Annotated in this window: 47 protein-coding genes, 1 other RNA gene and 1 pseudogene (1 of these 49 only partly in view); 30 read left to right on the top strand and 19 right to left on the bottom strand. The window is 58.9% G+C overall.

From position 1 onward, the window contains the following. On the top strand, positions 1–631 hold a 631-nt coding region (locus F2S13_RS21235), incomplete at its 5' end, for an ATP-binding protein (RefSeq protein ID WP_166364453.1). Between the two features lie 342 nt (positions 632–973). Here the strand turns inward: F2S13_RS21235 and F2S13_RS21230 are convergent. The 3 genes from F2S13_RS21230 to F2S13_RS21220 all read right to left on the bottom strand — a co-directional run bounded on the left by F2S13_RS21230 (position 974) and on the right by F2S13_RS21220 (position 2,681). After that, the gene (locus F2S13_RS21230; protein ID WP_166364452.1) at positions 974–1,702 is read right to left on the bottom strand and encodes a metallophosphoesterase; all 729 of its coding nucleotides are present in this window, start codon (positions 1,700–1,702) and stop codon (positions 974–976) included. Between the two features lie 106 nt (positions 1,703–1,808). Continuing rightward, positions 1,809–2,231, bottom strand: coding sequence for a hypothetical protein (locus F2S13_RS21225; protein WP_166364451.1), 423 nt, complete (start codon positions 2,229–2,231; stop codon positions 1,809–1,811). 42 nt (positions 2,232–2,273) lie between these two features. Then, on the bottom strand, positions 2,274–2,681 hold the full coding sequence (locus F2S13_RS21220; RefSeq protein WP_166364450.1) for a DUF6957 family protein: 408 nt from the start codon (positions 2,679–2,681) through the stop codon (positions 2,274–2,276). Between the two features lie 203 nt (positions 2,682–2,884). Here F2S13_RS21220 and F2S13_RS21215 point away from each other — a divergent pair, with 203 nt between their 5' ends. After that, complete coding sequence (locus F2S13_RS21215; RefSeq protein WP_166364449.1) at positions 2,885–3,349, top strand: helix-turn-helix domain-containing protein; 465 nt, start codon at positions 2,885–2,887, stop codon at positions 3,347–3,349. Positions 3,350–3,420: 71 nt separating this feature from the next. On the opposite strand, the gene F2S13_RS21210 is transcribed toward F2S13_RS21215, so the two are convergent. The 9 genes from F2S13_RS21210 to F2S13_RS21170 form a co-directional block, all read right to left on the bottom strand. Next, the gene (locus F2S13_RS21210; RefSeq protein WP_166364447.1) at positions 3,421–5,688 is read right to left on the bottom strand and encodes an AAA family ATPase; all 2,268 of its coding nucleotides are present in this window, start codon (positions 5,686–5,688) and stop codon (positions 3,421–3,423) included. Continuing rightward, positions 5,685–6,122 (bottom strand): VPA1267 family protein, encoded by a 438-nt coding sequence (locus tag F2S13_RS21205; protein ID WP_166364445.1) that lies wholly within the window; start codon positions 6,120–6,122, stop codon positions 5,685–5,687. The genes F2S13_RS21210 and F2S13_RS21205 overlap by 4 nt, the downstream gene beginning before the upstream one ends. A 2-nt stretch (positions 6,123–6,124) precedes the next feature. Next, positions 6,125–6,787: a gamma-mobile-trio protein GmtX gene (gene gmtX, locus F2S13_RS21200; RefSeq protein ID WP_166364443.1), complete on the bottom strand. Its 663-nt coding sequence runs from the start codon at positions 6,785–6,787 to the stop codon at positions 6,125–6,127. Beyond that, positions 6,784–9,414, bottom strand: a complete 2,631-nt coding sequence (gene gmtZ, locus F2S13_RS21195; RefSeq protein ID WP_166364441.1) for a gamma-mobile-trio integrase GmtZ — start codon at positions 9,412–9,414, stop codon at positions 6,784–6,786. Before gmtZ ends, gmtX begins: the two co-directional genes overlap by 4 nt. Before the next feature lies 1 nt (position 9,415). After that, on the bottom strand, positions 9,416–10,882 hold the full coding sequence (gmtY, locus tag F2S13_RS21190; protein WP_166364439.1) for a gamma-mobile-trio recombinase GmtY: 1,467 nt from the start codon (positions 10,880–10,882) through the stop codon (positions 9,416–9,418). Between the two features lie 176 nt (positions 10,883–11,058). After that, on the bottom strand, positions 11,059–11,637 hold the full coding sequence (locus F2S13_RS21185; protein ID WP_166364437.1) for a BON domain-containing protein: 579 nt from the start codon (positions 11,635–11,637) through the stop codon (positions 11,059–11,061). Beyond that, a complete protein-coding gene (locus F2S13_RS21180; RefSeq protein ID WP_166364435.1) occupies positions 11,634–12,227 on the bottom strand; it encodes a phosphoheptose isomerase in 594 nt (197 codons plus the stop codon). Before F2S13_RS21180 ends, F2S13_RS21185 begins: the two co-directional genes overlap by 4 nt. Positions 12,228–12,370: 143 nt before the next feature. Further along, the gene (locus F2S13_RS21175) at positions 12,371–12,742 is read right to left on the bottom strand and encodes a YraN family protein (protein WP_166364433.1); all 372 of its coding nucleotides are present in this window, start codon (positions 12,740–12,742) and stop codon (positions 12,371–12,373) included. Next, positions 12,742–14,556 (bottom strand): penicillin-binding protein activator, encoded by a 1,815-nt coding sequence (locus F2S13_RS21170; protein WP_166364431.1) that lies wholly within the window; start codon positions 14,554–14,556, stop codon positions 12,742–12,744. The genes F2S13_RS21175 and F2S13_RS21170 overlap by 1 nt, the downstream gene beginning before the upstream one ends. 169 nt (positions 14,557–14,725) lie before the next feature. On the opposite strand from F2S13_RS21170, the gene rsmI reads away from it, so the two are divergent. From rsmI to lpxC, 18 genes are all read left to right on the top strand, one after another. Beyond that, a complete protein-coding gene (gene rsmI, locus F2S13_RS21165; RefSeq protein WP_166364429.1) occupies positions 14,726–15,598 on the top strand; it encodes a 16S rRNA (cytidine(1402)-2'-O)-methyltransferase in 873 nt (290 codons plus the stop codon). A 147-nt stretch (positions 15,599–15,745) separates the two neighbouring features. After that, positions 15,746–16,105, top strand: an RNA gene (gene rnpB, locus F2S13_RS21160) — RNase P RNA component class A. Positions 16,106–16,411: 306 nt separating this feature from the next. Further along, entirely contained in the window at positions 16,412–16,867 is a 456-nt protein-coding gene (gene mraZ / locus F2S13_RS21155; RefSeq protein ID WP_166364427.1) for a division/cell wall cluster transcriptional repressor MraZ, read from the top strand. Then, on the top strand, positions 16,864–17,811 hold the full coding sequence (rsmH, locus tag F2S13_RS21150) for a 16S rRNA (cytosine(1402)-N(4))-methyltransferase RsmH (protein WP_166364425.1): 948 nt from the start codon (positions 16,864–16,866) through the stop codon (positions 17,809–17,811). Before mraZ ends, rsmH begins: the two co-directional genes overlap by 4 nt. Continuing rightward, complete coding sequence (ftsL, locus tag F2S13_RS21145; protein ID WP_166364423.1) at positions 17,808–18,101, top strand: cell division protein FtsL; 294 nt, start codon at positions 17,808–17,810, stop codon at positions 18,099–18,101. The genes rsmH and ftsL overlap by 4 nt, the downstream gene beginning before the upstream one ends. Then, positions 18,101–19,834, top strand: a complete 1,734-nt coding sequence (locus F2S13_RS21140) for a peptidoglycan D,D-transpeptidase FtsI family protein (protein WP_166364454.1) — start codon at positions 18,101–18,103, stop codon at positions 19,832–19,834. Before ftsL ends, F2S13_RS21140 begins: the two co-directional genes overlap by 1 nt. After that, positions 19,834–21,297, top strand: coding sequence for a UDP-N-acetylmuramoyl-L-alanyl-D-glutamate--2,6-diaminopimelate ligase (locus F2S13_RS21135; protein WP_166364421.1), 1,464 nt, complete (start codon positions 19,834–19,836; stop codon positions 21,295–21,297). Before F2S13_RS21140 ends, F2S13_RS21135 begins: the two co-directional genes overlap by 1 nt. Beyond that, positions 21,290–22,657 carry a UDP-N-acetylmuramoyl-tripeptide--D-alanyl-D-alanine ligase gene (locus tag F2S13_RS21130; RefSeq protein ID WP_166364419.1) on the top strand — a complete coding sequence of 456 codons (1,368 nt, stop codon included), beginning with the start codon at positions 21,290–21,292 and terminating at the stop codon, positions 22,655–22,657. Before F2S13_RS21135 ends, F2S13_RS21130 begins: the two co-directional genes overlap by 8 nt. Continuing rightward, the gene (gene mraY / locus F2S13_RS21125) at positions 22,657–23,739 is read left to right on the top strand and encodes a phospho-N-acetylmuramoyl-pentapeptide-transferase (protein ID WP_166364417.1); all 1,083 of its coding nucleotides are present in this window, start codon (positions 22,657–22,659) and stop codon (positions 23,737–23,739) included. The genes F2S13_RS21130 and mraY overlap by 1 nt, the downstream gene beginning before the upstream one ends. Positions 23,740–23,744: 5 nt before the next feature. Continuing rightward, complete coding sequence (murD, locus tag F2S13_RS21120; protein ID WP_166364415.1) at positions 23,745–25,091, top strand: UDP-N-acetylmuramoyl-L-alanine--D-glutamate ligase; 1,347 nt, start codon at positions 23,745–23,747, stop codon at positions 25,089–25,091. Continuing rightward, positions 25,088–26,302 (top strand): putative lipid II flippase FtsW, encoded by a 1,215-nt coding sequence (ftsW, locus tag F2S13_RS21115; RefSeq protein WP_166364413.1) that lies wholly within the window; start codon positions 25,088–25,090, stop codon positions 26,300–26,302. Before murD ends, ftsW begins: the two co-directional genes overlap by 4 nt. Beyond that, complete coding sequence (gene murG, locus F2S13_RS21110; RefSeq protein ID WP_166364411.1) at positions 26,292–27,362, top strand: undecaprenyldiphospho-muramoylpentapeptide beta-N-acetylglucosaminyltransferase; 1,071 nt, start codon at positions 26,292–26,294, stop codon at positions 27,360–27,362. The genes ftsW and murG overlap by 11 nt, the downstream gene beginning before the upstream one ends. Continuing rightward, the gene (murC, locus tag F2S13_RS21105) at positions 27,355–28,809 is read left to right on the top strand and encodes a UDP-N-acetylmuramate--L-alanine ligase (protein WP_166364409.1); all 1,455 of its coding nucleotides are present in this window, start codon (positions 27,355–27,357) and stop codon (positions 28,807–28,809) included. The genes murG and murC overlap by 8 nt, the downstream gene beginning before the upstream one ends. Then, a complete protein-coding gene (locus F2S13_RS21100) occupies positions 28,806–29,765 on the top strand; it encodes a D-alanine--D-alanine ligase (RefSeq protein ID WP_166364407.1) in 960 nt (319 codons plus the stop codon). The genes murC and F2S13_RS21100 overlap by 4 nt, the downstream gene beginning before the upstream one ends. A 4-nt stretch (positions 29,766–29,769) precedes the next feature. After that, positions 29,770–30,636, top strand: coding sequence for a cell division protein FtsQ/DivIB (locus F2S13_RS21095; RefSeq protein ID WP_166364405.1), 867 nt, complete (start codon positions 29,770–29,772; stop codon positions 30,634–30,636). Between the two features lie 13 nt (positions 30,637–30,649). Continuing rightward, positions 30,650–31,906 carry a cell division protein FtsA gene (gene ftsA, locus F2S13_RS21090; protein WP_166364403.1) on the top strand — a complete coding sequence of 419 codons (1,257 nt, stop codon included), beginning with the start codon at positions 30,650–30,652 and terminating at the stop codon, positions 31,904–31,906. 58 nt (positions 31,907–31,964) lie between these two features. Beyond that, a complete protein-coding gene (gene ftsZ / locus F2S13_RS21085; RefSeq protein WP_166364401.1) occupies positions 31,965–33,155 on the top strand; it encodes a cell division protein FtsZ in 1,191 nt (396 codons plus the stop codon). 112 nt (positions 33,156–33,267) lie between these two features. Then, positions 33,268–34,179: a UDP-3-O-acyl-N-acetylglucosamine deacetylase gene (lpxC, locus tag F2S13_RS21080; RefSeq protein WP_166364399.1), complete on the top strand. Its 912-nt coding sequence runs from the start codon at positions 33,268–33,270 to the stop codon at positions 34,177–34,179. A 195-nt stretch (positions 34,180–34,374) separates the two neighbouring features. Here the strand turns inward: lpxC and F2S13_RS21075 are convergent, their stop codons facing one another. After that, positions 34,375–34,830, bottom strand: coding sequence for a DUF721 domain-containing protein (locus tag F2S13_RS21075; RefSeq protein WP_166364397.1), 456 nt, complete (start codon positions 34,828–34,830; stop codon positions 34,375–34,377). A 305-nt stretch (positions 34,831–35,135) separates the two neighbouring features. Here F2S13_RS21075 and secA point away from each other — a divergent pair, with 305 nt between their 5' ends. The 4 genes from secA to F2S13_RS21055 all read left to right on the top strand — a co-directional run bounded on the left by secA (position 35,136) and on the right by F2S13_RS21055 (position 40,940). Further along, positions 35,136–37,874, top strand: coding sequence for a preprotein translocase subunit SecA (gene secA, locus F2S13_RS21070; RefSeq protein WP_166364395.1), 2,739 nt, complete (start codon positions 35,136–35,138; stop codon positions 37,872–37,874). 130 nt (positions 37,875–38,004) lie between these two features. Further along, the gene (gene argJ, locus F2S13_RS21065) at positions 38,005–39,222 is read left to right on the top strand and encodes a bifunctional glutamate N-acetyltransferase/amino-acid acetyltransferase ArgJ (RefSeq protein ID WP_166364393.1); all 1,218 of its coding nucleotides are present in this window, start codon (positions 38,005–38,007) and stop codon (positions 39,220–39,222) included. 144 nt (positions 39,223–39,366) lie between these two features. Next, positions 39,367–39,999 (top strand): glutathione S-transferase family protein, encoded by a 633-nt coding sequence (locus F2S13_RS21060; RefSeq protein WP_166364391.1) that lies wholly within the window; start codon positions 39,367–39,369, stop codon positions 39,997–39,999. Next, the gene (locus tag F2S13_RS21055; RefSeq protein WP_166364389.1) at positions 39,996–40,940 is read left to right on the top strand and encodes a Nudix family hydrolase; all 945 of its coding nucleotides are present in this window, start codon (positions 39,996–39,998) and stop codon (positions 40,938–40,940) included. The genes F2S13_RS21060 and F2S13_RS21055 overlap by 4 nt, the downstream gene beginning before the upstream one ends. Positions 40,941–41,045: 105 nt before the next feature. On the opposite strand, the gene F2S13_RS21050 is transcribed toward F2S13_RS21055, so the two are convergent. From F2S13_RS21050 to F2S13_RS21040, 3 genes are read right to left on the bottom strand one after another with little or no spacing between them, the layout of a single operon-like run. Then, positions 41,046–41,609 carry a cob(I)yrinic acid a,c-diamide adenosyltransferase gene (locus F2S13_RS21050; RefSeq protein WP_166364387.1) on the bottom strand — a complete coding sequence of 188 codons (564 nt, stop codon included), beginning with the start codon at positions 41,607–41,609 and terminating at the stop codon, positions 41,046–41,048. Between the two features lie 2 nt (positions 41,610–41,611). After that, a complete protein-coding gene (locus tag F2S13_RS21045) occupies positions 41,612–43,648 on the bottom strand; it encodes an ATP-binding protein (protein WP_166364385.1) in 2,037 nt (678 codons plus the stop codon). A gap of 51 nt (positions 43,649–43,699) precedes the next feature. Next, a complete protein-coding gene (locus F2S13_RS21040) occupies positions 43,700–44,617 on the bottom strand; it encodes a putative 2-dehydropantoate 2-reductase (RefSeq protein ID WP_166364383.1) in 918 nt (305 codons plus the stop codon). A gap of 170 nt (positions 44,618–44,787) precedes the next feature. Here F2S13_RS21040 and F2S13_RS21035 point away from each other — a divergent pair, with 170 nt between their 5' ends. The 3 genes and pseudogenes from F2S13_RS21035 to F2S13_RS21025 all read left to right on the top strand — a co-directional run. After that, positions 44,788–45,273 (top strand): YajQ family cyclic di-GMP-binding protein, encoded by a 486-nt coding sequence (locus F2S13_RS21035; protein ID WP_166364381.1) that lies wholly within the window; start codon positions 44,788–44,790, stop codon positions 45,271–45,273. Positions 45,274–45,374: 101 nt separating this feature from the next. Continuing rightward, positions 45,375–46,217 (top strand): mechanosensitive ion channel family protein, encoded by an 843-nt coding sequence (locus tag F2S13_RS21030; RefSeq protein WP_166364379.1) that lies wholly within the window; start codon positions 45,375–45,377, stop codon positions 46,215–46,217. 467 nt (positions 46,218–46,684) lie between these two features. Continuing rightward, a pseudogene (locus F2S13_RS21025) lies at positions 46,685–46,798 on the top strand (mechanosensitive ion channel family protein); the annotation flags it as partial. A gap of 55 nt (positions 46,799–46,853) precedes the next feature. Here F2S13_RS21025 and F2S13_RS21020 read toward each other — a convergent pair. Further along, positions 46,854–48,401, bottom strand: coding sequence for an AmpG family muropeptide MFS transporter (locus tag F2S13_RS21020; protein ID WP_166364377.1), 1,548 nt, complete (start codon positions 48,399–48,401; stop codon positions 46,854–46,856). A 43-nt stretch (positions 48,402–48,444) separates the two neighbouring features. After that, positions 48,445–48,795 carry an MGMT family protein gene (locus F2S13_RS21015; RefSeq protein WP_166364375.1) on the bottom strand — a complete coding sequence of 117 codons (351 nt, stop codon included), beginning with the start codon at positions 48,793–48,795 and terminating at the stop codon, positions 48,445–48,447. Positions 48,796–48,923: 128 nt separating this feature from the next. Between F2S13_RS21015 and F2S13_RS21010 the strand changes: the two genes are divergently transcribed. After that, positions 48,924–49,931: a DUF481 domain-containing protein gene (locus F2S13_RS21010; RefSeq protein WP_166364373.1), complete on the top strand. Its 1,008-nt coding sequence runs from the start codon at positions 48,924–48,926 to the stop codon at positions 49,929–49,931. Between the two features lie 163 nt (positions 49,932–50,094). Here the strand turns inward: F2S13_RS21010 and F2S13_RS21005 are convergent, their stop codons facing one another. Further along, positions 50,095–50,853: an SDR family oxidoreductase gene (locus F2S13_RS21005; protein WP_166364371.1), complete on the bottom strand. Its 759-nt coding sequence runs from the start codon at positions 50,851–50,853 to the stop codon at positions 50,095–50,097. Positions 50,854–50,997: 144 nt separating this feature from the next. Here F2S13_RS21005 and F2S13_RS21000 point away from each other — a divergent pair, with 144 nt between their 5' ends. Both F2S13_RS21000 and F2S13_RS20995 read left to right on the top strand, forming a co-directional pair. Beyond that, the gene (locus F2S13_RS21000; RefSeq protein WP_166364369.1) at positions 50,998–51,729 is read left to right on the top strand and encodes a DUF2470 domain-containing protein; all 732 of its coding nucleotides are present in this window, start codon (positions 50,998–51,000) and stop codon (positions 51,727–51,729) included. 65 nt (positions 51,730–51,794) lie between these two features. Beyond that, on the top strand, positions 51,795–52,173 hold the 5' portion of the coding sequence (locus F2S13_RS20995; protein ID WP_166364367.1) for an FxsA family protein. The gene runs 92 nt beyond the window's last position; only the first 379 of its 471 coding nucleotides appear in the window; it begins with the start codon at positions 51,795–51,797; its stop codon lies off the right edge, out of view.

The following is a 52,173-nucleotide window of genomic DNA, read 5'->3' as shown; positions in this document are numbered from 1 at the left end:
GTTTTGCAGGGGCAAGTCCAGAGCGAATGGCAGCACGCTCAAGCTTGTGGATGTATCAGGTGCGCCCAATGAGGTAGCTGGCACACTGGCCGCCATGATTTGCAGGCTCTTATTTAGCTATAAGGTATGGCAGACAAAGGCTCAGCGTAACGTCGATCCGCTGCTGATTGTATGTGAAGAAGCCCACCGTTATGTTCCAGATAGGGGCGAAGCGCAATACAGAGAAGCACAGGATGCTGTACGTCGAATCGCCAAAGAAGGCCGCAAATATGGGCTCGGATTGATGCTGGTTTCGCAGCGTCCTTCTGACGTGGAGAGCACCGTGCTTTCTCAATGCAACTCATGGGTAGTGCTCCGTCTTACTAACGGTAGAGATCAAGAACATGTGTCTAAGTTTCTACCTGATTCGCTTGCAGGCATAACGAAGATCTTGTCGTCCCTGGCTAGACGTGAGGCCATATTTGTTGGTGAAGCAGCAGCGTTGCCGGCTCGAGTTAGAATCAGGGCGCTCGATCAAAACCAATTGCCAGATTCACATGACATCAGTTTTGCGGAAGGTTGGTCAAACGCACCTTTCGGAAACGAGGACGTTCATGACATAACCGCTAGATGGCTAGCACTCAATGAATAGCTCCCTATAAAAAGAGCTCGACGCGTAATAGAGCGGGGGAGCCACCCACCCGCTTCTAGCGCAACTGGTCAGAGTTGAGGCTCCTACACATCCCTAAACAGCCATCAGCCGTTTGTAACAACCTGCCCTAAAGCTTGAGCCAGGCTCGGGTGGTTTAGCCGCTAGGGTTGGCCATCCGCGGAGGTCGCTCCAGCGCACAGAGCAGATACCCGACAACGCTTTGATCAGCAATGGCAGCTCGCGCTCGTTCTATGACTGCTGGCAATCTGTGCAATCTGAAGTCGGACAGCTCTGCTCCGAAGGTTTTGATCAAGTACACCCTGATTACCCCTTCATAAGCGATCAGATTTCAATGGTGAAATCTGAAATGAAACCTGTGCCCTCCCCAGGGTATCCACGAGGATTAGAGATGAGCCGGCATCCGACTAGCTCGATATCTATGGCGTGATGCGTATGTCCGAAAATCCAAATGTCTGCTTTTTCCAGAAGCGCGTGCCACCTGTTGGAATATGCCGCGTTCAAATGGCCGTCATGCTTCTCGCCGGCTACTTCCGAGATTGGACAATGATGCGTAACAACGACGGTCTTGCCTTCAAACGGCTTAGCGAGCTCGTTAACCAGGAAGTCAAAAGCAATGCGGTTTCGCTCAATCACGTCTGCTGGGCGTAGCCGGCGAAAGCTCGCATCGGCTCTGATCACCCTGAAGTCATTCATCCACTGCCCGCAAGTCATGACCGCCGCCGTGACGTCTCCTGTCGAGGAAAAATCCGTCCACCCCGTTGTCACCAAAAAACGGGTTTGGTCATGTATCCAGACTTGGTTCTCAAGGACATTGACATGCGGTGCGGCAGCGAGGCGCATCTTGCGCAGAGTGTGATCGATGTGTCCTTTGTAATGCTCATGATTGCCACAGCAGTAGACGACAGGACAGTCGAAGGTAATGTTCGCCCATTTCACACCCCTCATCTGAACATCGATGTCGCCCGCCAAAACCACAATGTCAGCGTCGTTCGACGGCGGTTCGAACGGCGAGAATTCAAGATGCAGGTCAGAGTAAATCTGGATTTTCATGGCAGACAACCAGTTTCGATTTAGTTGTACATTGGATACCGCTGCGGCGGTTGGCCTCCGAGCACGCCTCGCCTTGCAAGGAGCGGCTGCGATTTACGACCTCGGATTAAAAAATCACTCGAAGCCCTTTGAGAGAGTGAGCCTCAATAAGACGGCCTGGGGCATCGGTATAAGCCTTTTCGTCGCCAATGTTGTGAAGGCAAACACGAGTGCCACTAGAGTCATATCCGACCAACAGCCCCGAAAGCTTTTCCATCTTCCACTTACCAGTTTTGTTCATCCAGCCGGGCGTGACGACCTGAATCTCCGTAACGAGAAACTCGCTGGTTTGTTGAGAAAGTATTTCTTCAAGCATATCGACGTCACTAATCATCATGGAGCGTGGCCATACCTTGCCATCCAAGCACTCTTCAAGGACGACGTGATACCAAGGATGAGCTAAGTGACGCTCAAACATCCGCCAGTTCGAGTATCCATCTCCGAATGCATTAGGAGTACCAAAAGCGACCGTTTCATGACTTCTAAACATTTCATATTCCAGTAGATCTACAGACTGACGTTGCAGCTGACATCATTGATAAAGAGACAGAATCGCGGCGAGACTGGCTGACCTTTCGTCGCCGTCCCCCATCAAAACGTACACAGTGTTTTTGGTTTCAAAGAGAAAGCCATCTTGAAACGAGATGGCCATGGTGCTGCGCACCCAATTTCCGTAATCGAAGCGCCCACGGCTATCCAGAATGACTTTCTCGGCGAACACAAAGAGCGGCAGGTGGCCATGGACGTGAATTTTGGTCAGATCCTCATCGCTTGCTACCCCGCGAACAATCGTCCACTGCTGGACGATGCAAAAGCCTTTGTTTGGGAAGCGGGTTTGCGCTAGGCGGATTAACGTTTCTTGGGTTTCTCCAGATCCAGGGCGTAGTTTGCCAGGGGTGGATAGGAGCTCACTGGCTGCTTGGATTTCTTCGAGTTCCATTCAAAAAGCCTCTGACAATACATGTGATATGTTCGGTGCTGAATCACACTGAAGCCTCCTGCGATCTGCCTGAAAAACTCTTGTGCTTATGACTACGTGCAATAGCTCAGAAGAGGTAGCACCCTGAAATTCCAATACTACCAGCTATTTGGGTTTATCGGAACGACGGCGTTATGGCTCTATCCTCGTTTTTAGGACAGATCATGTCGCTCAAGAAAGAGATTGCCGGGGCGATCAGAGCAATCCGGACTATTCGGGGCGTCGACTACGGGGACTTGGCAGATGTCATTGCAAAATCCAGTATCGGCAACCTTGAGCAAGGAAGGCACAGCATCACGCTTGAAAAGCTGATTGAGCTTTCAAATTCACTTCAGTTCGATCCTGTCGCCCTGTTGGCCCTCTGCGTAGCTATCCAGAATGGCGAACCTACTGAAGCCACCATAGAGCGAGCACGAGCTCAGTTAGCCTCGTTCAGAGCAGAGGGGGGGGAGGAGCTTTTCAGAAGCCAGTTTGTGGGCAAAGAACTGAAAAAACGGGCTCCGGGGAAACCAGGCAATGCTAAGAATGCCCAGGCCGTGAGAGAGCTTAAGGCTTCAGGATTGAGTCAGGCAGAGGTAGCACACAAGCTCGGATTGGCTAGATCAACTGTACATCGGTATTGGCAGTGAACCCCATACTGCTAAGTACACATAAGCGTATACAGTAAGACACCATCAACCTCCTGATAATAAAGGGGGGGTTATTTTCCGGTAATTAACATTTCGCCGAGCCCAACCTGCCGACCAAATGCCTTCGGCGGCAGCGCGACCGCCTGTTTCACTGCATCAATGTCCCCAACCAGAATCACCTGAACCTCTGCCCGTGAGGTGGCCGTGTAAATGAAGGTGCGATCCAGCACCCGCGATTTGCGTATCGGCACAATCACCCGCCTGAACTGACTACCCTGGCCTTTGTGAACGGTGATCGCATAAGCGTGCTGGATCACGTCCACGTCGCTGTCGAGGACGTAGTGCTCAACACCTTCGTAGATGGCTCGACCCAACGCTATTCGGATGTCAGGGCTTTCATCATCACCCAGGTTGATGTTTTGGGGCTTATCAAAGACCTCAATGAGCTTACCCAGCGAACCGTTCTGCAGGTTTCGCTGCCAGCTATTAGCGGTGTACAGCAGCAGATCGCCCTCGCAAAAGCCGGTCGCTTCGACATCGCCGGTTTCCGGGTTGATGGCCATCAAGTGTCGACCGTGGCCAGCGTAACGCACGTGACAGATCCGATTGATGGCTTCCACTCCGGCAAATGGGCAGGAGCGTGTGGCTGCAAGTATCTGTGTGCTGTCGCGATCCTGTTCGTAGAACTTGAGCACGGTCGGAATGATCTGTTCATCGGAACAAGGGATGATAACCACTTCCCCAGCTGCATCTGCTGAGAACGCCGGCCAACGGCCCTCCCGGATCGCCTTGGCTGCAGCGGGGATAGCAGACTCCTTGGCCTGGCGTTTGACCTCGGTGAGCTGGGTCATCGGTATGCCTGGCAGCTCACACAACACATGCAGGACGAGGCCCGCACCAATCGGCGGAAGTTGATACGGGTCTCCCACCAGGATCAAATGAGTGCCGGCTGGCAGCTTGCAGACAAGCCGGTGGAAGGACACAAGATCAAGCATTGAGGCTTCGTCGATGACGATAATCGGGGCAGGCCCCACATCTTCGTCACTGACGCGGCGTAGGAAACCGGCGATGGTAATGGCGTCCCTGTGAGTCGCCTCCGTCATGCGGGCCGTTGCGCGGCCCGACAGGGCCATTTGGAAGCATGGTCTACCAAGGGTGTCCAATACCCGGTAGAGCGCCTTCAGTACCGTGGTTTTACCGACACCGGCTCCGCCTGTGATGATGCTGAAGCGGTTTTCAAACGAAATCTTGATCGCTGCCTTCTGGGCGTCATTCAGTGCAAAGTCTGGAATGCCAAGGTGCATCCGCTCTTCGCGCTCGAAGTCACCAATCACGGCGTCAATGTCGGTCGGGAACAACTGCCGCTGAGTGTCAGGATTGCGGAACAACTCGTGGATGAACTCGGCGCACTGACGCTCCATGAGAAAGGCGCCGGGGGCGTGCAACAGCAGATCACCGTTGGCCGCTAGACGGGTGACGAATTGGCCTGCAGTCTTACCTTGAAGAAGCGCCTTGGACAAGGCCGTCTCATGGGCAGAATAGGGATTGACCAGCCGACTGACCGTACCTAGAAGATCTTTCAAGGTGGCACAGGTGTGTCCCTTGTCCGCCACCCGATACAGGGCCTCCTCCAGGGCGGCAGCCAACCTGCGCGAGTCGTCCAGGGCAACATCGAACTTAGCTCGGGCAATGCCGTCGACCCGTTTCCAGCTCCCTTCGAAGCTTAGAAGCCGATAGGGGTCGTCGATCAGTGCGGCGATGGTGTTCTTCTTGTGGAACTTGATGACCTTTCGTGCCAGATCCAGCGGTATATCGCGATCCTGGACGAAACGGAGAGTCTTGGAGTCGCCGTCTTCGGCCCATTTTTCGAACAGACCGGTACGCACGTGCTCAGACGGTAAGATGGACTGCACAGCGTCATGATCTCGACCATCCAGTACGTCATACAGCCACTCGCCATGGGCGTCCCAGAGCTTGGTGGCTTTGACTTCGCGGATGCCGGTCACATGATCAGCGATCCACTGGATCACCTGGCTTCCAGAAGGGCGAACCAGGTAAATGTCCTGAACCTCGATCTGCGTTTCCGTGACGGTGTGGGAGCCATGGGCATGTTGGATGCTCCGAGCCTCACCATAGACCTCGTAGATGCCCCCAACGGAGATGTTTCCCGGCTCAGTGATGGTGCTGGGAACGCTGATCACCAGCGCAGTGGCGCGGTCGTTGAGGCCAGTTGCGAGGTCAACACGGTGGCCGAAGGCGATACAGCCATGGCGGCTCTTCGACCGCATGCGAGTGATGCGAACCGTGGCATTGAGCAGTTTGGGGGACGGGGCATTCATCGTGGCAGCCGTCCGGTTTCTTCCAGAAAGGAAGACATCAGCTTGTAGCGCTCAAGCAGGGCTTTGGCTTGGGTTAACTCGGCACGCAGAGACGCGTTTTCGTATTCCAAGGAATTCAGTCGCTGGCCATCCTGATGGCGTTGCTTGGCTTCCCGATCACGCATTGGCGGCTCTTGGCTGGAAAGCGAATCCGCAGCATTTTGATCAGGCAGTACGCCAGTTTTCTTAAGCCGGGCCTCAAGCGCTTCCAGCGCGCTTTTGATAGCAGGATTCTGTATGAGTGCGCTTTTGCCGAAACCACATTCGGCGGCGACCTCAGAGCGATTGAGTTTGCCTCGATGGACATACTCACGAAAGTCATCGTCCGACTTCGATGTCGACCAAGCAATGAATGCCTTCAGATTCTGTTCGGCTACCTGTTGTCCGCTGGCCATGGTCAGACCTCCTTGAGAACCTTCTTGATGGCATTCACGTAGCCATGTTTGTAGATTTCTCGCTTGTTTTCGTCCTTGACTTGGCCGGCTGCACTGACAATCCATTCCCGGCGCTCGAAAAACTCATCCGAAATAGCCGCCTTCAGCGCTTCGACCTCCATGTCATTGAGATTCAGTGTATGCACGAGTTGAACGACACCGCTTTGAATTGGCGGCTCAACGTGCTGCACGGGGCGCCTATCGACAATCAGCTCGCTGTTAGCCTTAAGGGTGTTGAGCTCATTCCGGAAGCGGTTGCGCTCGGCAATGATCTGGCCAAAGATGGCTCGCATAGCGGGATCTGACAGGCGCTCAAGCAGCTCGTAATCCTTCGGAACCCGGTTGCCCTTGGCTTGCGGGTTGATTGGGGCCTTCATCGAAGCGCCGGCCTGAGCAGCCCATGCTTCGATGAGCTGCCGAAACACAAGCCCTGTTTTGTTGCGAATGGTCTGGGCGCTAGGGCCTCCCTTTTGAGCCGAAAGGCGCGCGATTTCTGCAATGGAGAAATTCCGTTCACCTGCTGCGTGCTGAACCTTCAGCACGTCATTGAGAGCGCTGAGTGACTTCGCCTGTCGGGTTGAGGCTTGCGATTTGAGGTCTTCAAAGATCGCCTGAGCATCGATCATGGCCTGACCTCCAAAGTGGCTTTCGATGAGGTGGCGATCAGTTCAGACAGCTTAGTCACTGAGCCCTGATAAACCTCTTCCAGGGCTGTGATGCCTTCCGGGAGCAATTTCATGAGCTGTCCAGCTTCCAGCACCCCAGAGATGTAGGTGAAGCCTTCCAATTGGTCATTTGGCGATGCCTTGCGGGCCATCGCTCGCATCATGGCGTTGCCGGCAATGAGTTGCATGCGCTCGTCCATCTGCATGAAAAGCGGTGTGTAGCCATTGCGCATCAGCATGTTGTTGAGCGCCCGTGAGCGTTTTTCGATAGCAGGCGTCTTGCGAACGTCATCGGCGAGGTCGGGATAGACTTCTGCGTCTTCGCAGATTTGGGCCAACTGCAGCAGCTCTGAACTGGTTTCGATGAGGCTGATGGGCTGATGAATGTCCTGCATGCTTCCGACAGCCACGAGTTTGGTGGCGTTGTCGCCTTCGGCACGCCCCTCTTCAATGGCAATCAAGCGAGCGATCAGTTGGAAGGTGGCGATCATGTCCTTGGCGTACTGATCGGCAAGGACAATTTGTTTTTCATAGCGCCGCTCGGCCTCCTGCAACTCATGCTGCTGCAGGAAAGGTCGCCCCTCTTCTGTTGCGCGGTATCGAGCGTCAAGTAAGATGTCTCGTACCTGCTCATGCTCAACCGCCAAGTTGGCAGCCATAGAAGCCTTGTAGCTCTGGTTATTGAACTGCGCTCGCAGCGCGTCCAGATACCGTGCGTCGGTTGCAAGCCAACGGCAACGAGTGCAATTTTCTGGGCCGTTGGGGACAGGGCCGTAAGAATCCAGACCTTTGCCCCTTGAATACATGAACTCACCCCCGTTCCAGCAACCGCCGACAGACCCGATTTCGTCCGACTTAGTAGTGTTGCCGCCGACTAGGCAAATGCCAACATGGCGATGTTCCCAGCCGATAGGATTTCGGTTTGCTAATGCAGCTTCCAAGGATGCCGCGTCACGGTAAGCAACTTTTCCCTTGATCTGGCGCATCTCTGCATCACGGAGGAATGTACGCAAGCTATCGTCTTGTGCGGCCTCAATTTTGAGACTGGCCGCGTCCAACGCTTTGGTCATCATCGCCGGAGTTGGTTTCGTGTAATAGAGCGTCATGATTAGTCGCGAGTGCCCTGCAAGGAGCTTGGACAGTGCGGGCATTGGCACCTTGCCCTCCATTGCAAAGCAGGTCAGCAGTGATACTCGCAGACTATGTAGCGGAAATTCGGTGGCTGTCTTTCTCCCTCCATATTTCTCCCCATAATCTTTCACAAAACGCAATCGAGTGCCGTCACTAAGGGTTTGTCCACGTGACGCGACCCGGTCTTCCAAAGTGCTAAGCAATCGATACCAAATCACTTCAAGATTATTTTTTCCTATGGGTTTGCAACGATCTAGGCCCTTGGCGCAAGCGTCGCGAAACAGGAACGAGATGGCCCCCATATCACGTTGTTGCTGTTCTGACGTGGCATAGCCGAAATGCTTACTTTCCAGCTCCGTGCATGGGGTTGGCTGAACAATTGGATTATACTTCTCTTGCCAGTTTCGCAGTTTTTCTAGCCAATGCAGCACTTCAGCATGCTGCCAAGGGATGGTATAGCCACGTTCGCGCTCGTCTTTATTCTGATCTGCGGTCTTGTTGGTACTTATGTACAGTCCGGTCATGACATCGCCAATGTCACGGTCAACAATGCGACGGAATATTCCTCGGTTCCAAGGATTTTTTTCGCTGCCATTTTTGAATGAGTGCCGTTTATTGATCACCCATTTGCCTTCTTCGTAGCGCCAAGTATCGGCCTCGCCCGAGTCGAGAAAGCGAACCTGAAAGGTGCGTAATGGAAGGTGAAGCTTGACCAAGATTGCCACTGCACGAATGGGCGACCAGATCTCGTGAGTTTGAACTGAAATCCTCTTTCCAGCATTGCGGCGACCTATGGTGCGCACTCGCCACACACAGTCAGGATCGTTAGTATCGATCAAGGAAGGATCGACCTCGAACCAGTCGCCGGTTAACGCTGCTGATCTACCATCGGAGCGCTCTTGGCCTGTTGCCTGTTGCGCCCAGACCCAGTCGCCGAAATCACCAAATGGTTGAGGGCATAAAATTTCACGCAATTCCTTGATGTATGCATACGGCAGCGGGTTATGCACCGATTCCGTGTAAGGCATGCCACTGGTGCTGGCCATTCCAAAGGGATTAGCCACCAACGGAATCATCCGACCCTCGTCGTTTGGTTCGGAAAATTGTTCAGCAATCACCCAATTGATCAAGTGAAAAATATGATTTTGTATGCGCGCAATTACGCTATTTCGACCTTCCGAAATCAAGCTTTCAAGATCTGGTAGTAAGCTTTTCCTGCTTGCTTGAAACAAGGAGGCAGGTTGATGCCCCATGGGTATCTTTTGCAAAAAATTCAATGCAAAAAAACTGATCGAGGTCAACTTTTGACTAAGAGCTTGGTGTTGCGTATTTATCCAGCCCGAAAAAAGCACTCGCCATTCTTCCCAATGCTCGCCATGATCTCGCGTTAACCAAGAAAAAGTTAGATCACTATTGCGGCCATTATACTTTTTTTCCTTTCCCTTTCCCTTTCCCATGTCAGACCTTCCTGAGTTTAGCGTTTGGCCCCGAGAGTAGGCCTATTGGATCGATGTCTTCGAACCCAGTATTTATGACCTCATCCCAGTTACTGAAGGTCTGAATGAGTCGGCTATCTGCAGGATGCTCATCTAAGCGTTTGCTCGCTTGATCCAGCGCTTGGCTCACATCAGCTATGCCGGGAGCCGTATAGACGACCTGCGACTCAAGCGATGAATGATGCAGCGCTTTCTTGCGTATCACCGGATCAACGCCTGCTCGGGTGAGCCGGCGACCGAAAGCATGACGGTGTCCATGGGGTGAGCGACCCTCGACCTTGGATGTGGATAGCCCAACCCTGGCCATCGCGGCTGCGTAGTTTTTGTTGAACGCATTCAGGGTGTAGGGCTGACCCAAAGAGTCCTGTTCATAGGAAACGAATGCGTAGGGATGGTGGCGGTCGATGCTCGCTAGGTAAAACAGGTGCTCTTTCCAAAGCTTCAGGAACAGTCGACCAAAGTCAGTTGGAAACCAGTGCAATTGGATGTAGAAGTCGCTGTGGTCGTGAGTCCGAACTTTCCAACCTACAGCTTTGGTGCCCCTGAGCTTGTTACGCGGAGCTAGGACGTGCTTTTCTCGCAGATAGGCCGAGCGGTTCGTCTTTCCTGTCCGACTCTTCCAGTCTTCGGGCGCCTTACCTTCTTCGGGATGGTAGACGCGGACGAGAGCTCTCTTGAGGTCATGCGGGTCGATCAGTACATCCTGAATCCAAAGATGCAAAGGCTCGCTTTCGCGCAAGCCAGCACCGTGCATCATCATGGTGATGAGCTGGTCGCGGACGGCGCAACGTCGATCATGTGCGCCGCCTACTCCCTCCAGATAAAAACGTTCGAATAACCGCTCAGGAAAGGCAACAGCATCATCGTCGGTGTTGCTCAGCTTACGTCTTCCCCTGACGTTGCGCGCTTTTTGGACGGTTTCGTTGACCGTCTTATCCTTGATGTGACCAAGAAAATCGTTCTGGTTGCGGCGATACCAAGCGGCATAGTTCAGGCGCTGGTCGTAGCTATTGGCGGTCACCAAGGGGTTCATGTGCTGAACGCCCTCATGATCAGCCAAGTAATCGGTCAACCCTTTGAGAGCATTGAGGTGCCGATTGGCCATGGCAGTACTGGCTGGTATCCAATACAAACCGGAGGGATCAAGGCCGTCATCGCCAATGGTGCCGGTATAGAGGCGAGTCGCGAATGACTGAAACAGGGTGGTAGGGTCTGAGAAATTGCCCTGATTGGCTTCCATGTACTCAAGCAGCAGCTTTGCCGCGATGACGACGTTGTGTTGCCAGGCATGGCTGCGCTCATTCGCTTTGTTTAGCAGATAGTCCAGAAGGGGTAGGACAACTCCTTCCTGGGTCAGAAGGACTGGGATTTCACTTCGAAATCCTGAGTTATCGACCACGACCTTTGCATATGCGTCCACTGCCGGCATCTAGCAACCCTCGCCAAATAGTCCATTTGGTATAGGTAGTAGATCTAGAGCTGTCAAATACAACAATTTTGTTGCATAAAATAGCCCTCTAAGCGAGGGCTATCGTTGGCTTTAGTACACATTACTGCGCTGCAAAGAACCGAGGGATCGCCTTTTTTCCTGGCGCATGAAAAGCGTCAGTCGATGTATTCGAACAGCTTGACGATTTTCTGTACGCCAGACACGCCCTGCACCAGGCTGGTCGCCTGGGCGGCTTCCTGCCTGGTGACCAGGCCCAGCATGTAGACGATGCCATTTTCGGTGATGATCTTGATCCGTGAGCCGGGGATGCTGTTGTCGGCGAGCATCTGGGTCTTGATCTTGGTGGTCAGCCAGGTGTCGTTATTGCGGGCCAGCAAGGAGGAGGGTGGCAGGATCTGCAGTTCGTTGTGGACCGTCTTGACGCGCTGTACGGAGCTGGCAACTTGTTCGGCCGTGGCCTTGAGGTCGGGGCGCGGAACCTGGCCGGCAAGCAGCACGACGCCGTTGAAACTGCTCACGACGATGTGCGAGTTCTTGTCCAGGTCGGGGTTGGCCTTGGCGATGTTGACGGCAACCTTGGTTTCGATCAGCGAGTCGTCGATCTTGCTGCCGAGGGTGCGGGTGCCGCGATCGTCTTCGATCGGGGCTTCGCGCGAGACGTTGACGATCGAGCTGCAGCCGCTGAGGCCGAGGCACAGGGTCAGGGCCATCAGGCCGATGCGATTAGGGGTCATTCTTCACTCCCGAACAATTGGCTGTCGATCAGATCGCAGAGGCAATGGATCGCCAGCAGGTGGACTTCCTGGATACGTGCGGTGACGTTGGCCGGAACGCGAATCTCGACATCTTCGGGCAGCAGCAAGGAGGCCATGCCGCCACCGTCGCGTCCGGTCATTGCTACGACAATCATTTCGCGATCATGTGCGGCCTGGATCGCTTGAATAATGTTCGCCGAGTTTCCGCTGGTGGAAATCGCCAGCAGCACATCGCCCGGTTGGCCCAGTGCACGGATCTGTTTGGAGAAGATTTCGTTGTAGCTGTAATCGTTGGCGATCGAGGTGATGGTCGAGCTGTCGGTCGTCAGGGCAATGGCCGGCAGGCTGGGGCGCTCGCGTTCGAAGCGGTTGAGCAGCTCTGAAGAGAAGTGCTGGGCGTCACCGGCCGAGCCGCCATTGCCGCAGGAAAGCATCTTGCCTTCGTTGAGCAGTGCATTGACCATGACCTGACTGGCTTGCTCGATGTGCGGTGCAAGGACTTCCATCGCCTGTTGCTTGGTGTTGATGCTGGCCTGAAATAGCTGGCGAATTCGGGATTGCATGTCCATCAATGTGACCTTAAGTAGGGCGGCTGGTCGGGCGCTGTCTGAGTCTTCTCAGAGGCTTCCCGGCACATGAATGTGCAGCCCGCAAAGCAAAGAGCAAAAAACGTTGATTTAGATAGGATGTAACGGCTGCCGAAAGTGCGGCATTAGCTATCGAAGGCATTTTTTAACCAGTTCAGCCTGGGGGCCTCACCCGGTGTGCCTTCGAGGGCGATCACGTCGAAGCGGCAGGGATGACTGGCCCAGCGCGATTCCTTCTGTAAAAAATACTGTGCGGCAATTACCAGCTTCTCGCGCTTGCGCGCGTCGATGCTACCGAGTGCGCCGCCCCATTGCGCGTGCAGCCGGTAGCGGACTTCGGCGAATACTACTGTATCGCCGTCAAGCATGACCAGATCTAGCTCACCGCGTTTGCATGACCAGTTCTGCGCCAGCAGGCGCAGACCTTGTTCCTTCAGAAAGTTCAGGGCCTGGGCCTCGGCTTCCTTGCCGGCGTGCAAGTGCGGCGCGGCTGGCATCAGCGCGGCGTATCCGGCAGGCGTTTGACCTGGCCGCCTTCGAATTCGGCCCAGGGCAGATGACGTTCGATTCGCTGGTTCGGGCTCATGCTGAGGCTGCCCGACATGCCCTCGATGCGGTTGTCCGGCAGGGCCTTGAGCTGGGTCAGGCGTGGCGCCAGGCTGTAGGCGTCGACGCCCATGGCATACAGGCGACCGAGGCTGCTGGCGGCTTGCGGCCACTGGCGCACCACTTGTTGGCGCAGGGCGTTGCCGGTATCGAGCAGCCATGGCGTTTCGCAGAAGCGGATGCCGTTCATGTCGTTGTACTGGGCCTGGTCGCCGCTGGCGCTGAACAGGTGCGAGGTGGCATAGACGGGAACGTCACCAGCGTACTGGAAGTTCAGGGTCGGCTTGATCTGCTGGGCCTGCTGCGGCGTGGCGGCGAGGAAGATGAAGTCGATGTCCTGGCGGCGCGATGGTTGCGCCGAGACGGCACCACCGACGGTGCTTTGCAGGCTCTTGGCGCGCCCTTCGCTCTGGCGCAGCTGGAACAGGTCGGCGATCTGCTGGGCCAGGGCCACTGGCTGGTCGACGTGTTCGGCGGCGATCAGGGTGCCACCATTGGCTTCCCAGTCTTCACGGAAGGCCTTGAGTACGCGGTCGCCCCATTCGCCTTTCGGTACCAGTGCCACGGCGCGATGCATGCCGTCTGCGCGGGCGCGGCGGGACACTTCGCGTGCTTCGTCTTCGGCGGCAAGGCCGAACTGGAACAGTTCGGGTGGGCTGGCCTGACCTGCATCGCTGTAGTTCAGTGCCAATGTGGTGATCGGCAGTGTCTGGCGGCTGCTCAGTTGCTTGACCAGGGGTTTTTCCAGTGGGCCGACGACCAGTTGCACGCCGGCAGCCTGGGCCTGGCGGTAGAAGTCATCCATGGAGGTCAGTCGCGAGCTGTCGAAGACTTCGACGACCGGCGGTTTCAGGCCGGCCTGTTCGGCCTGGAAGTGAGCGGCCATGAAGCCGTCGCGCAGGGCGCGGCCTACCGAGGCAAGCTGGCCTTCCTGGGGCAGCAGCAGGGCGATTTTGGTCAGTGGCTGGCTGGCCATCTCCTTGAGTTTGGTCAGCGACAGGGGCAATTCCCTGGCGGCGGGGTGATCGGGGTTCTGGGCTTTCCAGTTATCGATGGCGGCCTGTTGCTGTTCCAGACTGCCGGCGCTTTTCACGGCCAGGGCAAGGCTCATCCAGCCTGCCAGTTCGTCCTTGCCGGTGCTGTGCAGTTGCTCGGTTGGCAGTGAGGCGACCAGGGTCCAGATCGCGTCATTGTTCGCTGCCGCCTGTTTGCCTTTGAGCATCGGGCTGATGGCAATGCGTTCCCGGGCGGCAGCCAGGGTCTGACCGTCGGCTGCCAGTGCGGCGGCACGTACGCTATGAGTGCGGACCTGTTGCTCGGGCGGCAGCTCGTCCAGGCGCTCCATGCTCGGGTGGCTCAAGGCGCTGAGTGCGGCCTTGGGCTGGTTGCGAGTCATGGCCAGTTCGGCGGACAGGGTGCTGGCAAATATCTGTTGTGCTGGCTTGAGTTGATCCAGCGGCACTTGTTCGAGAATGCGCGCCGATTGTACGAAGTTCTTTTGCCGATAGGCCTGGTCGGCTGCACTGAGGCGCAGCAGGCTGGCTTCTTCCGGGTCTTTGCTGGAGGCTGCTCGCTCGAGCAGTTGCTCGATGCTGGCATCCGGGGTGCGCGGAAGTTCGCCAAGGCTCGACGAAGGCGAACTGGCGCAGGCTGCCAGCAAGGCAGCAAGGCAGAGGGCGGAGAGCAGCCGCAGGCAAGCAATCATGTAAGTGTCCCTGATACTCGATCAAATTAACGGGCAATTGTACCCAAGCACTGGCCGGGGCGCGATGTTACTGGTGTGAAACCATTCATATTGGTCGAGCAAATGTTACAGGGCAGGGTTTGTCGCAGGCTGTACAATGGCGGTTTGACCATTAAGACAGGTGTGTGTCGTGACTGTTCCAGGTATTTCGAATTCCACTGCTGGCACGCTTTATGTGGTCGCCACGCCCATTGGTAACCTGGATGACATGAGTGCCCGGGCCCTCAAGGTGCTGAGTGAGGTGGCGCTGATTGCCGCCGAAGACACCCGTCATTCGATCCGCTTGCTCCAGCACTTCGGCATCAATACGCCGTTGGCCGCCTGTCATGAGCACAACGAGCGCGACGAGGGCAGTCGATTTCTGACCCGCCTGCAGGCCGGTGACAATGTCGCCCTGATTTCCGATGCCGGCACGCCGCTGATTTCCGATCCTGGCTATCATCTGGTGCGTCAGGCGCGTGCAGCGGGGATTGCCGTGGTCCCGGTCCCGGGAGCCTGTGCCTTGATTGCAGCGTTGTCGGCGGCAGGGTTGCCTTCCGATCGCTTCATCTTCGAGGGGTTTCTGCCGGCCAAGACGGCTGGCCGCCGGGCGCGTCTGGAGTTGTTGAAGGAAGAGCCGCGCACGCTGATTTTCTACGAAGCGCCACATCGCATTCTGGAGTGCCTGCAGGACCTGGAGGCTATCTTTGGCGCAGAGCGTCCGGCATTGCTGGCGCGAGAATTGACCAAGACGTTCGAAACGCTGAAGGGTTTGCCGCTTGCGCAACTTCGCGAGTTCGTCGAAGCCGACAGCAATCAGCAGCGCGGCGAATGCGTGGTCCTGGTGGCAGGCTGGACCGCACCTGAAAGTGATGAGGCCGTCAGTGGCGAAGTCATGCGCATTCTGGATCTGCTGCTCGCTGAAATGCCCCTCAAGCGGGCGGCAGCGCTTGCCGCGGAAATTACCGGGGTGCGCAAGAACGTGCTATATCAGGTGGCACTGGAAAAACAGAAGGGCGAATAAATTTTCGTCAATTGATGGTGGGGCGATTTGACAGTGCAAAAGTTGTTGCTTTACTTCGCTTAGGTAGTAGCAATGAGTACTGGCACAAAGCCACCTGAAGGGATAAAGCTTGTTCTTCGCCGCGGCTCCCGTTAACCTTCGCGGCGGAGAGTCGATTGGACAGTCGCTGCCTTCTTTTGTTCCGCAAAAGAGGGGGGAGGAAAGTCCGGGCTCCATAGGGCGGAGTGCCAGGTAATGCCTGGGGGGCGTGAGCCTACGGAAAGTGCCACAGAAAATAACCGCCTAAGCACTTCGGTGCCGGTAAGGGTGAAAAGGTGCGGTAAGAGCGCACCGCACGACTGGTAACAGTTCGTGGCTAGGTAAACCCCACTCGGAGCAAGACCAAATAGGGTTCCATATGGCGCGGCCCGCGTTGGAACCGGGTAGGTTGCTAAAGGTGTCCAGTGATGGCCATCGTAGAGGAATGACTGTCCTCGACAGAACCCGGCTTACAGATCGACTCTCCACCTTTTCCCTTCCTGCTTGATTCAATAGCAGACGCGATTTGTAATACCAAAAAAATCTTACACTTAATAAATTACTTTAACTTCGCTCTCTATCTCCCTGAGTGAACTCGCTTTTGTTTGTCGAAATACCTGCAAAATCCCCCTCCTGACCCCCTTTTCACTCCTAAATCTCCGATCTGTAAGGGTTTTCCTTATGTGCGCGCCTTGACGGTGTGGTAGGCGCATTCCTATAGTGTGCGCAAGTGGCAGAAAGTGGCATGAAGTGGGTTTTTCAGGCACAAAAAGCTAAAATATAGGAAGCGCAGCCGTGTTTCGCGGAGCTAACGCCATCAGTCTCGACGCCAAGGGCCGTCTCGCTATGCCGAGCCGGTATCGCGACGAGCTGGATTCGCGTAGTTCCGGGCAGCTGATCGTGACCATTGATGCTGTCGACCCTTGCTTGTGTGTATATCCGCTCGACGAGTGGGAAGTTATTGAAACCAAATTGCGCGCCTTGCCTTCATTGCGTGAAGAGAACCGCCGCCTGCAGCGTTTGCTGATCGGCAACGCGGTTGATCTCGAGCTCGATGGCAGTGGCCGCTTTCTGGTTCCTCCGCGTTTGCGCGAGTACGCCAGGCTCGACAAGCGCGCGATGCTGGTTGGGCAGCTGAACAAGTTTCAATTGTGGGACGAGGACGCCTGGAACGCTGTCGCTGCAGCCGACCTGGTAGCCATTCAACAACCGGGCGCCATGCCTGATGAACTGCGTGAATTGATACTGTGACTATAGATAGCGGCTTTAACCACATCACCGTACTGCTTGACGAAGCCGTCGAGGCTCTCGCCGTACGCGCCGATGGCTGCTATCTGGATGGCACCTTCGGGCGCGGCGGTCACAGTCGCCTCATTCTCCAGCACCTGGGGCCCGAAGGCCGACTGCTGGGCTTCGACAAGGATCCACAAGCGATTGCCACCGGGCAAGCGCTGGCGGCCGAAGACGGCCGCTTTGTCATTGTGCAGCGCAGTTTTGCCGAGCTGGGTGCCGAAGTCGCCGCGCGCGGTCTGGCCGGCAAGGTCAACGGTGTATTGCTCGACCTGGGCGTCTCGTCGCCGCAGCTCGACGACCCTGAACGCGGTTTCAGCTTTCTCAATGATGGCCCTCTGGATATGCGCATGGACCCATCGCGCGGGATCAGTGCGGCCGACTTCATCGCTACCGCGCCTGAAGAAGAGATTGCCCGGGTATTCAAGGAATACGGCGAAGAGCGTTTTGCCAAGCGCATGGCCCGTGCCGTGGTATTGCGTCGCGAAACCCAGCGTTTCGAGCGCACCGCCGATCTTGCCGAAGTGCTCAAGGTTGCAAATCCGGCCTGGGAGAAAGGCAAGAACCCGGCGACCCGTGCATTTCAGGGGCTGCGAATTCACGTCAATAACGAGCTGGCTGACCTGGAGACAGGTCTTGAGGCCGCGCTGGAATCGCTGGAGATCGGCGGTCGCCTGGTGGTGATCAGCTTCCACTCGCTGGAAGACCGAATCGTCAAGCTGTTCATGCGCCGGCTCGCCAAGGGTGAAGCCGACAACCTGCCACGCAACCTGCCGGTACAGTTCAAGGCGTTCGATCCGAAGATCAAGATCCATGGCAAGGCGCAGTTCGCATCCGAAGCCGAGCTCAAGGCCAACCCACGCTCGCGCAGCGCCGTCATGCGTGTCGCGGAGAAGCTGCGGTGAGCAGGCTATTTGCCAAGCCCCTGCCAGGCGGAAGCTTCCTGATGCTTCTGCTGTTTGTTGGCGTGCTCGTTTCCGCAATCGCAGTGTCGTACAGCGCCCACTGGAATCGCCAGTTGCTCAATACCCTGTACGGGGAACTCAACGAACGTGACAAGGCCCAGGCCGAATGGGGGCGCTTGATCCTCGAGCAGAGTACCTGGACTGCGCACAGCCGCATCGAAACCCTGGCCAGCGATCAATTGAAAATGCGTATCCCCGGCGCCGCTGAAGTTCGCATGGTGGCGCCATGATGAAACTCGAAGGTGCACTTTACCCTTGGCGGTTTCGTGTGGTGCTCGGTCTGCTGGCAGTGATGGTGGCTGCCATCTCATGGCGTATCGTCGACCTGCAAGTGATCGACCATGACTTCCTCAAGGGGCAGGGCGACGCTCGCAGCCTGCGTCACATCCCGATTCCTGCGCACCGCGGCCTGATTACCGACCGTAATGGCGAGCCTCTGGCCGTCAGTACACCGGTCACGACCCTGTGGGCCAACCCCAAGGAAATGCAGCTGGCCAAGGACAAGTGGCCGGCATTGGCGGCTGCTCTGGGACAAGACCCCAAACAGCTGAGCGAGCGCCTGGAACAACAGGCCAGCAAGGAATTCATCTACCTGGTCCGAGGGCTGACGCCGGAACAGGGGCAGGTCGTGCTCGACCTCAAGGTACCCGGTGTCTACGGCATCGAGGAATTCAGGCGATTCTATCCAGCCGGTGATGTGGCGGCGCACATGGTCGGCTTCACCGACCTCGATGATCACGGTCGCGAAGGCGTCGAACTGGCCTATGAAGACTGGCTGGCCGGGGTTCCCGGCAAGCGACAGGTTATCAAGGACCGGCGAGGTCGGTTGATCAAGGATATTCAGGTCACCAAAAACGCCAAGGCCGGCAAAGCCTTGGCGTTGTCCATCGACCTGCGCCTGCAATATCTGGCCAGCCGTGAACTGCGCAACGCCATCGTCGAGAACGAGGCCAAGGCCGGCAGCCTGGTGATCATGGACGTGAAGACCGGTGAAGTGCTGGCCATGGCCAACCAGCCGACCTACAACCCGAACAACCGCCGCAGCATGTTCCCCGCAGCAATGCGTAACCGCGCCATCATCGATGTGTTCGAACCAGGTTCGACGGTAAAGCCGATTTCGATGACTGCAGCCCTGCAGACTGGCCGCTGGAAGCCGAGCGACAAGGTCGAAGTCTATCCGGGTACCCTGCAACTGGGCCGTTACACCATTCGCGACGTTACCAAGACCGAAGGGCCGATCCTGGATCTGACCGGCATTCTGATCAACTCCAGTAACGTGGGGATGAGCAAGGTGGCGTTCGATATCGGTGGCGAGTCCATCTATCGCATGATGTCGTCGCTGGGTCTGGGTCAGTACACCGGCCTGGGCTTCCCGGGCGAGCGTGTCGGCAACCTGCCGAATCATCGTGAATGGAAGAAGGCCGAAACGGCGACACTGTCTTACGGCTACGGCCTGTCGGTGACGGCGCTGCAGTTGGTGCATGCCTATGCGGCGCTGGCCAACGACGGTCGCATGGTGCCGTTGAGCATTCTCAAGGTCGACAAGGAACCAGAGTCCGCCCAGGTAATGCCGGTCGAAACCGCTAAAACCATCCAGGGCATGTTGCAGCAAGTGATTGAGGATTCACGAGGGGTGTTCCGCGCCAGAGTGCCGGCTTATCACGTGGGCGGCAAGTCGGGTACCGCGCGTAAGGCGACTGTCGGTTCCAAGGGTTACACCGAAAATGCCTACCGCTCGCTGTTCGCCGGTTTCGGACCGATGAGCAATCCTCGCTACGCCATCGTCGTCGTTATCGACGAGCCGGGCACTGGCGCCTATTTCGGTGGTCTGATTTCGGCACCTGTCTTCAGCAAGGTGATGTCCGGCACGTTGCGCTTGATGAACGTGCCGCCAGATAACCTGCCGACGGCAACTCCACAGCAGCAAGCCGATGCTGCGCCCGCCAAAGGAGGGCGCGGTTGATGACTATGCCTCTGAGCAAAATATTTCCACAGGTCGGCAACAATCGGTTGATCCGTGAGCTGACCCTCGACAGCCGTAATGTACGTGCTGGCGATCTGTTCCTGGCTGTGCCGGGAGGCAAATTCGATGGCCGTGCGCATATCGCCGATGCACTGCAGCGCGGTGCGACGGCGGTAGCTTATGAAGCCGAAGGCGCCACGGTGCTGCCGATAACCGACGTGCCGCTGATTCCGGTCAAGGGCCTGGCTGCCCAGCTCTCCGATATTGCCGGTCGATTCTATGGTGATGCCAGTCGTCAGTTGGTACTGGTCGGTGTTACCGGAACCAACGGCAAGACCAGCGTCACTCAACTGGTGGCGCAGGCGCTGGATCGCCTGGGCAAGCACTGCGGTCTGATCGGCACACTGGGGACCGGTTTCTACGGCAAACTGGTCAGCGGCCGCTTGACCACGCCGGACCCCATTGCGGTCCAGGCCACCTTGTACGACCTGAAAAAGGCCGGTGCGGGCGCCGTAGCTATGGAAGTGTCGTCACATGCCCTGGATCAAGGGCGGGTTGCTGCGCTGGCATTCGATATCGCGGTCATGACCAACCTGTCGCGTGATCATCTCGATTACCACGGCAGCATGGAGGCTTATGCCCAGGCCAAGGCGCGTCTGTTCGCCTGGCCGGACCTGCGTTGCCGAGTGGTGAACCTTGATGACGAGTTTGGTCGCGAGCTCGCGGGCCAGGCCCATGAATCGCGCCTGATCAGCTACAGCCTGAAAGATGCCGGCGCTTCGTTGTATTGCCGCCAGGCACACTTCGACGACAGCGGCGTACAGGCAACCCTGGTCACTGCCCAGGGCGAACACAGTCTGCGCAGTGCGCTGTTGGGACGCTTCAACCTGAGCAACGTCTTGGCTGCAGTCGGTACCTTGATGGGTATGGACTATCCATTGGACGAGATTCTCAAGGTCCTGCCGCTGCTGGAGGGCCCGGTCGGGCGCATGCAGCGCCTTGGTGGTGGTTCGCAGCCGCTGGTGGTGGTCGATTACGCCCATACCCCCGATGCCCTGGAAAAAGTTCTCGAAGCCTTGCGTCCGCACGCCAAGGGCAAGTTGCTGTGCCTGTTCGGCTGCGGCGGCGACCGCGATCGCGGCAAGCGCCCGTTGATGGCCGAAGTGGCCGAGCGTCTGGCCGACGGTGTGCTGGTTACCGATGACAACCCTCGCACTGAAGACCCCAACGCCATCTTCGACGATATTCGTCCCGGTTTTGCCGCGCCCGACAAGGTCCGTTTCGTAGCCGGTCGTGGCCAGGCTATCGAACAATTGATTGCTGGCGCATCGGTGGATGACGTTATCGTGCTTGCAGGCAAAGGGCATGAGGATTACCAGGAAATCAACGGCCAACGCCATGACTTTTCCGATCTGGTCGAGGCTGACAACGCTCTGAAAGCCTGGGAGGTGGCGCATGCTTAAGCCTCTTTCCCTGAGTGAACTGGTCGCGCCATTGCAGGCCCGCCTGGTCAACGCCGACAGCACCTTCAGCGGTGTCAGCATCGACAGTCGCGCAATTGCGGCCGGTCAATTGTTTGTCGCGCTGACCGGCCCGCGTTTTGATGGGCATGATTACCTGAACGACGTGGCCGCCAAAGGCGCCGTTGCCGCATTGGTCGAGCGCGAAGTCCCAGGCAGCACTTTGCCGCAGCTGGTCGTGGCCGACACACGTGTCGCATTGGGCCAGCTGGGTGCTATCAATCGCGCCGGCTTTACCAAACAAGTAGCGGCGATTACTGGCTCCAGTGGGAAAACCACCGTCAAGGAAATGCTCGCCAGCATCCTGCGCACCCGTGGTCCGGTATTGGCGACCCGCGGCAACCTGAACAACGACCTGGGTGCACCACTAACTCTGTTGGAAATCGCACCTGAGCACACGGCGGCGGTCATCGAACTGGGCGCCTCGCGTATTGGCGAGATTGCCTACACCGTTGGTCTGACTCGCCCCCAAGTGGTGGTGATCAACAACGCCGGCACCGCCCACGTCGGCGAATTCGGCGGTCCCGAGAAGATTGTCGAAGCCAAGGGCGAGATTCTCGAAGGCCTGGGTGAGGGCGGCATCGCCGTGCTCAACCTGGACGACAAGGCATTCGCCATCTGGAAGGCGCGCGCCGGCCAGCATGCCGTGCTGAGTTTTGCCCTCGATAACGCCGCGGCCGACTTCAATGCCAGCGGTCTGACCCGCGATGCACGGGGCTGCCCGGCGTTCGACCTGCATGGCCCGTCCGGTGTCGCGCACGTTCAGTTGAATCTGCTGGGAACGCACAACGTACAAAATGCGCTGGCGGCTGCGGCTGTCGCTCATGCCTTTGGTCTGACACTCGAGGGCATCGCCGAAGGGCTGAACAACGTGCAACCGGTCAAGGGCCGGACTGTCGCGCAAATGTCCAGCAAGGGTGTGCGGGTAATCGATGATTCCTACAACGCAAACCCCACCTCAATGTGCGCGGCCATTGATATACTCGCCGGCTTTTCCGGCCGCACCGTTCTGGTGCTCGGAGATATCGGCGAGTTGGGCCAATGGGCGCAGGAAGGTCATGAACAAGTAGGCGCCTATGCCAAAGGCAAGGTCTCGGCACTCTATGCCGTGGGCCCGTTGATGGCCTATGCAGTCGCGGCTTTCGGGGAAAATGCCCGCCATTTCGCTACTCAAGCTGACCTGATCGCGGCCGTTAGCGCCGAGCAGGACACTAATACCACTATTTTGATCAAGGGTTCGCGCAGCGCTGCGATGGAAAACGTCGTGGCAGCGTTGTGCGGTTCCAGCGGGGAGAAACATTAATGCTGCTGCTGCTGGCTGAGTATCTGCAACAGTTCTACAAAGGCTTCGCGGTCTTTCAGTACCTGACCCTGCGCGGGATTCTGGGTGTGCTGACCGCATTGACCCTGGCCCTTTGCCTGGGCCCATGGATGATCCGTACCCTGCAGATTCGCCAGATTGGCCAGGCTGTGCGTAACGATGGTCCGCAATCGCATTTGTCCAAGTCCGGCACGCCGACCATGGGTGGCGCGCTGATCCTTTCGGCCATCGCCATCAGCACCTTGCTCTGGGCTGACCTGAGCAACCGTTATGTCTGGGTGGTACTGATCGTTACCTTGCTGTTCGGCGCCATTGGCTGGGTCGATGACTACCGCAAGGTCATCGAAAAGAACTCGCGCGGCCTGCCAAGCCGCTGGAAATATTTCTGGCAGTCGGTGTTCGGCCTGGGCGCGGCGATCTTCCTGTACATGACGGCACCCAGCAACGTCGAAACCACCCTGATCCTGCCAATGCTCAAGGATGCCAGCATCCCGTTGGGCGCCGGTTTCATCGTGTTGACCTATTTCGTCATCGTTGGCTCCAGCAACGCGGTCAACCTGACCGACGGCCTCGATGGCCTGGCGATCATGCCGACCGTGATGGTGGGCGGCGCACTGGGCATCTTCTGCTACCTGTCGGGTAACGTTAAGTTCGCCGAATACCTGTTGATTCCTTATGTTCCGGGCGCCGGCGAGCTGATTGTTTTCTGTGGGGCGCTGATCGGCGCGGGCCTGGGCTTTCTCTGGTTCAACACCTATCCGGCACAGGTCTTCATGGGTGATGTCGGTGCGCTGGCCCTCGGTGCTGCCCTGGGCACCATCGCGGTGATCGTGCGCCAGGAAATCGTCTTGTTCATCATGGGCGGTGTGTTCGTGATGGAAACCCTTTCGGTCGTCATTCAGGTCGCTTCCTTCAAACTGACCGGTCGCCGTGTCTTTCGCATGGCGCCGATTCACCACCATTTTGAACTCAAGGGCTGGCCCGAGCCGCGTGTGATCGTCCGTTTCTGGATCATCACCGTGATTCTGGTGCTGATTGGTCTTGCCACCCTGAAACTGAGGTAGAACGAGTGTCTCTGATCGCTTCTGACCACTTCCGCATCGTTGTCGGCCTCGGCAAGAGCGGCATGTCCCTGGTGCGCTTCCTGGCGCAGCGGGGCGTGGCCTTTGCGGTGGCCGATACACGCGAGAACCCACCGGAGCTGGCGACGCTGCGGCGTGACTACCCTCAGGTGGAAGTGCGTTGTGGCGAGCTGGACGTGGAGTTCCTCTGCCGCGCCGATGAACTGTACGTGAGCCCAGGCCTTGCCTTGTCGACTCCGGCGTTGCAGCAGGCTGCCACTCGTGGTGTGAAACTGTCCGGCGACATCGAGCTGTTCGCGCGTAACGCGAAAGCGCCCATCGTGGCAATCACGGGTTCGAACGCAAAAAGTACGGTCACTACCCTGGTCGGCGAAATGGCCGCGGCTGCCGGTAAACGCGTTGCCGTGGGCGGCAACCTGGGCACGCCGGCCTTGGACCTGCTCGGCGATGACGTCGAGCTCTATGTACTGGAACTGTCCAGCTTCCAGCTGGAGACTACCGACCAGTTGAACGCCGAAGTCGCGACCGTGCTCAATGTCAGCGAAGACCACATGGACCGCTACAGCGGTCTGCCGGCGTATCACCTGGCCAAGCACCGGATTTTCCGGGGTGCCCGGCAGGTGGTGGTCAACCGCCAGGACGCCTTGTCCCGGCCGCTGATGAGTGAAGGTCTGCCGTGCTGGACGTTTGGCTTGAACAAGCCGGACTTCAAGGCTTTTGGCCTGCGTGAAGAGAATGGCGAGAAATACCTGGCATTTCAGTTTGAAAACCTGATGCCGGTGCGCGAATTGAAAATCCGCGGCGCCCACAACCAGTCCAATGCCCTCGCGGCGCTGGCGTTGGGGCACGCGGTCAGTCTGCCGTTCGACGCGATGCTGGCCAGCTTGCGTACTTTCGCTGGCCTGGCGCACCGTTGCCAATGGTTGCGTGAGCGCGACGGCGTGACCTGGTACGACGACTCCAAGGCGACCAACGTCGGTGCGGCCCTCGCCGCCATCGAAGGGCTGGGCGCCGACATCGCCGGCAAGCTGGTGCTGGTTGCCGGTGGCGACGGCAAGGGGGCCGATTTCAGCGCCTTGCGCGCACCGGTGGCGGCCCATTGCCGCGCCGTGGTGCTGCTGGGGCGCGATGCCGAGTTGCTGGCCGCGGCCCTGGGCGACGCCGTGCCATTGATCCGGGTCAAGACACTCGATGAAGCAGTACAGCAATGTGCCGGGCTTGCCCGCGATGGCGATGCGGTGCTGTTGTCTCCTGCGTGCGCGAGCCTGGACATGTTCAAGAACTTCGAAGAGCGCGGGCGTCTGTTTGCCCAAGCCGTGGAGGCCTTGTCATGATCCTTGGCATCATCAAGCCCTATCCATCGCCGCTGATCAGCGGTCGGGGCATCGACCTGGATTTCGCCATGCTGGCCGGTTGCCTGGGCCTGCTTGGCCTTGGCCTGGTGATGATCACTTCCGCATCCTCGGAAGTGGCTGCAGTGCAGTCGGGCAACCCGCTCTATCACATGATCCGTCACCTGGTTTACGTGGTGCTCGGTGTGGGCGCCTGCATTGCCACCATGATGGTGCCGATCTCGACCTGGCAGCGCATGGGCTGGCTGATGCTGGTGGGCGCCTTCGGTTTGCTGGTGCTGGTGCTGGTGCCGGGTATCGGCCGGGAAGTGAACGGTTCGATGCGCTGGATCGGCTTCAGCTTCTTCAACGTGCAACCGTCGGAAATTGCCAAGGTGTTCGTGGTGATTTACCTGGCGGGTTACCTGGTGCGCCGCCAGCAGGAAGTCCGCGAGAGCTGGATGGGCTTCTTCAAGCCCTTCATCGTGCTGTTGCCAATGGCCGGCCTGCTGCTGATGGAGCCCGACTTCGGTGCCACGGTAGTGATGATGGGCGCGGCAGCGGCAATGCTGTTTCTTGGTGGCGTCGGCCTGTTCCGCTTCACCCTCATGGTGGCACTGGCGGTCGTGGCGGTGGTGGGCCTGGTCCAGGCGCAACCCTACCGGATGGCGCGTCTGATCACCTTTACCGACCCCTGGTCCGATCAGTTCGGTTCCGGCTATCAATTGACCCAGGCACTGATTGCCTTTGGTCGCGGCGAATGGCTGGGTGTGGGCCTGGGCAACAGCGTGCAGAAGCAGTTCTACCTGCCTGAGGCGCACACCGACTTCGTATTCTCGGTATTGGCCGAAGAGCTGGGTGTGATCGGCTCCCTGGCCACCGTGGCACTGTTCGTGTTCGTCAGCGTGCGCGCCATGTATATCGGCTTGTGGGCAGAAAAGGCCAAGCAGTTCTTTGCTGCTTATATGGCCTACGGCCTGGCGTTTCTGTGGATTGGTCAATTCCTGATCAATATTGGCGTGAACGTCGGCCTCTTGCCGACCAAGGGCCTGACCTTGCCATTCCTGAGCTACGGCGGCAGTTCGCTGGTGATCTGCTGCGCCTGCGCGGGCTTGCTCCTGCGTATCGAGTGGGAGAGCCGCACGCACCTGGGCAGCGAAGAGACGGAGTTCAGTGAAAGCGACTTCGCCGAGGAGCCAAGCCATGGGCGCTAACGTGCTGATTATGGCCGGTGGCACCGGCGGACACGTGTTCCCGGCCCTGGCCTGCGCCCGTGAATTCCAGGCACGTGGTTACAGCGTGCACTGGCTGGGTACGCCGCGCGGCATCGAAAACGAACTGGTGCCACAAGCGGGCATACCCCTGCACTTGATCCAGGTAACCGGCCTGCGTGGCAAAGGGCGTTTGTCGCTGCTCAAGGCGCCTTTCACCCTGGTCAAGGCAGTGCTCCAGGCGCGCCGGGTCATGAAGGAATTGAAGCCGGTCTGTGTGATCGGCTTCGGCGGTTATGTGACCGGCCCTGGTGGCGTCGCTGCCAAGTTGTCCGGCGTGCCGGTGGTGATTCACGAACAGAACGCCAAGGCGGGTACCGCCAATCGGCTGCTGGTGCCGTTCGCCAGTCGAGTCTGCGAAGCTTTCCCGGAAACCTTCGGCGCCTCGGGCAAGCGCCGCACCACCGGTAATCCGGTGCGCGCCGAATTGTTTCTGGAAACATCGCGTCCGGCCCTGGTCGGGCGCAAGCCACGGCTATTGGTCCTGGGCGGCAGCCTGGGGGCCGAGCCATTGAACAAACTCTTGCCGCAAGCGCTGGCGAAAGTCCCTGAGGCCGCTCGCCCGGAAGTCTTTCACCAGGCGGGCAAGCAACACGATGAAGCGACCGCCAAACGCTACCGCGAGGCTGGCGTCGAGGCGCAAGTGGCACCGTTCATCAAAGACATGGCGCAGGCCTATGGCTGGGCAGACCTGGTGGTCTGCCGAGCGGGTGCGCTGACGGTCAGTGAACTGGCGGCCGCCGGCCTGCCTTCGATGCTGGTGCCCTTGCCCCATGCGATCGACGATCACCAGACCCACAACGCCAACTATCTGGCTCGCGAAGGCGCTGCCTTCCTGATGCCACAAGCGACAACTGGCGCAGCCGAACTGGCTGAACGCCTGAACGAGGTGCTGATGCAACCGGAAAAACTCAACACGATGGCCAGCACCGCACGGCGCCTGGCCAAACCTGATGCTACCCGCACCGTAGTCGATATCTGCCTGGAGGTGGCCCATGGTTGAAAACCAGAAAGCGATGCCACAACCGGAAATGCGCCGTATCCGTCGTATCCACTTCGTCGGTGTCGGCGGCGTGGGCATGTGCGGTATTGCCGAAGTACTGCTGAACCTGGGCTATCAAGTCTCGGGTTCCGACCTGAAAGCTTCGCCTGTGACCGAGCGGCTGAAAACCTTCGGTGCGGAGATTTTCATTGGTCACCGTGCCGAGAACGCGGCAGCTGCCGATGTGCTGGTGGTTTCGAGCGCGGTCAACACCTCCAACCCGGAAGTAGCCAATGCGCTGGAACGTCGCATTCCCGTGGTGCCGCGTGCCGAGATGCTCGCCGAGCTGATGCGCTACCGCCACGGCATCGCCGTTGCCGGTACCCACGGCAAGACCACCACCACCAGCTTGCTGGCTTCGGTATTTGCCGCCGGTGGCCTGGATCCGACCTTCGTCATCGGCGGCCGACTCAATGCGGCCGGGACCAATGCGCAGCTGGGCACTAGCCGCTACCTGATCGCCGAAGCCGACGAGAGCGATGCCAGCTTCCTGCACCTGCAGCCGTTGGTCGCCGTAGTGACCAACATCGACGCCGACCACATGGCGACCTACGAAGGTGACTTCAACAAACTGAAGAAAACCTTCGTCGAGTTCCTCCACAACCTGCCGTTCTATGGCCTGGCGGTGGTCTGCCTGGACGACCCGGTGGTGCGCGAGATTTTGCCGCAGGTCAAACGTCCGACCGTTACCTACGGTTTCAACGAAGACGCCGACGTGCGTGCGATCAATGTTCGTCAGGAAGGCATGCAGACCTACTTCACGGTGCTGCGCCGCGACCGTGAGCCGCTGGATGTGTCGGTGAACATGCCCGGCAACCACAACGTTCTCAATGCGCTGGCGACCATTGCCATTGCCACTGACGAAGACATCACCGACGAAGCCATCGTCAAGGGGCTGTCGGGCTTCCAGGGCGTCGGCCGACGCTTCCAGGTGTACGGCGAACTGCCGGTCGAAAATGGCAGCGTGATGCTGGTCGACGACTACGGTCACCACCCGACCGAAGTCGCCGCAGTCATCAAGGCTGTGCGCGGTGGCTGGCCGGATCGGCGCCTGGTGATGGTCTACCAGCCGCACCGCTACAGCCGTACCCGCGACCTGTACGACGATTTCGTGCAAGTGTTGGCCGACGCCAACGTACTGCTCCTGATGGAAGTCTACCCGGCCGGGGAAGAGCCGATTCCCGGCGCGGACAGCCGTCAGCTCTGCCACAGCATTCGTCAGCGTGGCCAGCTTGACCCGATCTATATCGAGCGTGGCGTCGAGCTGGCGCCGCTGGTCAAGCCGCTGCTGCGTGCCGGCGACATCCTGCTCTGCCAAGGGGCAGGGGATATCGGCGGGCTGGCGCCGCAATTACTGAAAAGCCCGCTGTTTGCGGGTGCTGTTGCCACTCAGGGGAAGGTGAAATGACCGTCAACACTTACGATCAGCTGTTTTCGACGATCGCACCGAAGGATTTCGGTCGCGTCGCCGTGCTGTTCGGCGGCAAGAGCGCCGAGCGTGAGGTTTCCCTGAAGTCGGGCAACGCTGTGCTCCAGGCACTGCAGAGCGCCGGTGTGGATGCGTTCGGCATCGATGTCGGCGACGATCTGTTGAGCCGCCTGATGAGCGAGAAAATCGATCGCGCCTTCATCATTCTGCACGGTCGTGGTGGCGAAGACGGCAGCATGCAGGGTCTGCTCGAATGCCTGAACATTCCCTACACCGGCAGCGGGATTCTGGCTTCGGCGCTGGCGATGGACAAGCTGCGCACCAAGCAGGTCTGGAAGAGCCTGGGCATTCCGACACCGCATCACGCGACACTGGCGAGCGAGGCGGATTGTATTTCGGCGGCGACGGAACTGGGCTTCCCTTTGATCGTCAAACCGGCCCATGAAGGTTCAAGTATCGGTATGGCCAAAGTGTCCAGCGTCGAAGAATTGATCGTCGCCTGGAAAGCAGCCAGCACCTACGACTCGCAAGTCCTGGTCGAGCAGTGGATCCAGGGTCCGGAATTCACCATCGCGACCCTGCGTGATCAGGTATTGCCGCCTATCGCCCTGGGTACCCCCCACACGTTCTACGACTACGACGCCAAATACGTGGCCAACGATACCCAGTATCGGATCCCGTGTGGCCTCGACGCAGCCAAGGAAGCCGAACTCATCGACCTGACCGCACGGGCCTGCGAGGCCGTCGGCATTTCCGGCTGGGGCCGGGTCGATGTGATGCAGGACGCCGAAGGACGATTCTGGTTACTGGAAGTCAACACAGCGCCAGGCATGACCGATCACAGCCTGGTCCCAATGGCAGCACGTGCTGCCGGCCTGGATTTCCAGCAATTGGTGCTGGCGATTCTGGCCGCCAGCGTAGAGGCGCGAGGTTAATCCCATGCAAGGCGCGATGTTACGTCATCAGCAACCCGCCACCGGCCGCAAGCCGGTGCCGCGTGGTGCCAGCCGGATGGTGGCCAAGGAGCCACTGTCGGCGCGCCTGCCCAAGGCCAACTTCAGTTTCTTCAAGCGCCTGATGTGGCCGGTTTTGCTGGTTGCATTGGGGTTCGGCACGTATGAGGGCGCGCAACGCCTGATGCCCTATGCCGATCGACCGATTACCAAGATCGCGGTGCAGGGTGATCTCAGCTACATCAGCCAACAGGCGGTGCAGCAGCGAATCGCGCCTTATGTCGCGGCGAGCTTTTTCACCATTGATCTGGCGAGCATGCGTGCCGAGCTCGAACAGATGCCATGGATTGCCCACGCCGAAGTCCGCCGGGTCTGGCCGGATCAGGTGGTGATTCGCCTGGAAGAGCAATTGCCGGTGGCGCGCTGGGGCGAAGAAGCCCTGCTGAACAATCAGGGCCAGGCGTTCGCGCCACGCGAGCTGGCCAACTACGAGCATCTGCCGCAGCTGTTTGGTCCGCAGCGGGCTCAGCAGCAAGTGATGCAGCAGTATCAGGTGTTGAGCCAGATGCTGCGGCCCTTGGGCTTTTCGATTGCGCGGCTGGAATTGCGCGAGCGTGGAAGCTGGTTCCTGACCACCGGTGCCGGCAGTGCCGGCCCGGGCATCGAGTTATTGCTGGGACGCGACCACCTGGTGGAAAAAATGCGCCGTTTCATTGCCATTTACGACAAGACGTTGAAAGAACAGATCACGAATATTGCGCGGATCGATCTGCGCTACGCCAACGGCCTGGCTGTCGGCTGGCGGGAACCGATTGCGCCGTCGACGGAACAACCCGCCGTCGCGAAGAATTAAGAGAGGCAGGACCATGGCAAATGTGCAAAGCGGCAAAATGATCGTTGGTTTGGATATCGGCACCTCCAAGGTAGTGGCACTGGTCGGTGAAGTCGCCGCCGATGGCACGCTGGAAATCGTCGGTATCGGTACCCATCCATCGCGCGGCCTGAAAAAGGGCGTGGTGGTGAATATCGAGTCGACCGTGCAATCGATCCAGCGCGCGGTCGAAGAGGCCCAACTGATGGCGGGCTGCCGTATCCACTCGGCGTTCGTGGGTGTGGCCGGCAATCATATTCGCAGTCTCAATTCCCACGGCATCGTGGCAATTCGCGACCGTGAAGTCAGCTCGGCAGACCTGGAGCGCGTGCTCGACGCCGCCCAGGCCGTCGCGATCCCGGCTGACCAGCGCGTGCTGCACACCTTGCCGCAGGACTACGTCATCGATAACCAGGAAGGCGTTCGCGAACCCCTGGGCATGTCCGGCGTTCGCCTGGAAGCCAAGGTGCATGTGGTGACCTGCGCGGTGAATGCGGCGCAGAACATCGAGAAGTGTGTACGCCGCTGCGGCCTGGAAATCGACGACATCATCCTCGAGCAACTGGCCTCGGCCTACTCGGTACTGACCGACGACGAGAAAGAGCTGGGCGTGTGCCTGGTGGACATCGGCGGCGGCACCACCGACATCGCCATCTTCACCGAAGGCGCGATCCGTCATACCGCGGTCATCCCGATTGCCGGCGACCAGGTCACCAATGACATCGCCATGGCCCTGCGTACGCCGACCCAGTACGCCGAAGAAATCAAGATTCGTTACGCCTGTGCCCTGGCCAAGCTGGCCGGCGCGGGTGAAACCATCAAGGTACCGAGCGTTGGCGATCGTCCGCCGCGCGAATTGTCCCGCCAGGCCTTGGCCGAGGTAGTGGAGCCACGTTACGACGAGCTCTTCACCCTGATCCAGGCCGAACTGCGTCGCAGTGGTTATGAGGACCTGATTCCGGCTGGCATCGTGCTGACCGGCGGTACGGCGAAGATGGAAGGCGCGGTCGAGTTGGCCGAAGAGATCTTCCACATGCCGGTTCGCCTTGGCATGCCACACACGGTCCATGGCTTGGCCGATGTCGTGCGCAACCCGATCTATTCCACTGGTGTGGGCCTGCTGATGTACGGATTGCAGAAGCAATCCGATGGTGTGTCCCTGTCCGGTATTAGCAGCAGCAACAGCTATGGCGACGAAGCTAAAGCACCTGTGCTTGAACGATTCAAGCGTTGGGTCCAGGGCAACTTTTAAGTTTTCAAAGCAGTAGTAGTAGGCGCAAAAAAACTAGAGAAATGAAAGGAGAGGGAAAATGTTCGAACTCGTAGACAACATCCCGCAAAGCCCGGTGATCAAGGTCATCGGTGTCGGTGGTGGCGGTGGCAATGCTGTTAATCACATGGTTAAGAGCAACATCGAAGGCGTGGAATTCATCTGCGCCAACACCGACGCACAAGCGCTGAAAAACATCGGTGCGCGCACCATCCTGCAATTGGGCACTGGCGTGACCAAGGGCCTGGGTGCCGGCGCCAATCCGGAAGTCGGTCGTCAGGCCGCTCTGGAAGACCGCGAGCGCATCGCCGAAGTACTGCAAGGCACCAACATGGTGTTCATCACCACCGGCATGGGCGGCGGTACCGGTACCGGTGCTGCGCCGATCATCGCCGAAGTGGCCAAGGAACTGGGTATCCTCACCGTTGCGGTGGTGACCCGTCCGTTCCCGTTCGAAGGCCGCAAGCGTATGCAGATTGCCGATGAAGGCATCCGCGCGCTGTCGGAAAGCGTCGACTCGCTGATCACCATTCCGAACGAAAAGCTGCTGACCATCCTGGGCAAGGATGCCAGCCTGCTGTCGGCGTTCGCCAAGGCTGACGATGTGCTGGCCGGTGCCGTTCGCGGTATCTCCGACATCATCAAGCGTCCGGGCATGATCAACGTCGACTTCGCCGACGTGCGTACCGTGATGAGCGAAATGGGCATGGCCATGATGGGTACCGGCTGCGCCAGTGGTCCTAACCGTGCGCGTGAAGCGACCGAGGCGGCCATTCGCAACCCGCTGCTCGAAGACGTCAACCTGCAGGGTGCCCGCGGTATCCTGGTCAACATCACCGCAGGTCCCGACCTGTCGCTGGGCGAGTACTCGGACGTGGGTAGCATCATCGAGGCCTTCGCTTCCGATCACGCCATGGTCAAGGTCGGTACCGTTATCGATCCGGACATGCGTGACGAGCTGCATGTGACTGTAGTAGCCACCGGTCTGGGCGCGAAAATCGAGAAGCCTGTCAAGGTCATCGACAACACGCTGCAAACCACGCAGCAAACCGTGTCCGCTCCAGCGCCAGCGCGCCAGGAACAGGCGTCGGTCAACTATCGCGATCTGGACCGTCCGACAGTTATGCGTAACCAGGCCCACGCCGGTGCAGCAGCCGCTGCTAAAATGAATCCGCAAGACGATCTGGATTACCTGGACATCCCGGCTTTCCTGCGTCGTCAGGCTGATTAATGAAATTTATCAGGGGTATTAGGGTGATTGGTGTTCAGCAAAGGCAGGGTCTGGTATTATCGCCAGCCTTTGTTGATACCAGTTCGCAATTTGCGCTGAAGCGGCCAATGCCATGATTAAACAACGCACCCTGAAGAATATTATCCGTGCCACAGGTGTCGGCCTGCACTCGGGGGAAAAGGTTTACCTGACCCTCAAGCCCGCGCCTGTGGATACCGGCATCGTGTTCTGTCGCGCCGACCTCGACCCCGTGGTGCAGATCCCTGCCCGTGCGGAAAACGTCGGTGAAACCACGATGTCGACCACTCTGGTCAACGGCGATACCAAGGTAGACACGGTAGAGCATCTGCTCTCGGCCATGGCCGGCCTGGGCATCGATAACGCCTACGTCGAACTCTCCGCGTCCGAAGTGCCAATCATGGATGGCAGCGCAGGGCCCTTTGTATTCCTGATTCAATCTGCCGGCCTGGAAGAACAGGACGCAGCCAAGAAGTTCATCCGTATCCTGCGGGAAGTGACCGTGGAAGATGGCGACAAGCGCGCCACCTTCGTGCCTTTCGAAGGGTTCAAGGTGAGTTTCGAGATCGATTTCGATCATCCGGTGTTCCAGAACCGCACCCAGAGTGCCAGCGTGGATTTTTCCAGCACTTCGTTCGTAAAAGAAGTCAGCCGCGCCCGTACCTTTGGTTTCATGAGTGATATCGAGTACCTGCGCAAGCACAACCTCGCACTCGGCGGTAGCGTGGAAAACGCCATCGTGGTCGATACGGACGGTGTGTTGAACGAAGACGGCCTGCGGTATGAGGACGAATTCGTCAAACACAAGATCCTCGACGCCATCGGCGACCTTTACCTGCTGGGCAATAGCCTGATTGGTGAGTTCCGCGGCTTCAAATCTGGTCATGCACTGAACAACCAGCTCCTGCGCAAGCTCATCGAGCAGAAGGATGCCTGGGAAGTGGTGACTTTCGAAGATGCCAGTACGGCACCGATCTCTTACATGCGTCCGGTTGCGGCAGTGTAAGTACAAACTCTCTCTTCTTTAGTTGTTTTTTAAAGGCTGCCTTCGGGTGGCCTTTTTTTATGCCTGCAGGGTCGATTTTTCTCGTTCCCACGCTCCGCGTGGGAATGCAGTGCCAGACGCTCCAGCGTCGACAGGCGCGACGCAGAGCGTCACCGGATGCATTCCCACGCGGAGCGTGGGAACGAGGAGCTCACATCATTCGCGGGCTTTGGCGTGGGCGGCCAGACGCTCAAGGGCTGCGCGCAGCTTGGGATCGCTGATGCCTTCGGCCGTTGCCTGGATGCTTTCCGCCGCCTGGCTGGAAAGGTCCATGGAATGCCCTGCCGCGCCGCTCTGCACCGTGGGCGGTTGGACCTTGAACAGGATACGGGTCAGGCTGGAAAATTCTTCGAGGGCCTGGAGTTGGCGTTGCAGGCGTTTCTGTTGATAGCGCAGGCGCGTGGCCCAGTGACCGTCGGTCACAATCAGCAGCAGGCTGCCTTCGCGCCATGAAGCGACATGGCAGTGTTCGCGGGCGGCGGGTTGCAGTTGGCTTTCGAGCAAGCGCTGTAGATGCGCCAGGCGTTGAGCCTGACTGAACAGCGCTTTGAGTGGCTTGGCTTCGCGCAATAAAACGGCGGGCGCCCGGGCCGGAAGAGGGCGAAATGCCATACAAGGAAACCTGAAGTTACAGAGCCTGCATGTTAACAGAATGCCTGCGCTGTGCCTGTTCTGCCGGATGCCTACGCTGCGGGCAAAGGTGCCAAAGCGTATTCTTGTGCGCTCGAAAGCTTGAAGTTGACGAAAAAGCCCTTATTTTAAAAAAGCCCCGTCACAACGCTGCGCCAGCATCGTGGAATAGCCACTTTCCTCTCCATCGTTTCCGGGTAGAATGCTCGTTCGCATGCGGCCATAAGGGCTGCACGGGCGACTCACGGGGCCGCCCTCCATCCCTACGTGTGGAAGATCCTGCCGATATGTTTGCGCCTTTGTTAAAGAAACTTTTTGGAAGCAAGAACGAGCGCGAAGTCAAACGCCTGCTCAAGACGGTACAGATCGTCAATGCCTTCGAAGAGCAGATGGTGGCGCTCTCGGACGAGCAGCTGCGCGCCAAGACCGCAGAGTTCAAGAGCCGCCTCGCAAAGGGCGAGACCCTCGACCAGCTTCTGCCTGAAGCCTTCGCGGTAGCCCGCGAAGCTGGCAAGCGTGTCATGGGTATGCGCCACTTCGATGTGCAACTGATCGGCGGCATGACCTTGCACGAAGGCATGATCGCAGAAATGCGCACCGGTGAAGGCAAGACCCTGGTGGCAACCCTGGCGGTATACCTCAATGCGTTGTCCGGCAACGGCGTTCACGTAGTGACGGTGAACGACTACCTGGCTCGCCGCGACGCCAACTGGATGCGCCCGCTGTACGAATTCCTTGGCTTGTCTGTCGGCGTCGTCACGCCGTTCCAGCCGCCTGAGGAAAAACGTGCCGCCTATGCTGCCGACATCACCTACGGCACCAACAACGAATTCGGTTTCGATTACCTGCGCGACAACATGGCGTTCAGCATGGAAGAGAAATTCCAGCGCGAGCTGAATTTCGCCGTGGTCGACGAAGTCGACTCCATCCTGATCGACGAAGCCCGTACGCCGCTGATCATCTCCGGCCAGGCCGAAGACAGCTCCAAGCTTTACACCGAAATCAACAAGCTGATTCCGCGCCTGGAGCTGCACATCGAGGAAGTGGAAGGCGAAGTCACCAAGGCCGGCCACTACACCGTCGATGAGAAGACCCGTCAGGTCGAGCTCAATGAAGCCGGTCACCAGTTCATCGAAGAGATGCTCACCCAGGTTGGCTTGCTGGCCGAAGGCGAGAGCCTCTACTCGGCGCACAACCTGGGCTTGCTGACCCACGTTTACTCGGGCCTGCGCGCGCACAAGCTATTCCATCGCAACGTCGAATACATCGTCCAGGATGGTCAGATCCTGCTGGTCGACGAACATACCGGCCGTACCATGCCGGGCCGTCGCCTCTCCGAAGGTCTGCACCAGGCGATCGAAGCGAAGGAAGGCCTGAACATCCAGGCCGAAAGCCAGACCCTGGCATCGACCACCTTCCAGAACTACTTCCGTCTGTACAACAAGCTGTCGGGCATGACCGGTACCGCCGATACCGAGGCGTTCGAATTTCAGCAGATCTACAACCTGCCGGTCATGGTCATCCCGCCGAACAAGCCTTTGGCGCGCAAGGACTTCAACGACCTGGTGTACCTCACCGCGGACGAGAAGTACGCCGCGATCATCGCCGACATCAAGGAAAGCATGGCCCAGGGCCGTCCTGTCCTGGTCGGTACGGCGACCATCGAAACTTCCGAGCACATGTCCAATCTGCTCAAGAAGGAAGGCATCGACCACAAGGTCCTCAACGCCAAGTACCACGAGAAAGAAGCGGAAATCATCGCCCAGGCCGGTCGTCCGGGCGCACTGACCATCGCCACCAACATGGCCGGTCGTGGTACCGACATCCTGTTGGGCGGCAACTGGGAAGTGGAAGTGGCTTCCATGGAAAGCCCGTCGCCTGAACAGATCGCCCAGATCAAGGCCGACTGGCAGAAGCGCCATCAGCAAGTGATCCAGTCCGGTGGCCTGCACGTGATCGCTTCCGAGCGTCATGAATCTCGCCGTATCGACAACCAGCTGCGTGGTCGTGCCGGTCGTCAGGGTGACACCGGTTCCAGCCGTTTCTACCTGTCGCTCGAAGACAGCCTGATGCGAATCTTCGCTTCCGACCGGGTGAAGAACTTCATGAAGGCGCTGGGCATGCAGTCCGGCGAAGCCATCGAACACCGCATGGTGACCAATGCCATCGAGAAGGCCCAGCGCAAGGTCGAAGGCCGCAACTTCGATATTCGCAAACAGCTTCTCGAGTTCGACGACGTCGCCAACGAACAGCGTAAAGTGATCTATCACATGCGCAACAGCCTGCTGGCGGCAGACAACATTGGTGACACCATCGCCGACTTCCGTCAGGAAGTGCTCGATGCCACTGTCAGCCAGCACATTCCTCCGCAGTCGCTGCCCGAGCAATGGGACGTGGCGGGACTGGAAGCTGCGTTGGCCAGCGACTTCGGCGTGAAACTGCCGATTCAGCAATGGCTCGACGAAGACGATCACCTGTACGAAGAAACCCTGCGCGAGAAGCTGATGGCCGAATTGCTGGCCGCTTACAACGAGAAGGAAGAGCAGGCCAGCGCCGAGGCCCTGCGTACCTTCGAGAAGCAGATCCTGCTGCGCGTTCTCGACGACCTGTGGAAAGACCACCTGTCGACCATGGATCACCTGCGTCATGGTATTCACCTGCGTGGTTATGCCCAGAAGAACCCGAAACAGGAATATAAGCGCGAGTCCTTCACCCTGTTCCAGGACCTGCTGGATTCGATCAAGCGCGACACCATTCGCGTTCTGTCCCACGTTCAGGTTCGCCGCGAAGACCCGATCGAAGAAGAAGCCCGTCTGCGTCGCGAGGCCGAAGAGCTGGCTCAGCGCATGCAGTTCCAGCATGCCGATGCGCCTGGTCTGGAGCACCAGGTGGAGTCCCAGGGTGAGGATGCCGATGTTGCCATTGCTGCCGTTCCGGTGCGCAACGAACTGAAGCTGGGCCGTAACGAGCCATGCTGGTGCGGTTCGGGCAAGAAGTTCAAGCATTGCCACGGTCAGATCGAATAAAGATCTGCTCAGGTTCTGATACTGCTTTATGAACACCTCGCCGCGACCGGCCCCGAGCCGTCGCGGCGTTTTTCCATCTCAAGCGCCGTATGGTTGAATACGGCGAAGATCCCTCTCTAGGAGCGCTTTCATGGCTGTTGGTCTTGGTCCTTTGCCAACGTTGCACCCGGTACCTGGTTTCGAACTCGGCATCGCTTCGGCGGGCATCAAGCGCCCGGGGCGCAAGGATGTGGTCGTCATGCGCTGCGCCGAGGGTTCCAGCGTGGCGGGCGTGTTCACCTTGAATGCCTTTTGCGCCGCCCCCGTGATCCTGTCCAAGCAGCGTGTGAAAGGCACCGTACGTTACCTGTTGACCAACACCGGCAATGCCAACGCCGGTACCGGCGAGCAGGGCCTGAAGGACGCCGCCCGCACCTGCGCCACCCTGGCGAAGCTGACCGGTGTCGATGAAAGCGCCGTGTTGCCGTACTCCACCGGTGTCATCGGTGAGCCACTGCCTGTGGAAAAAATCGAAGGCGCCCTGCAGGCCGCCCTCGACGACCTGTCTGTGGATAACTGGGCGGCAGCCGCCACCGGCATCATGACCACCGATACCCTGCCCAAGGGCGCCAGCCGTCAGTTCCAGCATGAAGGCGTGACCGTCACCGTCACTGGCATCAGCAAGGGCGCGGGCATGATTCGCCCGAACATGGCCACCATGCTCGGCTACATCGCCACCGACGCCAAGGTGGCACCGGCGATCCTGCAGAACCTGCTGTTCGATGGCGCGAACAAATCCTTCAACCGCATCACCATCGATGGCGATACGTCGACCAACGATTGCTGCATGCTGATTGCCACCGGCAAGGCCGCCGTGCCTGAAATCGCCGAGGCCAGCGGCCCGCTGTACGCAGCGCTGAAACAGGCAGTGTTCGAGGTCTGCATGGAAGTGGCCCAGGCCATCGTGCGTGACGGCGAAGGCGCAACCAAGTTCGTGACCGTTCAAGTCAACGGCGGCGGCAACCATCAGGAGTGCCTGGACGTCGGTTATGCCGTTGCCCACTCGCCACTGATCAAGACCGCGCTGTTCGCCTCCGACCCGAACTGGGGTCGCATCCTGGCGGCGGTTGGCTATGCTGGCGTGCCCAACCTGGACGTAAGCCTGATCGACGTCTTCCTGGGTGATGTCTGCATCGCCAGCCGCGGCGGTCGCAGCGCCAGCTATACCGAAGAGCAGGGCGCGGCAGTGATGGCCAAAGAGGAAATCACCATTCGCATCGAGCTGGGGCGTGGTGAGTGCAGCGAGACGATCTGGACCACCGATCTGTCGCATGAGTATGTGAAGATCAACGCTGAATACCGGTCCTGATATTTAGCGGCCGCTATGCGGCCGATCGCGGGCAAGCCCGCTCCCACAAGGTTTGGTGCACACCGCATAACCCCTGTGGGAGCTGGCTTGCCAGCGATAAGGTCCGAAGGACCTTCATTTCCTCTATCCCAAAGGAGCCGAACCATGAGCTTTCACCTGATCATCGGCGACAAGCTGTACTCTTCCTGGTCCCTGCGTGCCGTCCTGGCAGTGGAGCTGACCGGAGCCCCCTACACCGAACAAATCATCAAGCTCAACCAGCCCGACACCACTGCGCGGCTGCTCGAGCACGCACCTACCGGCAAAGTCCCGTTGCTCAAATGCGAGCACGGCACCATCGCTGATTCCCTGGCCATCGCCGAATACCTCAACGAGCGTTTTCCACAGGCGCAGCTGTGGCCGCAGGATATCGCTGCCCGAGCCCAGGCCCGTTCGGCTTGCGCGCAGATGCACAGCGGTTTCTTCGCCATGCGCAGCAACATGCCGTTCGACCTGAGCCGCGACCAGGCACTGACCCCGATGCCTGCCGATGTGCAGGCCGATATCGACCGCATGGTCGCACTGTGGGCCGAATGCCGTGCGGCAGCGAAGGAGAGCGGGCCTTACCTGTTCGGCAAGGTGAGCCTGGCCGATGCGTTCTTCGCGCCGATCGCCGTGCGTCTGAAGACTTACCGTGTGGTCTTGCCCGTCGAGGCCCAGGCCTACGTTGAAACCATCTATCAGTGGCCAGCCTTCCAGGCCTGGCAGCGGGAAGGTCTGAAGGAGCGTGCAGAGTGAAACGCGTGCATGTGGCTGCGGCGGTAATCCGTGGCCAGGACGGTAGAATTCTGATTGCCCGGCGTGCCGATACCCAGCACCAGGGCGGCTTGTGGGAGTTTCCCGGGGGCAAGGTCGAAGACGGCGAAGCGGTTGAGCTGGCCCTGGCGCGTGAGTTGAACGAGGAGCTGGGGATTGTCGTCACCAGCGCCCGACCCCTGATCAAGGTCAGGCATGACTACCCGGACAAACAGGTGCTGCTGGATGTCTGGGAGGTCTCGAGCTTCACTGGCGAGCCCCACGGGGCTGAAGGTCAGCCGCTGGCCTGGGTCACCGCCCGGGAATTGCCGAACTACGATTTTCCCGAAGCCAACAAGCCGATCGTTGCCGCCGCGAGTCTGCCGGGCGAATACCTGATTACGCCCGACGGTCTGGAAATCGGACCCTTGCTGCGTGGCATGCAGAAAGCCATTGCCGGCGGGATCAAACTGATTCAGCTGCGTGCACCGAACATGTACGACCCGCAGTACCGCGATCTGGCGGTCGATGCCGTGGGCTTGTGCGCCGGCAAGGCGCAATTGATGCTCAAGGGCCCTCTGGAGTGGCTGGGAGACTTCCCGGCGGCCGGTTGGCACCTGACGTCGACTCAGCTGCGCAAATACGCCAGCAGTGGGCGTCCGTTCCCTGAGGAGCGTTGGCTGGCTGCTTCCTGTCACAACGCTGAAGAACTGGCGCTGGCCGAGCAGATGGGCGTCGATTTCGTCACCCTGTCCCCGGTGCAGGAGACCCAGACCCATCCCGAGGCTCAGCCGTTGGGTTGGGAACAGGCCGGTCAGTTGGTGGACGGGTTCAATAAACCGGTGTTCCTGCTCGGTGGTGTCTCGGCCGAGGACCGCCAGCGGGCGTGGGGGATTGGTGCGCAGGGTGTGGCGGGGATTCGGGCTTTCTGGCCTGAGGTTTGATGTAACGGCGAGTGTTTCGCACTCGATCGCTGGCAAGCCAGCTCCCACAGGGTACAGCGGAGCACATTGCACCCTGTGGGAGCGGGCTTGCCCGCGATGAGGCCCTCAAGGTTTCACAGCAGCCTGCCAAAGTATCTCGGCAATCCCCTGACGTCGCGCAATTAGCCTGGCCGCCACAAACAACAAATCCGACAGCCGATTGATATAAGCCAACCCCACCCCCGCCAAAGGCTCTTCGGCATTCAGCTCCTGACAACGCCGCTCGGCACTGCGCGCCAGGCTGCGGCACACATGAGCCTGTGCAATCAGCGTCGAACCACCCGGCAGGATGAAGTTTTCCAGCGGCCCCAATTCCTCGTTCCAGCAGTCGATCGCCGTTTCCAGTCGCTGTACTTCGGCCTCGTTCAGTGCCTGATAAACCGGCATCGCCAACTCACCGCCAAGGTCGAACAAGCGATGCTGGCAGGGTGCCAACACTTCGATCAGCTCAGCCATGGCCGGGTGCTCGGTCAGCCCGGCCAACAAAAGCCCCAGCTGACTGTTGAGCGTGTCGACTTCGCCGATCGCTTCGATCCGCGGGTGATTCTTGGGTACCCGGCGACCGTCGCCCAGGCCGGTCTGACCCTTGTCGCCGGTGCGTGTGTAGATCTTCGACAGGCGAAAACCCATGCTCATGACTCCGCGTTGGTAGTGGGTTCAGGTGTTACCAGGGTGCTGGCCAGCGGCAGACGCAAGGTGAAGCAGGTGCCTTGCCCCGGCGTTGACTGCACTTCCATCTGACCCTTGTGGTTGTTGGTGATGATGAAATACGAAACGGACAGGCCCAGCCCGGTACCCTGGCCGATTTCCTTGGTGGTGAAAAACGGCTCGAAGATACGTTTGCGGACACTTTCCGACATGCCGATGCCGTTGTCCTCCACCTGGATCTCGGCCCATGGCGGGTTGAACCGGGTGCGCAGGGTGATGCGCCCCGGCTCCCTGTCGTCTTCACGCTGGTGGATGGCTTGCGCGGCATTTTTCAGCAGGTTGAGCAGCACCTGCTCGAGTTCGTTGGCGGTGCCCGGCACTGGCCCGAGGTCGGGATCGAATTGCCGGGTGATGGCCTGGCCCTTGAAATCGAAGCCAACGGTCAGGTCGAAGTCGTTGCCGGCGATCTCGACGGCCTGGTCGATCAGTGCCGGCAAATCGCAGGGCGCCATCTGGCGGTTGCTGCGGCGGCTGAAGCTGAGCATGTGGGTGACGATTTTCGCGGCGCGTGCCCCGGCTTGCTGGATGCCATCGAGCAACTGCGGGACCTCGCGGTTTTGCAGGTAGGCATTGACGGTCGGCAAGTCGATGCCGGCTTCGCTGGCCTGTTCGAGGTTTTTCGGCAGATCCGGCGATAGCCGACGGCGAATGTTCTGGACGTTATGCAAAATGGCGCCCAAGGGATTGTTGATCTCATGGGCCATGCCGGCGGCAAGGCCGCCAACCGAAAGCATTTTCTCCGACTGCACCATCATTTCCTCAAGCGACAGGCGCTGGGTGATGTCGTCGATCCGGATGACCACGCCCCGGCCTGCGCCGCCCATCAATGGGTAGAACGTCAGCGCGTAGTAGTGGGGGACATCGTCCTTGGTCCAGGTGACCCGCTCGATCTTCGCCACGCTGTGGCGTTCGACAGTGTTTTTCAGTTGCGGCAAGAAAGGTTTGAGCGGCTCGAAGGCAAGGTAGATCGGCTGATTGAGGGCATCGTCCAGCGCCGTGCCGGAAAGGGCGCTGGCCTCCTGGTTCCATTGGGTGACGTACAGCTGCTCGTCCAGCGCAATCAGGGCTGAAGGCATGGAGTCGATGATGCTGTTGAGGTAGTTCTGAAAGCCGGTGAGTTTCTTCTCGATCTTGCTGCGTACCTGTACTTCGAGTTCCAGCTTGCGGTTGGTATGCCGGGTTTCCTCGGCCAGGCCCTGGGCCTGGTCGAAGGCGGCCTGGGACTCGTCGCGTGCACGCTTGAGTTGCTGCTCGCGCGCTTCGATGCGCGAAAGCATGGTGTTGAATGCCTCGGCCAGGCTGCCGATTTCATCGTGGTTGCCGGGCAGGGCGCGCAGGGCATAGTTTTCTTCGCGGGTTACCTGGCGCGACAATTCTTCGAGCCGATGGATCGGTTGGGTAATCAGGCGCTTGATCTGTTGCGCAATGATCAACCACAGCAGCACGCTGAACACCAGGATCCCCAGGCTGGCTGTCAGGGTTCCGGTATAGAACGCCACCGGCAGCTCGCTGCTGGCGACCAGCAACAGATGCCCCGGAGCCTTGCCGGGGCGTTGCAGGGTAATCACCTGGGTGCTGCGAAATTCGGTGATCCGCCAGTTTTCGATATGCCGGAAGCGTTTGGGCAAGCTCAGTTTATCGCCGTGCTGCAGCTGCGCGAGCAGATTGCCCTGTTCGTCATAAAGGGCCGCTGCACGCAGCGGCGTGTAACTGTTGAGCTCGTTGAGCAATGCCTCGGCCGAGATCTCGGAGTCCAGCGCCTTCTCCGCCAGCCCCGGGTTGGACACCAGCCGACCAATGGTCTGCAAGGCCTGGGGGGCCATGCTTTCCTGCGAGATCCAGTAGGCGGCACTGATAAACGTCAAGTTGGCGACCAGCAGGATGGTGATCAGCAGTACGAGCAGGGCGGCCAGCAGTTTCTGGCCGACCGGCAGGTTTTCCAGGCGTTCGCGCAAGTGCATGGTCAGGCTCTGGTCTTGTGCTGTGAATGTAAGGGCAGGGTAACGCCGCCCTCAGTCGCTGGGCAATCCACGTGCGTTCAAGTGTTCGATCAGGCGTCGATGGAGCCGCTCCAGGTGTGGCAGCCGGCAACGATGGCGAGCGGCGACCCGGCAGGCGTACCCCAGCAGATAACTGATCTCGGTTCGGCGGCCCTGACTGACGTCCTGGTGCATGGACGAGTAGTTGGCGGCGGTCGCCAGGATTACCCGTTCGACTTCCTGCTGCAGCTCCAGTGCTGCTTGCGGTTGCCCGCACTGTTGCAGCAACTCGCTGAGCTCGGCGCACAGGGTGGCGACTTCGCAATGGTGCGCCTGCAGGCCACCGTTGCGGCAATCGTGCAGCACCGTCAGCGGATTGATTGCGCAGTTCAACGCCAGCTTGCGCCAGAGCCGGGTGAGGATATCCGGTGTCCATTGATGGGGGATGCCGCTGTCGTGCAGATCGCGCAACCAGTCGGGAGGGGCAGGGTTGCCCGGATCGCCGAGCCAGTTGAAACCGTGCCCGGCAAACACGACCTTCCAGTCGGCTTCGCGAAATGCACCCTCGGTGCTGGAGGCAACGATGCAGCGCGCCTTGGGCACCGCTGCCGCCACCGCTTCCTGGCTGCCCAGGCCGTTCTGCAGCAGGATCAGCTCGGCATCGCGGGCCAGGCGTGGTGCCAGGCGTGCAACCGCCTGTTCGGCGTCATAGGCTTTGCAGGCGACCAGCAGGCGATGAATCGGGGTGGTGGCGTCGGGTGTTTCGGCGGGGATCGCCAGGGTCTGGCTGCGGCCCTGTTCCACCAGGGTCAGGCCGCCTGCGGCCTGGTAGGCCTGGAGCCGTTGGGCATCGCGCAGAATCAAGTGCACCGGCAGGCCTCCCCGCGCGAGACGACAGGCCCAAAGGCTACCCAGGCTACCGGCACCGAGGATATGCCAGGTACGGCTCATCGAGCGTGTTTCGCAGTTGGCATGGCAGTCTCGCAATGTCGGGTGGAATAAAGCCCATCAAGGGCAATTCGCAATGCTGGCAGCCGTTATAATGGCTCTGCATTTTAACCGTCAAACCAGGCGTGCTCCATCTGTATGCTGAGCTGCGCCGTTTATTATGGAGAAATTACATGCCGTCGTTCGACGTGGTATCCGAACTGGACAAGCACGAAGTCACCAATGCTGTCGAGAACGCCGTCAAGGAACTGGATCGCCGCTATGACTTGAAGGGCAAGGGCAGCTTCGAGTTCAAGGAAAAGGAACTGACCGTGAACCTGACCGCCGAGGCCGACTTCCAGTTGGAGGCGATGATCGAGATCCTCAAGCTCGCGCTGGTCAAGCGCAAGATCGACGTTCAGTGCCTTGAAATCAAGGACGCTTACGCCTCGGGCAAGGTCGTGAAACAGGAAGCCGTGCTCAAGGAAGGTATCGATAAGGAACTCGCGAAGAAGATTGTCGCTCATATCAAGGACGCCAAGCTGAAGGTGCAGGCCGCGATCCAGGGTGAGCAGGTGCGTGTCACCGGCAAGAAGCGTGATGACCTGCAGGAAGCCATCGCCGCCTTGCGCGCCAAGGAATTCGGCATGCCGCTGCAGTTCAACAACTTCCGCGACTGATCGCCTGGCGCCGCCGCCAAAGGCCGCAGGATACGATCGAGTGGGGGACCCTCGATCGTATCGGCCAACTGATAATTGCCACCCGGCAACAGGAGAGAAACATGGATTTGAATGCTGAAGTGGATCACCTGGTCAAGACTTCGCAAACCTGGATCCCGATGATCATGGAGTATGGCAGTCGGGTGCTGTTGGCACTGGTGACCCTGGCCATTGGCTGGTGGCTGGTCAACAAGCTGAGCCAGAAGATCGGCAGGTTGCTGGCAATCAGAAGCACCGATCTGGCCCTGCAAGGCTTCATCAGCAGTCTGGCCAATGTCGTTTTGAAAGTGCTCCTGGTGGTCAGCGTCGCCTCGATGATCGGCATCGAGACCACCTCGTTCGTGGCTGCCATCGGTGCTGCCGGCCTGGCCATCGGCCTGGCCTTGCAAGGCAGCCTGGCGAACTTCGCCGGTGGGGTGCTGATTCTGCTGTTCCGTCCATTTCGCCTCGGTGACGTGATCGAAGCGCAAGGTGTGACCGGTACGGTCGATAGCATCCAGATCTTCCACACCGTGCTGCGCACCGGTGACAACAAGACCGTCATCGTGCCCAACGGCAATCTGTCCAACGGCATCATCACCAACCACAACCGTCAGCCGACCCGCAAAGTCGTGTTCGATGTCGGTGTCGATTACCAGGCCGATCTGCAGAAGGCACGTCAGGTCTTGCTGGATCTGGCCAGGGATCCACGGGTACTGGCCGATCCTGCGCCGCAGGCGGTCGTGTCGACCCTGGGCGACAGCTCGATCACCGTTTCCCTGCGGGCCTGGGTCAATACGGCGGATTATTGGGACGTGATGTTCATGCTCAATGAACACGCGCGCGATCATCTCAAAGCTGAAGGGGTCGATATTCCCTTCCCGCAACGGGTGGTTCGACTGGTCCAGGAAGGCGCCGAGCAATAACGCCACACCTGATGAAAAAAAGCCCCGGTTCAATGGATCGGGGCTTTTTTTTATCTGTCGGTTAGCGCCGAACCTGATGAAATGGTCACCCGCTCCCACAGAGTCCGGTTTGGTCAGGCAATTTCACGCTGATCTGCGATGATCCTTTTTTGCTCATTTATCAAGCATGAGGTATCCAGGCTTTGCCTGTAGTCTTACACGCCTCAGCGATACATCAGATGCTTCCCATAAACGAATCAGAACGAAATGATAGATAGCGCCTGATCTTGAGCTCTATGCTCTTCAAAAGCTGGAGCTCATATGAAAGCACTTACAGTGATAATTGTATTGATAACACTTTCTGGCTGTGCAAATGGCCGTTTCTTTCCTAAAGGATATGGCCCTGAGCTAACCTATAAATGCGATATCAATCCGTACAATCCTGATTGCTTGGATCCGCCTCCGGTCTTCAAAAGCTCTTAAGCCGGGACGTGATGTTCATGCTCAATGAACACGCGCGCGATCATCTCAAGGCCGAAGGGGTTGATATTCCCTTTCCGCAACGGGTGATTCGACTGGTCCAGGAAGGCGCCGAGCAATAACGCCACACCTGATGAAAAAAACGCCCCGGTTCGATGGACCGGGGCTTTTTTTGTTTCAACGTTGCTCGCCGACCGAGTTTTCGATGGCTGCTTCGCCATTGCGCCGGTTCTCCTGATGCCAGTGCAGGGCAATCAGAATCAGCGTTGGCACGCCCAGTAGTGCGGTGATCAGGAAGAACTCGTGATAGCCGTACTTCTCCACCATGACCCCGGAATAGCCGCCGATCAGGCGTGGCAGCAGCAACATGATCGAACTGAGCAGGGCGTATTGCGTGGCCGAGAATTTCAGGTTGGTCAGGCTCGACAGGTAGGCGACGAAGGCGGAAGTCGCCAGGCCCGAACTGAAGTTGTCCAGCGAGATGGTCACCACCAGCATTTGCAGGTTGGGGCCCATGTCGGCCAGCATCAGGAACAGGATATTGGTCGCGGCCGAGGCAGCGCCGCCGATGAACAGAATCGGCAGGATGCCGAAACGCACGATCAGCAGGCCGCCGAAACCCGCGCCGAGCAGGGTCATGATCAGGCCGAAGATCTTGCTGACGCTGGCGATCTGATCCTTGCTGAAGCCCTGGTCGATGTAGAAAACGTTGGCCATGACGCCCATTACCGTGTCGGACATCCGGTAGGTCGCGATCAGGCCGAGCAACAGCAGCGCCTGCCAGCGGTAACGCACGATGAAGTCGTTCACCGGGGTCAGTACCGGGGCCAGGCCGCGGCGGCCCATGGAGGACAGGCACAGGGACGTCAGGACGATGTAGAGGATTGCCCGCAGGAAGGCCCGGTCTTCGAGCAGCAGGTCGAGCAGGCTGACGCCTTCGAACAGTACGCTGGCGAAATCGGTGTAATACAGCTGGGTGAACATTGCCGGAACCGAGATCAGCAGGATAATCAGCACGAACACCGACACCAACTGATGGCTGAAGCCATACCGCGCCGCCGACAGCTGCGTGCGCAGCGGTACGGGTGGTTCACGCATGACCAGGCTGGTGATCAGCGCCGGCACCATCAGCACGCCGAACAGTACGTAGGTGCCGGTCCAGGCCTTGTGCAGGTAATTGAATCCAGTCGATCCGAAGCCCTCGGCGAAGAACAGCGCACCGGCCGTAGCCAGCAGGGCGGCGACTCGATAGCCGGCCATGTAACTGGCGGCCAGGGCGGCCTGGCGGTTGTCCTCGGCGATCTCCAGGCGATAGGCATCGACGGCGATGTCCTGGGTTGCCGAGGCGAAGGCGACGAGAACTGCCAGGGCAATGAGCCAGGACAGGTGTTTCTGCGGGTCGCAGAAGCCCATGCCGATCAGGCCCACGACCACCAGTGCCTGTGACAGCACCAGCCAGGAACGGCGTCGGCCGAGCTTACCCAGCACGGGCAGTCGCCATTGATCGAGCAGTGGCGACCAGACCCATTTAAAGGCGTACGCCAGCCCGATCAGGCTGGCATAACCAATGGTCTCTCGGGCAACGCCCGCTTCGCGGAGCCAGACGGACAGCGTCGAAAAAACCAGCATGTACGGCATGCCGGCAGCAAATCCGAGCAGCAGGAGCACGAGAGTCGACGGGCTGGCATATGCGGCGAGCGCGGCGCGCCAGGTTTTACGGGGCATGGGCTGGAGTCTGCCTCAGATTTTCGAAAACAAAGCGCGCACTCTAACCGCTGTGATCCATCGGGCGCCAGCCATGGCACTTCATATCCACACGATTATTAGAGATATTGACGCCTTCTGCACGCAAGCGGGCACGTTGTTCGTCGCCTGAAACCGTGCCCAGCTTAAGGCTGATGCGCCCGCCAGAGGCGACCACGCGATGCCAGGGCAGTCGGGTACCGTCGGGCAGTTGGCTGAGCGTACGCCCCACCCAACGAGCGGCTCGGCCCAGGCCCGCCAAGTCGGCCAGTTGGCCATAAGTCACCACCTTTCCCTCGGGTACCTGCCCAAGCGCCACATACAATGCCGTCCGTCGGGCCTGGCTGTCTTCGGGATCGATTGCCGGTTCGGTCATGCGCGGTTCCGTCGATGGATGCAAACACGTATTGAACTCAACACCATTTGGTCAGTCAGTCCTTGCTCAGGGGGGTGCTATCCGGATAATGCCCGATTTTTCTCGAAATCAGAGTCCAGTGTTTGCTTATGTTGTTCAGAGTTTTGTGTTGCGTCTTCATTTCCATCCTTTCCACCTGCGCCCTTGCCGATACTGTCTGGATGAAAAATGGCGACCGTCTGAGCGGCAAGATCGTCCTTTTCGACGGCGGCAAATTGCTGCTCCAGACCGAATACGGCGGCGCCATACCGATTGACTGGAAGCAGGTCAAAACCCTGGAAAGCGACCGGGAGTTGCTGGTCAAGCAAGATGAATATAGTGGCGAAAGAGCCAAGGCGCTGCACGCCGCAGAGCCCGGCAAAGTGACCCTGGCCAACGGCGATGCGCCCAGAACCGTGGAATTGGCAAGTATCCAGCAGATCCTCAAGCCCAAGCCCGTGGTCGAAGATCTGGTGATCAAGGGCAATGTGGACCTGGCGATGGATTACCAGCGCTCCGAATCCGACACCGATAATTACGATGTTGACTTCAAGACCACTGCCCGTCACGGCCGCTGGCGCCATCACGCTGAAGGCGAGTACAACCGCGAGAGCCAGGACGGTACGACCAACACCAACAACTGGAAGGCCGAATATGCCCTGGACCACTTCATCGACGACAAGTGGTTCTGGCAGGGGCGTCTGAAGTACCAGCGCGACCATATCGAAGACCTTGCGCGTCAGCGCACCATCGGTACCGGTCCGGGTTATCAGTTCTGGGACAATGAGCTGGGCGCTTTCTCTCTGGGCTCGCTGCTCAACCGTACCGACTTCGAATACGCGGACGGTAGCAAGGACAACTTCTATTCGGTGGCCATGAAGTGGGATTACAACCGCTATCTGGTGGGCAAGAAGGTAGAGTTCTTCACCAACGGCGAAGTCGGCAAGCCACTGGGCGACGTGGCCAATTATGCCCTCGATGCGGAAGCAGGTTTTCGCTACAAGGTGACCGACTGGGCGTCGCTCAATCTCAAGGCTGAGAGAGACATTATCAGTGGGACTGAGGAGCAGGATCTGGACAAGACGCGGTATACGGTTGGGTTTGGGGTGACCTGGTAAGGCTTGGGAGCGCGCTATCCTTGGGGCGGATGCGAACCCTGTAGCCGCTGCCGCAGGCTGCGCTCGCGCGCGTCAGCGGGCGCAAGGTCTCAAGACCGCCAGGGAGCCCCTGCGGGACTCCAGCGCAGCCTGGCGGCAGCGGCTACAGAGAATGTGCGGGCTTTTAAATGCGCAACCCGCCATCCAACTCCAGAATCCGCCCACTGAAGTAATCATTCTCAAAGATGTAAGCCGCCGAATGAGCGATTTCCTCAGGCTTGCCCATGCGCTTGAGCGGAATACCCGACGTCATTTTCTCCAGGGCGTCAGGCTTCATGCCGGCGGTCATCTCGGTCTCGATGAAGCCCGGTGCGATGCCCGCCACGCGGATGCCATAGCGCGCCAGTTCCTTGGCCCAGGTGACGGTCGCCGCCGCGACGCCGGCCTTGGCGGCCGTATAGTTGGTCTGGCCAACGTTGCCAGCCCGCGAGATCGAGGAAATATTGATGATCGCGCCCTGGTTCTTCAGCTCGACCATCTTCGCGGCCACTTCACGGGTGCAGAGGAACACGCCGGTCAGGTTCACGTCGATGACTGCCTGCCATTGGGCCAGGCTCATTTTGCTCATCTCGCCGTCCTTGACCTTGAGCAGCAAGCCATCGCGCAAGATACCGGCATTGTTGATCAGGCCATGGATGGCGCCGAAGTCATCGGCGACCTGGGCCACCATGTGAGTCACCTGTTCTTCGTCGGCGACGTTGCACAGATAAGCACGGGCTTCAACGCCATGCGCCTTGCAGGCAGCCACGGCTTGCTCAAGTTTCTCGGGGTTGAGGTCCACCAGCGCAAGCTTCGCGCCTTTGCTCGCGAGATACTCGGCCATCGAACGGCCCAAACCCTGGCAGCCGCCAGTGATAATGATTACCTTGTCGTTTAGTTGCATGTACGTTCCCCACAAGCAGGTCAGAGAGTGCTCCTCAGCGGGGCGCTTGGACGGTAAAGTCAGGGGCGTCCCCACATGACGCTGACAGAACTCAGTCTGTTGCGTCTGTCCGTTTTTGACGGATTCTAGTTAAGGAGTCATAAAGTGAGCGAAAAAGCGATTAAGCATGCACGAGAATTGCTGCTCAAGGAATACCGTGGGGTGCTCTCTACCCATTCCAAATCCATGCCCGGGTTCCCTTTCGGATCAGTGGTTCCTTATTGCCTGGATTCACAGGGCAACCCGTTGATCCTGATCAGCCGGATCGCGCAACACACTCATAACCTGCAGCGCGATCCCAAATGCTCGATGCTGGTGGGCGAACGCGACGCCGAAGACGTGCAAGCCGCCGGCCGCCTGACGGTACTGGCCGAGGCGCAGCAAATCATCGAGGCGGACCAGATCGAAGCGGCTGCCGAGCGTTACTACCGTTATTTCCCCGAGTCCAGCAACTATCACAAGGCTCACGACTTCGACTTCTGGGTACTCGTACCTGTGCGTCACCGCTACATTGGCGGCTTCGGCGCCATTCACTGGCTCCACGATGTGACCCTGGCCAACCCTTTTGCCGGCAAGGCCGAAGCGAGCATGGTCGAGCACATGAACAGCGATCACGCCAAGGCGATTGCGCATTACGTGGAGCTGAGCGGCCTGCCGCAGACGGCACCCGTGCAGTTGGCCGGCATCGACAGCGAAGGCATGCACCTGCGCATTGGCCAGGGGCTGTACTGGCTGCCGTTCGCCGAGCCTTGCAATACTCCGAAACAAGTGCGCGAAGCCCTGGTTTCACTGGCTCACGCTGACCGGTGGCCAACAAATCTGGCCGTCGAAGCTTGAAATCACGGATTGATGACGTCATCTAGGTTTTACTGGAAGGACATCTTCCGTCGAGGAAACCTTTGATGCGCGCTTTTCTGTTGTTGTTTCTCCTGTTCCCGGTGCTGGAGCTGTATGTATTTTTCAAGGTCAGCACGGCGATCGGGTTCTTTCCGGCGCTGCTGCTGATCATCGCCGGTTCCGCCCTGGGCGTGCTGGTGATGCGCGTGGCCGGGCTGGCCACGGCCCTGCGCGCACGTGAAAGCCTGCAACGCGGCGAGTTGCCGGCAGAGCAGATGTTCCAGGGCCTGATGCTGGCGATCGGTGGTGGCCTGCTGATCCTGCCGGGCTTCATCAGTGATGTGCTGGGCCTGGTCTGCCTGCTGCCGTTTACCCGTCGCCTGGCGAGCCGCAAGATGCGCGAGCGAGCAGAGGAGCAGGCCATGCGTCAGCGAGCCTTTGCCG

It is taken from the genome of Pseudomonas akapageensis, from assembly GCF_011355085.1.
Classification (GTDB): domain Bacteria; phylum Pseudomonadota; class Gammaproteobacteria; order Pseudomonadales; family Pseudomonadaceae; genus Aquipseudomonas; species Aquipseudomonas akapageensis.
Note: the sequence above shows the minus strand (reverse complement) of the source record. Positions and strands in the feature narration are given on the sequence as shown.

Excerpts from the sequence above, each read along its gene's own strand:
- F2S13_RS21230 (WP_166364452.1), bottom strand. The coding sequence starts at position 1,702 with ATGAAAATCCAGATTTACTCTGACCTGCATCTTGAATTCTCGCCGTTC.
- F2S13_RS21225 (WP_166364451.1), bottom strand. The coding sequence starts at position 2,231 with ATGTTTAGAAGTCATGAAACGGTCGCTTTTGGTACTCCTAATGCATTC.
- F2S13_RS21220 (WP_166364450.1), bottom strand. The coding sequence starts at position 2,681 with ATGGAACTCGAAGAAATCCAAGCAGCCAGTGAGCTCCTATCCACCCCT.
- F2S13_RS21215 (WP_166364449.1), top strand. The coding sequence starts at position 2,885 with ATGTCGCTCAAGAAAGAGATTGCCGGGGCGATCAGAGCAATCCGGACT.
- F2S13_RS21210 (WP_166364447.1), bottom strand. The coding sequence starts at position 5,688 with ATGAATGCCCCGTCCCCCAAACTGCTCAATGCCACGGTTCGCATCACT.
- F2S13_RS21205 (WP_166364445.1), bottom strand. The coding sequence starts at position 6,122 with ATGGCCAGCGGACAACAGGTAGCCGAACAGAATCTGAAGGCATTCATT.
- gmtX (WP_166364443.1), bottom strand. The coding sequence starts at position 6,787 with ATGATCGATGCTCAGGCGATCTTTGAAGACCTCAAATCGCAAGCCTCA.
- gmtZ (WP_166364441.1), bottom strand. The coding sequence starts at position 9,414 with ATGGGAAAGGGAAAGGGAAAGGAAAAAAAGTATAATGGCCGCAATAGT.
- gmtY (WP_166364439.1), bottom strand. The coding sequence starts at position 10,882 with ATGCCGGCAGTGGACGCATATGCAAAGGTCGTGGTCGATAACTCAGGA.
- F2S13_RS21185 (WP_166364437.1), bottom strand. The coding sequence starts at position 11,637 with ATGACCCCTAATCGCATCGGCCTGATGGCCCTGACCCTGTGCCTCGGC.
- F2S13_RS21180 (WP_166364435.1), bottom strand. The coding sequence starts at position 12,227 with ATGGACATGCAATCCCGAATTCGCCAGCTATTTCAGGCCAGCATCAAC.
- F2S13_RS21175 (WP_166364433.1), bottom strand. The coding sequence starts at position 12,742 with ATGCCAGCCGCGCCGCACTTGCACGCCGGCAAGGAAGCCGAGGCCCAG.
- F2S13_RS21170 (WP_166364431.1), bottom strand. The coding sequence starts at position 14,556 with ATGATTGCTTGCCTGCGGCTGCTCTCCGCCCTCTGCCTTGCTGCCTTG.
- F2S13_RS21140 (WP_166364454.1), top strand. The coding sequence starts at position 18,101 with ATGAAACTCGAAGGTGCACTTTACCCTTGGCGGTTTCGTGTGGTGCTC.
- F2S13_RS21135 (WP_166364421.1), top strand. The coding sequence starts at position 19,834 with ATGACTATGCCTCTGAGCAAAATATTTCCACAGGTCGGCAACAATCGG.
- F2S13_RS21130 (WP_166364419.1), top strand. The coding sequence starts at position 21,290 with ATGCTTAAGCCTCTTTCCCTGAGTGAACTGGTCGCGCCATTGCAGGCC.
- mraY (WP_166364417.1), top strand. The coding sequence starts at position 22,657 with ATGCTGCTGCTGCTGGCTGAGTATCTGCAACAGTTCTACAAAGGCTTC.
- ftsW (WP_166364413.1), top strand. The coding sequence starts at position 25,088 with ATGATCCTTGGCATCATCAAGCCCTATCCATCGCCGCTGATCAGCGGT.
- murG (WP_166364411.1), top strand. The coding sequence starts at position 26,292 with ATGGGCGCTAACGTGCTGATTATGGCCGGTGGCACCGGCGGACACGTG.
- murC (WP_166364409.1), top strand. The coding sequence starts at position 27,355 with ATGGTTGAAAACCAGAAAGCGATGCCACAACCGGAAATGCGCCGTATC.
- F2S13_RS21100 (WP_166364407.1), top strand. The coding sequence starts at position 28,806 with ATGACCGTCAACACTTACGATCAGCTGTTTTCGACGATCGCACCGAAG.
- F2S13_RS21095 (WP_166364405.1), top strand. The coding sequence starts at position 29,770 with ATGCAAGGCGCGATGTTACGTCATCAGCAACCCGCCACCGGCCGCAAG.
- ftsA (WP_166364403.1), top strand. The coding sequence starts at position 30,650 with ATGGCAAATGTGCAAAGCGGCAAAATGATCGTTGGTTTGGATATCGGC.
- ftsZ (WP_166364401.1), top strand. The coding sequence starts at position 31,965 with ATGTTCGAACTCGTAGACAACATCCCGCAAAGCCCGGTGATCAAGGTC.
- lpxC (WP_166364399.1), top strand. The coding sequence starts at position 33,268 with ATGATTAAACAACGCACCCTGAAGAATATTATCCGTGCCACAGGTGTC.
- F2S13_RS21075 (WP_166364397.1), bottom strand. The coding sequence starts at position 34,830 with ATGGCATTTCGCCCTCTTCCGGCCCGGGCGCCCGCCGTTTTATTGCGC.
- secA (WP_166364395.1), top strand. The coding sequence starts at position 35,136 with ATGTTTGCGCCTTTGTTAAAGAAACTTTTTGGAAGCAAGAACGAGCGC.
- argJ (WP_166364393.1), top strand. The coding sequence starts at position 38,005 with ATGGCTGTTGGTCTTGGTCCTTTGCCAACGTTGCACCCGGTACCTGGT.
- F2S13_RS21060 (WP_166364391.1), top strand. The coding sequence starts at position 39,367 with ATGAGCTTTCACCTGATCATCGGCGACAAGCTGTACTCTTCCTGGTCC.
- F2S13_RS21050 (WP_166364387.1), bottom strand. The coding sequence starts at position 41,609 with ATGGGTTTTCGCCTGTCGAAGATCTACACACGCACCGGCGACAAGGGT.
- F2S13_RS21045 (WP_166364385.1), bottom strand. The coding sequence starts at position 43,648 with ATGCACTTGCGCGAACGCCTGGAAAACCTGCCGGTCGGCCAGAAACTG.
- F2S13_RS21040 (WP_166364383.1), bottom strand. The coding sequence starts at position 44,617 with ATGAGCCGTACCTGGCATATCCTCGGTGCCGGTAGCCTGGGTAGCCTT.
- F2S13_RS21035 (WP_166364381.1), top strand. The coding sequence starts at position 44,788 with ATGCCGTCGTTCGACGTGGTATCCGAACTGGACAAGCACGAAGTCACC.
- F2S13_RS21030 (WP_166364379.1), top strand. The coding sequence starts at position 45,375 with ATGGATTTGAATGCTGAAGTGGATCACCTGGTCAAGACTTCGCAAACC.
- F2S13_RS21020 (WP_166364377.1), bottom strand. The coding sequence starts at position 48,401 with ATGCCCCGTAAAACCTGGCGCGCCGCGCTCGCCGCATATGCCAGCCCG.
- F2S13_RS21015 (WP_166364375.1), bottom strand. The coding sequence starts at position 48,795 with ATGACCGAACCGGCAATCGATCCCGAAGACAGCCAGGCCCGACGGACG.
- F2S13_RS21010 (WP_166364373.1), top strand. The coding sequence starts at position 48,924 with ATGTTGTTCAGAGTTTTGTGTTGCGTCTTCATTTCCATCCTTTCCACC.
- F2S13_RS21005 (WP_166364371.1), bottom strand. The coding sequence starts at position 50,853 with ATGCAACTAAACGACAAGGTAATCATTATCACTGGCGGCTGCCAGGGT.